55 protein-coding genes are annotated in these 54,971 nt (G+C 69.3%); 39 read left to right on the forward strand and 16 right to left on the reverse strand.

Features of this window, described 5'->3' with window-relative positions; genetic code table 11:
• Nucleotides 1-181, reverse strand: a 181-nt coding sequence (locus NB3_RS22395) for a nitroreductase family protein (protein WP_443093674.1), incomplete at its 3' end; no start/stop codon positions are given.
• A gap of 110 nt (nucleotides 182-291) precedes the next feature.
• Here NB3_RS22395 and NB3_RS22400 point away from each other — a divergent pair.
• Nucleotides 292-1,047, forward strand: a complete 756-nt coding sequence (locus NB3_RS22400) for a siderophore-interacting protein (protein ID WP_067806871.1) — start codon at nucleotides 292-294, stop codon at nucleotides 1,045-1,047.
• A gap of 7 nt (nucleotides 1,048-1,054) precedes the next feature.
• On the opposite strand, the gene NB3_RS22405 is transcribed toward NB3_RS22400, so the two are convergent.
• From NB3_RS22405 to NB3_RS22420, 4 genes are all read right to left on the reverse strand, one after another.
• Entirely contained in the window at nucleotides 1,055-2,272 is a 1,218-nt protein-coding gene (locus NB3_RS22405; protein ID WP_371855927.1) for a NupC/NupG family nucleoside CNT transporter, read from the reverse strand.
• A gap of 142 nt (nucleotides 2,273-2,414) precedes the next feature.
• Nucleotides 2,415-3,464, reverse strand: a complete 1,050-nt coding sequence (locus tag NB3_RS22410) for an ABC transporter substrate-binding protein (protein ID WP_067806990.1) — start codon at nucleotides 3,462-3,464, stop codon at nucleotides 2,415-2,417.
• A 2-nt stretch (nucleotides 3,465-3,466) separates the two neighbouring features.
• Entirely contained in the window at nucleotides 3,467-4,354 is an 888-nt protein-coding gene (locus NB3_RS22415) for an ABC transporter permease (RefSeq protein ID WP_174553231.1), read from the reverse strand.
• Nucleotides 4,344-5,150: an ABC transporter ATP-binding protein gene (locus NB3_RS22420; protein ID WP_067806875.1), complete on the reverse strand. Its 807-nt coding sequence runs from the start codon at nucleotides 5,148-5,150 to the stop codon at nucleotides 4,344-4,346. Before NB3_RS22420 ends, NB3_RS22415 begins: the two co-directional genes overlap by 11 nt.
• Before the next feature lie 156 nt (nucleotides 5,151-5,306).
• On the opposite strand from NB3_RS22420, the gene NB3_RS22425 reads away from it, so the two are divergent.
• From NB3_RS22425 to NB3_RS22460, 7 genes are all read left to right on the forward strand, one after another.
• Nucleotides 5,307-6,989, forward strand: a complete 1,683-nt coding sequence (locus tag NB3_RS22425; RefSeq protein ID WP_174553232.1) for an ATP-binding protein — start codon at nucleotides 5,307-5,309, stop codon at nucleotides 6,987-6,989.
• Nucleotides 6,971-7,642 (forward strand): response regulator transcription factor, encoded by a 672-nt coding sequence (locus NB3_RS22430; protein ID WP_067806877.1) that lies wholly within the window; start codon nucleotides 6,971-6,973, stop codon nucleotides 7,640-7,642. Before NB3_RS22425 ends, NB3_RS22430 begins: the two co-directional genes overlap by 19 nt.
• A gap of 412 nt (nucleotides 7,643-8,054) precedes the next feature.
• Nucleotides 8,055-9,107, forward strand: a complete 1,053-nt coding sequence (locus tag NB3_RS22440; RefSeq protein WP_067806883.1) for a Gfo/Idh/MocA family protein — start codon at nucleotides 8,055-8,057, stop codon at nucleotides 9,105-9,107.
• An 86-nt stretch (nucleotides 9,108-9,193) separates the two neighbouring features.
• Nucleotides 9,194-10,084: a bile acid:sodium symporter family protein gene (locus NB3_RS22445; RefSeq protein WP_067806887.1), complete on the forward strand. Its 891-nt coding sequence runs from the start codon at nucleotides 9,194-9,196 to the stop codon at nucleotides 10,082-10,084.
• An 84-nt stretch (nucleotides 10,085-10,168) separates the two neighbouring features.
• Nucleotides 10,169-11,839, forward strand: a complete 1,671-nt coding sequence (locus NB3_RS22450; RefSeq protein ID WP_067806890.1) for a serine/threonine-protein kinase — start codon at nucleotides 10,169-10,171, stop codon at nucleotides 11,837-11,839.
• Between the two features lie 85 nt (nucleotides 11,840-11,924).
• Entirely contained in the window at nucleotides 11,925-12,719 is a 795-nt protein-coding gene (locus NB3_RS22455; RefSeq protein ID WP_067806893.1) for a M50 family metallopeptidase, read from the forward strand.
• Between the two features lie 142 nt (nucleotides 12,720-12,861).
• On the forward strand, nucleotides 12,862-13,782 hold the full coding sequence (locus NB3_RS22460; protein WP_067806896.1) for a DUF5995 family protein: 921 nt from the start codon (nucleotides 12,862-12,864) through the stop codon (nucleotides 13,780-13,782).
• A gap of 13 nt (nucleotides 13,783-13,795) precedes the next feature.
• On the opposite strand, the gene NB3_RS22465 is transcribed toward NB3_RS22460, so the two are convergent.
• Nucleotides 13,796-14,302 (reverse strand): gluconokinase, encoded by a 507-nt coding sequence (locus NB3_RS22465; RefSeq protein ID WP_067806899.1) that lies wholly within the window; start codon nucleotides 14,300-14,302, stop codon nucleotides 13,796-13,798.
• 309 nt (nucleotides 14,303-14,611) lie between these two features.
• Here NB3_RS22465 and NB3_RS22470 point away from each other — a divergent pair, with 309 nt between their 5' ends.
• Both NB3_RS22470 and NB3_RS22475 read left to right on the forward strand, forming a co-directional pair.
• Nucleotides 14,612-15,778: a PucR family transcriptional regulator gene (locus NB3_RS22470; protein ID WP_067806900.1), complete on the forward strand. Its 1,167-nt coding sequence runs from the start codon at nucleotides 14,612-14,614 to the stop codon at nucleotides 15,776-15,778.
• Nucleotides 15,779-15,886: 108 nt separating this feature from the next.
• Nucleotides 15,887-16,807 carry an LLM class F420-dependent oxidoreductase gene (locus NB3_RS22475; protein ID WP_067806903.1) on the forward strand — a complete coding sequence of 307 codons (921 nt, stop codon included), beginning with the start codon at nucleotides 15,887-15,889 and terminating at the stop codon, nucleotides 16,805-16,807.
• An 8-nt stretch (nucleotides 16,808-16,815) separates the two neighbouring features.
• Here the strand turns inward: NB3_RS22475 and NB3_RS22480 are convergent, their stop codons facing one another.
• Complete coding sequence (locus NB3_RS22480) at nucleotides 16,816-18,837, reverse strand: CocE/NonD family hydrolase (RefSeq protein WP_067806905.1); 2,022 nt, start codon at nucleotides 18,835-18,837, stop codon at nucleotides 16,816-16,818.
• A 197-nt stretch (nucleotides 18,838-19,034) separates the two neighbouring features.
• On the opposite strand from NB3_RS22480, the gene NB3_RS22485 reads away from it, so the two are divergent.
• The 5 genes from NB3_RS22485 (at nucleotide 19,035) to NB3_RS22505 (ending at nucleotide 23,094) form a co-directional block, all read left to right on the forward strand.
• Nucleotides 19,035-19,931, forward strand: a complete 897-nt coding sequence (locus NB3_RS22485) for a dienelactone hydrolase family protein (protein ID WP_067806907.1) — start codon at nucleotides 19,035-19,037, stop codon at nucleotides 19,929-19,931.
• A gap of 191 nt (nucleotides 19,932-20,122) precedes the next feature.
• The gene (locus tag NB3_RS22490) at nucleotides 20,123-21,142 is read left to right on the forward strand and encodes a PQQ-dependent sugar dehydrogenase (protein ID WP_067806999.1); all 1,020 of its coding nucleotides are present in this window, start codon (nucleotides 20,123-20,125) and stop codon (nucleotides 21,140-21,142) included.
• 78 nt (nucleotides 21,143-21,220) lie between these two features.
• A complete protein-coding gene (locus tag NB3_RS22495) occupies nucleotides 21,221-21,667 on the forward strand; it encodes a MarR family winged helix-turn-helix transcriptional regulator (RefSeq protein ID WP_067806909.1) in 447 nt (148 codons plus the stop codon).
• Nucleotide 21,668: 1 nt separating this feature from the next.
• The gene (locus tag NB3_RS22500) at nucleotides 21,669-22,091 is read left to right on the forward strand and encodes an organic hydroperoxide resistance protein (protein WP_067806911.1); all 423 of its coding nucleotides are present in this window, start codon (nucleotides 21,669-21,671) and stop codon (nucleotides 22,089-22,091) included.
• Between the two features lie 16 nt (nucleotides 22,092-22,107).
• Complete coding sequence (locus NB3_RS22505) at nucleotides 22,108-23,094, forward strand: zinc-binding dehydrogenase (protein WP_067806914.1); 987 nt, start codon at nucleotides 22,108-22,110, stop codon at nucleotides 23,092-23,094.
• On the opposite strand, the gene NB3_RS22510 is transcribed toward NB3_RS22505, so the two are convergent.
• A complete protein-coding gene (locus NB3_RS22510) occupies nucleotides 23,082-24,641 on the reverse strand; it encodes a phytoene desaturase family protein (RefSeq protein WP_067806917.1) in 1,560 nt (519 codons plus the stop codon). The genes NB3_RS22505 and NB3_RS22510 overlap by 13 nt on opposite strands.
• A gap of 291 nt (nucleotides 24,642-24,932) precedes the next feature.
• Here NB3_RS22510 and NB3_RS22515 point away from each other — a divergent pair, with 291 nt between their 5' ends.
• The 6 genes from NB3_RS22515 (at nucleotide 24,933) to NB3_RS22535 (ending at nucleotide 29,408) form a co-directional block, all read left to right on the forward strand.
• The gene (locus NB3_RS22515) at nucleotides 24,933-25,535 is read left to right on the forward strand and encodes a hypothetical protein (RefSeq protein ID WP_157111951.1); all 603 of its coding nucleotides are present in this window, start codon (nucleotides 24,933-24,935) and stop codon (nucleotides 25,533-25,535) included.
• A gap of 28 nt (nucleotides 25,536-25,563) precedes the next feature.
• Nucleotides 25,564-25,779 carry a hypothetical protein gene (locus NB3_RS35235; protein WP_157111952.1) on the forward strand — a complete coding sequence of 72 codons (216 nt, stop codon included), beginning with the start codon at nucleotides 25,564-25,566 and terminating at the stop codon, nucleotides 25,777-25,779.
• A 34-nt stretch (nucleotides 25,780-25,813) separates the two neighbouring features.
• Nucleotides 25,814-26,422, forward strand: a complete 609-nt coding sequence (locus NB3_RS22520; protein ID WP_157111953.1) for a hypothetical protein — start codon at nucleotides 25,814-25,816, stop codon at nucleotides 26,420-26,422.
• 458 nt (nucleotides 26,423-26,880) lie between these two features.
• Nucleotides 26,881-27,207, forward strand: coding sequence for a hypothetical protein (locus tag NB3_RS22525; protein WP_067806926.1), 327 nt, complete (start codon nucleotides 26,881-26,883; stop codon nucleotides 27,205-27,207).
• 60 nt (nucleotides 27,208-27,267) lie between these two features.
• Entirely contained in the window at nucleotides 27,268-27,939 is a 672-nt protein-coding gene (locus NB3_RS22530) for an SGNH/GDSL hydrolase family protein (protein ID WP_067806928.1), read from the forward strand.
• 80 nt (nucleotides 27,940-28,019) lie between these two features.
• Nucleotides 28,020-29,408 carry an MFS transporter gene (locus tag NB3_RS22535; RefSeq protein WP_218020622.1) on the forward strand — a complete coding sequence of 463 codons (1,389 nt, stop codon included), beginning with the start codon at nucleotides 28,020-28,022 and terminating at the stop codon, nucleotides 29,406-29,408.
• A gap of 54 nt (nucleotides 29,409-29,462) precedes the next feature.
• On the opposite strand, the gene NB3_RS36860 is transcribed toward NB3_RS22535, so the two are convergent.
• Both NB3_RS36860 and NB3_RS36345 read right to left on the reverse strand, forming a co-directional pair.
• Nucleotides 29,463-29,597 (reverse strand): hypothetical protein, encoded by a 135-nt coding sequence (locus NB3_RS36860; RefSeq protein WP_371855928.1) that lies wholly within the window; start codon nucleotides 29,595-29,597, stop codon nucleotides 29,463-29,465.
• Nucleotides 29,598-29,599: 2 nt separating this feature from the next.
• Complete coding sequence (locus NB3_RS36345; RefSeq protein ID WP_067806934.1) at nucleotides 29,600-30,010, reverse strand: hypothetical protein; 411 nt, start codon at nucleotides 30,008-30,010, stop codon at nucleotides 29,600-29,602.
• 348 nt (nucleotides 30,011-30,358) lie between these two features.
• Here NB3_RS36345 and NB3_RS22545 point away from each other — a divergent pair, with 348 nt between their 5' ends.
• From NB3_RS22545 to NB3_RS22555, 3 genes are all read left to right on the forward strand, one after another.
• Nucleotides 30,359-30,664: a hypothetical protein gene (locus NB3_RS22545; protein WP_157111954.1), complete on the forward strand. Its 306-nt coding sequence runs from the start codon at nucleotides 30,359-30,361 to the stop codon at nucleotides 30,662-30,664.
• A gap of 285 nt (nucleotides 30,665-30,949) precedes the next feature.
• Nucleotides 30,950-31,519, forward strand: coding sequence for a PadR family transcriptional regulator (locus NB3_RS22550; protein ID WP_084823576.1), 570 nt, complete (start codon nucleotides 30,950-30,952; stop codon nucleotides 31,517-31,519).
• A gap of 10 nt (nucleotides 31,520-31,529) precedes the next feature.
• Nucleotides 31,530-32,489 (forward strand): glycoside hydrolase family 5 protein, encoded by a 960-nt coding sequence (locus NB3_RS22555; RefSeq protein WP_067806940.1) that lies wholly within the window; start codon nucleotides 31,530-31,532, stop codon nucleotides 32,487-32,489.
• A 31-nt stretch (nucleotides 32,490-32,520) separates the two neighbouring features.
• On the opposite strand, the gene NB3_RS36710 is transcribed toward NB3_RS22555, so the two are convergent.
• Together NB3_RS36710 and NB3_RS22565 are read right to left on the reverse strand one after the other, a co-directional pair.
• A complete protein-coding gene (locus NB3_RS36710) occupies nucleotides 32,521-34,515 on the reverse strand; it encodes a serine/threonine-protein kinase (protein WP_067806942.1) in 1,995 nt (664 codons plus the stop codon).
• Between the two features lie 228 nt (nucleotides 34,516-34,743).
• A complete protein-coding gene (locus tag NB3_RS22565) occupies nucleotides 34,744-35,988 on the reverse strand; it encodes a PucR family transcriptional regulator (protein WP_307695360.1) in 1,245 nt (414 codons plus the stop codon).
• A gap of 125 nt (nucleotides 35,989-36,113) precedes the next feature.
• On the opposite strand from NB3_RS22565, the gene pruA reads away from it, so the two are divergent.
• The 6 genes from pruA to NB3_RS22595 all read left to right on the forward strand — a co-directional run bounded on the left by pruA (nucleotide 36,114) and on the right by NB3_RS22595 (nucleotide 44,303).
• Nucleotides 36,114-37,751, forward strand: a complete 1,638-nt coding sequence (gene pruA, locus NB3_RS22570; RefSeq protein ID WP_067806945.1) for an L-glutamate gamma-semialdehyde dehydrogenase — start codon at nucleotides 36,114-36,116, stop codon at nucleotides 37,749-37,751.
• Complete coding sequence (locus NB3_RS22575) at nucleotides 37,751-38,710, forward strand: proline dehydrogenase family protein (protein ID WP_067806948.1); 960 nt, start codon at nucleotides 37,751-37,753, stop codon at nucleotides 38,708-38,710. The genes pruA and NB3_RS22575 overlap by 1 nt, the downstream gene beginning before the upstream one ends.
• A gap of 165 nt (nucleotides 38,711-38,875) precedes the next feature.
• Nucleotides 38,876-40,321, forward strand: coding sequence for an amino acid permease (locus tag NB3_RS22580; RefSeq protein WP_067806951.1), 1,446 nt, complete (start codon nucleotides 38,876-38,878; stop codon nucleotides 40,319-40,321).
• A gap of 108 nt (nucleotides 40,322-40,429) precedes the next feature.
• A complete protein-coding gene (locus NB3_RS22585) occupies nucleotides 40,430-41,839 on the forward strand; it encodes an amidase (RefSeq protein ID WP_067806953.1) in 1,410 nt (469 codons plus the stop codon).
• Nucleotides 41,840-42,444: 605 nt separating this feature from the next.
• A complete protein-coding gene (locus NB3_RS22590; protein ID WP_067807007.1) occupies nucleotides 42,445-43,086 on the forward strand; it encodes a GntR family transcriptional regulator in 642 nt (213 codons plus the stop codon).
• Nucleotides 43,086-44,303, forward strand: a complete 1,218-nt coding sequence (locus NB3_RS22595) for an MFS transporter (RefSeq protein WP_067806956.1) — start codon at nucleotides 43,086-43,088, stop codon at nucleotides 44,301-44,303. The genes NB3_RS22590 and NB3_RS22595 overlap by 1 nt, the downstream gene beginning before the upstream one ends.
• Before the next feature lie 10 nt (nucleotides 44,304-44,313).
• Here the strand turns inward: NB3_RS22595 and NB3_RS22600 are convergent, their stop codons facing one another.
• Both NB3_RS22600 and NB3_RS22605 read right to left on the reverse strand, forming a co-directional pair.
• A complete protein-coding gene (locus NB3_RS22600; protein ID WP_067807009.1) occupies nucleotides 44,314-44,745 on the reverse strand; it encodes a nitroreductase family deazaflavin-dependent oxidoreductase in 432 nt (143 codons plus the stop codon).
• 95 nt (nucleotides 44,746-44,840) lie between these two features.
• Nucleotides 44,841-45,248, reverse strand: a complete 408-nt coding sequence (locus tag NB3_RS22605; RefSeq protein ID WP_067807012.1) for a TIGR03668 family PPOX class F420-dependent oxidoreductase — start codon at nucleotides 45,246-45,248, stop codon at nucleotides 44,841-44,843.
• Nucleotides 45,249-45,423: 175 nt separating this feature from the next.
• Between NB3_RS22605 and NB3_RS22610 the strand changes: the two genes are divergently transcribed.
• The 9 genes from NB3_RS22610 to NB3_RS22650 all read left to right on the forward strand — a co-directional run bounded on the left by NB3_RS22610 (nucleotide 45,424) and on the right by NB3_RS22650 (nucleotide 53,304).
• A complete protein-coding gene (locus NB3_RS22610) occupies nucleotides 45,424-45,840 on the forward strand; it encodes a hypothetical protein (RefSeq protein WP_157111955.1) in 417 nt (138 codons plus the stop codon).
• Nucleotides 45,841-46,290: 450 nt separating this feature from the next.
• Nucleotides 46,291-47,688, forward strand: coding sequence for an ATP-binding protein (locus tag NB3_RS22615; RefSeq protein ID WP_244892031.1), 1,398 nt, complete (start codon nucleotides 46,291-46,293; stop codon nucleotides 47,686-47,688).
• Complete coding sequence (locus tag NB3_RS22620; protein ID WP_067806963.1) at nucleotides 47,685-48,101, forward strand: roadblock/LC7 domain-containing protein; 417 nt, start codon at nucleotides 47,685-47,687, stop codon at nucleotides 48,099-48,101. The genes NB3_RS22615 and NB3_RS22620 overlap by 4 nt, the downstream gene beginning before the upstream one ends.
• Entirely contained in the window at nucleotides 48,098-48,463 is a 366-nt protein-coding gene (locus tag NB3_RS22625) for a DUF742 domain-containing protein (RefSeq protein WP_067806965.1), read from the forward strand. The genes NB3_RS22620 and NB3_RS22625 overlap by 4 nt, the downstream gene beginning before the upstream one ends.
• Nucleotides 48,444-49,088, forward strand: a complete 645-nt coding sequence (locus NB3_RS22630) for a GTP-binding protein (RefSeq protein WP_067806968.1) — start codon at nucleotides 48,444-48,446, stop codon at nucleotides 49,086-49,088. The genes NB3_RS22625 and NB3_RS22630 overlap by 20 nt, the downstream gene beginning before the upstream one ends.
• Complete coding sequence (locus NB3_RS22635; RefSeq protein WP_067806971.1) at nucleotides 49,085-50,356, forward strand: cytochrome P450 family protein; 1,272 nt, start codon at nucleotides 49,085-49,087, stop codon at nucleotides 50,354-50,356. The genes NB3_RS22630 and NB3_RS22635 overlap by 4 nt, the downstream gene beginning before the upstream one ends.
• Nucleotides 50,353-51,588: a cytochrome P450 family protein gene (locus NB3_RS22640; protein ID WP_067806973.1), complete on the forward strand. Its 1,236-nt coding sequence runs from the start codon at nucleotides 50,353-50,355 to the stop codon at nucleotides 51,586-51,588. Before NB3_RS22635 ends, NB3_RS22640 begins: the two co-directional genes overlap by 4 nt.
• A 27-nt stretch (nucleotides 51,589-51,615) precedes the next feature.
• Nucleotides 51,616-52,458 (forward strand): helix-turn-helix transcriptional regulator, encoded by an 843-nt coding sequence (locus NB3_RS22645; protein WP_067806976.1) that lies wholly within the window; start codon nucleotides 51,616-51,618, stop codon nucleotides 52,456-52,458.
• A 75-nt stretch (nucleotides 52,459-52,533) separates the two neighbouring features.
• A complete protein-coding gene (locus tag NB3_RS22650; protein ID WP_067806979.1) occupies nucleotides 52,534-53,304 on the forward strand; it encodes a glucose 1-dehydrogenase in 771 nt (256 codons plus the stop codon).
• Between the two features lie 260 nt (nucleotides 53,305-53,564).
• Here the strand turns inward: NB3_RS22650 and NB3_RS22655 are convergent, their stop codons facing one another.
• Entirely contained in the window at nucleotides 53,565-54,644 is a 1,080-nt protein-coding gene (locus tag NB3_RS22655; RefSeq protein ID WP_157111956.1) for a hypothetical protein, read from the reverse strand.
• A gap of 37 nt (nucleotides 54,645-54,681) precedes the next feature.
• On the reverse strand, nucleotides 54,682-54,971 hold a 290-nt coding region (locus tag NB3_RS35665; RefSeq protein WP_169810735.1), incomplete at its 5' end, for a hypothetical protein.

Consider the following 54,971-nt stretch of genomic DNA (forward strand, 5'->3'; position numbering starts at 1 on the left):
GTGCCGCGGAGATCAGCAGCCGGAGGGTGTCGTCGGACACCGGGTCGGGCAGGTAGCGGCGCACCGAGCGATGCTCGTGCAGCACTTGCAGGACCTGGTTCCACTGCGCCGGTTCGACCGGTCGCGGGTCGCGGTAGCGCTGTTGCACGGCGTGGGTGGGGGTGGTCACGGACTGCGTCATGGGCATCATCCTTTCGCCGGGGCGGCGCGCCGTCAGCGGTTGCCCGCAGCCTGAGCGGAACACAGGTAGGGTAAGTAAGGCAATCCTAATTGTTAATATCGGAGGTTCTCTTGGCACGTCCCCGCACCACCCTCACGGTGCAGCGCACCGAATGGCTCACCCCGCACCTGATCCGGGTGCACATCGGCGGGCCCGGCTTCGCCGCGTTCCGGCCCAGCGAGTTCACCGACTCGTATGTGAAGTTCATCTTCCCGCAGGACGGCAACGAGGTGCTGCGCACCTACACCGTCCGGTCCGTCGATTCCGTCGCCGGGGAGATAGCGGTCGATTTCGTCTACCACGGCGCGGAAGGCATCGCGGGACCGTGGGCGGCCGCCGTCCAGCCCGGCGAGACCATCGATTTCTATGGCCCCAACGGCGCCTACGCCCCGCGTCCGGATGCCGACTGGCATCTGCTGGCCGGTGACGAGGCGGCGCTGCCCGCCATCGCCGCCGCGCTCGAGGCGATGCCCGGCGAGGCGACCGGGCTGGCGTTCGTGGAGGTCGCCGGTCCGGACGACGAACTGCCGTTGAAGAAGCCGGACGGCATCGAGCTGACCTGGCTGCACCGCGGCGTCCGTTCCCCGGGCGAGGTGCTCGCCGAGACCGTCCGCTCCGCGCCGTGGGCACCGGGGCAGGTCCAGGTGTTCATCCACGGCGAGGCCGAGGCGGTCATGAAGGATCTGCGCCGCTACATCCGCAGGGATCGCGGCGTCACCGCGGAGTGGGCGGCGTCCATCTCCGGATATTGGCGCCGCGGCCGCACCGAGGAGGGCTTCCGGGAATGGAAGGCCGAACTGCGGGCGACCGAGGAGGCCAACGCCTGAACCTCCTTCAGCTCAGCAGTCCGACGATGGTGGCGGACACGAAGCTGACCAACGTGGCGCCGTAGAGCAGGCGGAGCCCGTTGCGGGCGATGACGGTGCCTTGTTTCTCGCTGAGGCTGCGGACCGCGCCGGTGACGATGGCGATGGTGGAGAAGTTCGCGAACGACACCAGATAGGTGGACACGATCGCGACGGTGCGGTCCGACAGCCCGGCGTGTTGCCGGTTCAGTTCTCGCATGGCGACCACCTCGTTGGACACCAGCTTGGTGCCCATGAACCGGCCCGCTGCCGCCGCCTCCTCCCAGGGGATGCCGGTCAGCCAGGCCAGCGGCGCGAAGACGTGGCCCATCACGTCCTGGAACGTGGTGCCGTGGAACAGCGCGGCGAAGATCCCGTTGACCATGGCGAGCAAGGCGATGAATCCGAGCAGCATGGCCGCGACGGTGAACGCGACCTTCCAGCCGACCAGGATGTACTCGGTGAGCATCTCGAAGAACGACTGCCGCTTGCGGCTGTCGGCGATCTCCTCCCCCAGCAGCCCGGCATCGTCGGCGGCGGTGACCACGTAGGGATTGATCAGCGAGCACACCACGAAGGCGCCCAGCATGTTCAGCACGATGGCCGCTATCACGTACTTCGGGTCGATCAGCAGCATGTACGCGCCGAGGATGCCCGCCGACACCGTGGACATCGCCGAGGCCGCCAGGGTGTACATCCGCTGCGGCGGGATGTCGTCGAGCATGGCGCGCAGCGAGATGAACACCTCGGACTGGCCGAGGATGGCGGAGGCGACCGCGTTGAACGATTCGATCCGGCCGAAGCCGCTCACCCACGCCAGCAGCAGGCCGAGGTACTTGATGATCAACGGAAGCACCCGCAGGTGTTGCAGGATGCCGATCAGGGCGGAGACCAGCACGATCGGCATCAGGACCGCGAACAGGAACGCGGGCCCGCCGCTGCCGACGGCGGGCAGCTCGCCGAACACGAACGCGGTTCCCTGGGCCGCGTAGCCGAGGATGTGGGCGAAGGCGTCGCTGACCGCTCGGATCACGGTGCCCCCGATCCCGGTCCGCAGCAACAGGAACCCGAACGCAAACTGCACGAGCAGCAGGACGGCGATCCGGGGCAGCCGCGCGACGGCGGCGCGGCGGTCGGTACTGGGCAGCCAGGCCAGCAGCAGGAAGCACATCAGCCCGGCGAATCCGATCAGATGGTGCACACGCACCTCGGCGGCCGTGGCGTGCGACGGCTTATGGGAGCACCTCTCATGTCGGTTTATGGTGCGGTGTCTCCACAGTTGAGAAGCCGCGGTGCCCCACGCAGGCCGCCCGGGGCGATCCCGGGCGGCCATGGTCACCGACGCCGCGCTACGGGAGCGGCGCGCGCAACGCCTCCTCCACGAACTGCGTGGTGTAGGTCGCGGACAGGTCGATGCGATCGCGCACAGGCCGCACGTTCTTCGAGTACTTTCCGAGGATCTCCAGCACGTTCTGCGCGCCTTCGGGTTTCATCAACCCGTCGCCGTTGAACATGCCGATGGAGTCGCGGATCGACTGGACGTAGAGGTCCTTGCCCGCGCTCGCGTACTGCGGCGGCATCTTCTCGGCGATCTCCTCCGGCGTGTGCGTCCGAATCCACCGCAGCGTCTGCACGAACGCGGCGGCGAGCTTGCGCACGATGTCCGGGTGGGCCTCGATCGTCGCGCAGCTCATGTACAGCGACGTCGCCGGATACAGCCCGCCGAGCGCGGCCCTGGTACCCGCCTCGGTGCGCAGATCCACCAGGATGCGCGCATCCCCTGAGTTCACCATCTGCGCCACCGTGGGATCGGTGGTCATGCCCGCGTCGATGCCGTCGTGGTTCATGCCCGCGATGAACGTCTGTCCCGCACCGACTTTCACCCGGGTGTAGTCGGCGGTGCCCATGCCTGCCTGGCCGGTGAGCGCCTGGGTGAGGAAGTCGGTCGATGACCCGAGCGAGGTCACGCCCAGCTTCTTGCCGCGCAGGTCGGCGACCGAGGTGATGTCCGCGTCCGCCTTCGACACCAGCTCCACCTCACCGGGCACGTCGGACATCTGCACCACCGAGCGGATGCACTGGTCCTTGGCCTGCAGATCGATGGTGTGGTCGTAGAACCCGACCACGCCTTGCACGTCGCCGGTGAGCAACGCGGTCTCGGCCGTGGCTCCGGATTGCTCGCCGAGCAACGTCACGTCGATGTCGTTGCGCTCGAAGAAGCCGAGTTGCCGGGTGAGCACGGCGGGCAGGTAGATCACTTTCTCCAGTCCGCCCACCATGATGGTGATCTGCGGTCGGCCACCGGCCATCGGGATGGTGCGGGAGTCCCGGCATCCGGTGACCGTCAGCAATGCCGCGACCACCACGGCGACGAGCGCGAGCTGCTTGCGATACCTCATGATCAGATCCCGTGGTTCGAGGTCGCCTGCGAAGGCCGCCATTTCAGCAACCGGTTCTCCGCCATGCCGATGCCCCACTCGGCGATCAGCGCGATCACGGTGATGATGATCATGCCCGCGTAGATGCCCGCCGAGTCGAAGGTGCCCTGCGCGTTGCTGATCAACAGGCCCAAGCCCTTGCTCGCCCCGGCGTATTCGCCCACCACCGCACCGATCAGCGCGAAGCCGAACGCGGTGTGCAGGCTGGACAGGATCCAGGTGGTCGCGCTCGGCAGCACGATCGACACCAGCACCTGCCTGCGGCTCGCGCCGAGGATGCGGGCGTTGTCGATCACGTTGCCGTCCACTTCGCGCGCACCGGTGAACGCGTTGAAGAACACCGCGAAGAAGACCAGCACCACCACGGTCGCCACCTTCGAACTCAGCCCGAGCCCGAACCAGATGATGAACAGCGACGCCAGCACGATGCGCGGAACGGCGTTGAGCGCCTTGATGAACGGCGCGAGCACCTCGGCCCAGTACCGGCTGCGGCCGAGCAGCACACCCAGCACGACACCGGCCACCGTGCCGATCACGAAGCCGAGCACGGCCTCCTGCACGGTGGTGTAGACCTGCAGCCAGATCGAACCGAATTGGGTTCCCTCGGTGAACCATTCGACCAGACGCGACCAGATCAGCGACGGCTTGGAGTAGAAGAAGGGGTCGATCCACACCGTGGCGGTGAGTTCCCACGCGCCCAGCCACAGCGCGACCAGCGCGGCGCGCAGCCCCCAGGTGCGGATCCGGGCGCGGCGCGCGGTGGTGCGCACCCTGGCCAGGATCTGCTCCTCGGTCTCGTTCTCCACCGCCAGCGCGTCGACGGTGTCCTGGACCAGCACGTCATGCGACACGGGAGGCTCCCTTCGCCCGCGCCGCCTCGACCTGATCGCGCAGCGTCTCCCAGATCTCCTTGTAGATGTCGCGGAACTCGGCCGTCAGCCGCACGTCCTCGACGCTGCGCGGCCGGGCCAGACTCACGGGGAAGTCCCCGCAGACAGTGGCCGGGCTCGCGGTCATCACCACCACCCGGTCGGCGAGCACGATCGCCTCCTCCAGATCGTGGGTGACGAAGACGACCGCCGCGTTGGTGCCCGCCCAGACCCGCAGCAATTCGTCCTGCATGAGCTGACGGGTCTGCACGTCCAGCGCGCTGAACGGCTCGTCCATCAGCAGGATCTCCGGCTCGTTGACCAGCGTCTGCGCCAGCGCGACGCGCTTGCGCATCCCGCCGGACAGCTGGTGCGGGTAGTAGCTCTCGAACCCGGCCAGCCCGACCGTGCGCACCCACGCCGACGCCTTCGCGCGCGCCTCGGCCTTCGACGCGCCGCGCAGGCGCGGGCCGAGCGCCACGTTGTCCAGCACGCTCTTCCACGGCAGCACCGCGTCCTGCTGGAACATGTAGCCGATGCCGTCGGGGATGCCGTCGACGTCCTGGCCGCGCACCAGGGTCCGTCCCGCCGAGGCCGGCTCCAGGCCGGACACCAGCGACAGTGTGGTGGACTTGCCGCATCCGGTCGGGCCGACGACGGCGACGAATTCGCCGGGGCGCACCGCCAGGTTCAGATTGCGCACGGCGGTGTGGATGCCGCCGCCGGTGCCGGGGAAGCGCTTGGTCGCGTTCCGCAGCTCGATGAGTGATTGCGTCATTGCTTCCTACTCCTGCGAGATCGGGTCGGGGGAAACGTACGTGTCCCCGGTCACACGCCGGAGCTTGTGCGCACAACCGCCACAAACGCGGGATCTGCGGGTTTTGCGCATTCTGCTCATGCGTCGCGCGCGGGGGTCTGCGCTTATGCTGCGGCCATGGCCACTGAGGGCGCGCGGGCCGTGCGATTGCGGACCCAGGTTCTGCTGTCGCAGATCCTGGTGGTCGCGCTCACGCTCGGCGTCGCGTTCGCGGTGTTCGGCTACCTCAGTGACCGGCGGCTGCGCGACGCCTACGGCCAGCGCGCGCTGGCCGTCGCCCGCACCGTCGCCGCCGACCCGGTGGTGCGCGCCGAGGTGGCCGGGTACGCGCCGGGCACGGTCGATCCCGGCGTGCGCGCCGAACTGGCGACGGGCCCGCTGGAACGGCTCGCGGTGGACGCGACCCAGCGCAACGGCGCACTGTTCGTGGTGATCACCGACGACGCGGGCATCCGCCTGGCGCATCCGGACGCCGGGCGCCTGGCCGAGCATGTCAGCACCGATCCGTCCGAGGCGCTGGCGGGCCGCGAGTCGATCACCGAGGAACGCGGCACGCTCGGTGACTCCGTGCGCGCGAAGGTTCCCGTCACCGCGCCCGGTTCCGACCGTGTGGTCGGGGCGGTCAGCGTCGGCATCGCCACCGACGCGGTGCACGAGCAACTGCTCGGCGATCTGCGTACCGCGGCCGGGCTGGTCGCGGTGGCGCTCGCGGTCGGCATCGCCGGATCGGTGCTGCTCGCCCGCCGGTGGCGCGGACTGACGCTCGGGTTGGAACCGGACGAGCTGGCCGAGTTGGTCCGCGGCCAGGCCGCGGTGCTGCACGGCATCGGCGGCGGCGTGCTCGCCGTCGACGCGGCGTGGCGCACGACCTTCGTCAGCGACGAGGCGCGCAGGTTGCTCGGCATCGCGCCGGACATCGGATGCCCGGTGGACCGGATCGGACTCACCCCTCGGGTGCTGGAGGTCTTCCGCGACCTCGACCAGCAACCCACCTCGGCCACGATCGGCGCGAACGTCGTCATCGTCTCCGCGCGCCGGGTCAGCCGCGACGGGCGCGATCTCGGCGCGGTGCTCACGGTGCGCGACCGCACCGACGTGGAATCGCTGACCAGGCAGCTGGACGCGGTGCAATCGATGAGCACGGTGCTGCGCGCGCAGCGCCACGAGTTCTCCAACAAGATGCACCTCATCAGCGGACTGCTGCACAGCGGGCACGTGGAGGAAGCGGCGCGGTCGGTGGACGAACTGATCGGCGCGGGGCCGCTCGGTCCGGCGACGCCGGGCATCGACGCCATCCACGACCCGTACCTGCAGGCCTTTCTGGCCGCCAAGGCCGCGCACGCCAGGGAGAGCGGAGTGGAACTCGTGCTCGGGCCCAACACCTGGGTCGAGGGCGATCTCGCCGATCCGGTGGACGTGACCACCGTGCTCGGCAATCTGCTTGACAACGCCATGGAGGCCGTGCGCGCCGGGGACCGGCCGGTCCGGCAGGTGGAAGTCGAACTGGTGCAGCAGGACTCGACACTGCACATCGCCGTCGCCGACAGCGGCGACGGTGTCGCGCCCGAACTAGAGGACACGCTCTTCACCGAAGGGATCTCGACCCGCGAGGACCGCGGCGTCCCCGGCGGACGCGGGGTCGGACTCGCCTTGATCCGCCAGATCGCGCGCGCCCATGGCGGCGACGTGCGCCTGTCGAGTCCCCGCGGCGGCGAGCCACCGCTCACCGGTGCGGAATTCATCGCCCGCATGCCCGGAGTGCTCGTGGAAAGCGAGGTGTCATGGCCCCGCCGCCGCTGACCGTCCTCGTCGTCGACGACGACTTCCGGGTTGCGAACCTGCACGCCGGAATCGTGCAGGCCATCCCGGGTTTCACGGTGGCGGGCACCGCCAACACCCTCGCCGCCGCGCGGGAAATCGTCGCGGCACAGTCGATCGACCTGGCGCTGGTGGACGTCTATTTACCGGACGGCTCCGGTATCGATTTCGTTCGTACGCTCCGCTGCGACGCCATGGTGCTCACCGCGTCGACGGAGAGCGAGTCCGTGCGCGCCGCTGTGGCGGCGGGTGCGGTGTCCTACCTGGTCAAGCCCTTCCCGCATACCGAACTCGCCGCCCGGCTCGCCGCCTACGCCCGGTACCGGCGCATCCTCGCCGTGCCGCAGGCCGACAACGCCCGCGTCGCGGCGGCGCTGCACGCGCTGCGCCCCTCGGTCACCGCGAGCCCGGCGGCGACTGTCGCCTCCCCGACCAAAGACGCTGTCCTGCAAGCGATTCTCGACGCGGGCGCGCCGCTGTCGGCAGGCGAGGTCGCCGGCGCCATCGGCATCTCCCGCGCCACCGCGCAGCGCTATCTCGCCGCGCTCGTGTCCAGCGGCGCGGTACGTATGAGCCTGCGCTACGGCAGCACCGGGCGACCCGAACAGGAGTACTCCGCCGCACCGCCGCACTGAGCGGACGGAGCGTCCCCGCATGGCTGCCGACCCGCAATCGGGCTTTCGGGTTGCACCGACGCGCGGGCTGGGTAGCGACGCGCGGCCCGGCGGTCACCGGTCGCTGAATCCGCCGGTTCAGCGCCCACCCGCGCGCTCCGGCACAGGGCTCGGCCGGGTGAAGGCGCGCGGCCCCGCCCTCCCGAGTCGCAACGTCCCGGCAGGGTCCGATCGTCCGGTGCCGCGGCGCTCACTTTCTGCCGTACACCGCTTTCTGCCCTGCTCGGCCGCCGCTCCGGCGCGGAAGCGCATGCCCACCACGCCCTCGTCGGCGCGCCAGCATCCGGGCACGAGCATCGTCTTCTGCTCAGCCGTCGCCCCGGCTCGGATGCGGGTGCCCAGCCCCCCGTCGTCGGCGCGGTAGCGTCGGGGCATGAGCATCGTCGAGGTCGCCGTCGTCGGCTACGGGTTGGCCGGGTCGGTCTTTCACGCCCCGCTGATCGCCGCGCAGCCACGGATGCGGGTCGCGGCCGTGGTGACCTCCTCGGCGGAACGTGCCGAGCGGGCGCGCGCCGAACACCCCGGTGTGCGGGTGGTGCCGCACGCCGAGGAGTTGTTCGCCGCACCGGACGGCATCGATCTCGTCGTGATCGCGACACCGAACCACACGCACGCGCCGCTGGCCCGGCAGGCGCTGGAGGCCGGGCTGCCGGTGGTGGTCGACAAGCCGTTCGCGGTCACGGCGGACGACGCCGATGACCTCGTCCGGCGCGCGGAGCGGTCCGGCCTGGCGCTGTCGGTCTTCCAGAACCGGCGCTGGGACGGCGATTTCCGTACCGTGCGCGAACTGGTGGAGACCGGAAAACTCGGCCATGTGCGCCGTTTCGAGTCCCGGTTCGAACGGTGGCGTCCGGTGCCGAAGGGCGGCTGGCGGGAAGTCGGCACGGACGAGGAGGGCGCGGGCATTCTGCTCGACCTCGGCAGCCACCTGGTGGACCAAGCGGTGACCCTATTCGGCCCGGTGGCTTCGGTGTACTGCGAGCTGGACCGGCGACGAGAAGGGATCACCACCGACGACGACGCGTTCGTCGCGCTCACCCACACCGGCGGTGTGCGCTCCCATCTCTGGATGAGCGCCGTCGCCCCGCAACTGGGGCCACGCTTCCGGGTGCTCGGGTCGGAAGCCGCGTATGTCACCTATGGGCTGGACCCGCAGGAGGACGCGCTCCGGTCCGGTCGTCGTCCGCAAAGCGATTCCTCCTGGGGCACGGTCGATCCCGAGCGCTGTGGCGTGCTCGGCGCGGAACCGGACTTCACCCCGCTGCCGACCGCACCCGGCGCGTATCCCGAGTTCTACTCCGCGATGGCCGCCGCGCTGCTCGACGGCGGGCCCGTGCCCGTCGACCCGCGCGACGCCGTCACCACCCTGCGCCTGCTGACGAAAGCACGCGAGTCGGCCGCCAGAGGTGTGACCGTCACCGCCTGACCGGCGCTGGCAACCCGCGCCGCGACTCGATAACGTCGGTCCCCTCGGGTCGGCCGCTCCGGCCACCCGGTGGAGAGGAGAACCGGATGGGTGCAACGGTTTTCGCGGTGCTGCTGCCGCTGGCGCTGGCCTTGGTGATGTTCGGGCTCGGATTGACCTTGACGACCGAGGATTTCGCGCGCGTGCTGCGGTATCCGAAAGCGGCGGTGATCGCGCTGGTGTGCCAGATGATCCTGCTTCCCGCGGTCTGCCTGGGCCTGATCCGCCTGTTCGGGCTGGAAGGCGCGCTCGCCGCGGGCATGCTGCTGCTGGCGGCGTCGCCGGGCGGGGCGTCGGCCAATCTGTTCAGCCACGTCGCCGGAGGCAACGTGGCGCTGAACATCACGCTCACCGCGATCAATTCGGTGCTCGCAGTGTTCACCCTGCCGGTGGTGGTGGCGCTGTCCTACGCCTTGTTCCTGGACGGCACGGGTTCGGTCGGACTGCGGCCGGACAAATTCGCGCAGGTCTTCGCCATCGTGCTGGTGCCAGTCGCGATCGGCATGGTGGTGCACCGGCGGTTCGAGGAGTGGTCGCGGCGGATGCGCGGCGCGGTCAAGATCCTGTCCGTCGTGGTTCTCGCGCTGGTGATCGCGGCCGGGGTCGGCTCGAATCTGGACATCCTGACCGACCACATCGGCGAGCTGTCGGCGATCTGCTTGTCCTTCGCCGTGATCAGTCTGGCCGTCGGCTACTTTCTGCCCCGGCTGTTGCGTGTGGAAGCCGATCAGGCGATCGCTTCGGCGATGGAGATCGGCGTGCACAACGCGGCGCTCGCGATCGCCGTCGCCGCTTCGGTCCTGGACAACGAGACCATGGCCGTTCCCGGCGCGGTGTACGGCGTTCTGATGAACATCCCGGCGGCGATCGCCGCGTATCTGCTGGCCAGGCGGGCGCGGCGGGAGCAGCCCGCGCCCGCGCCGAGCATGGCGGGTTGACGGAGGCGGTCCGAGCGGACACGGACGGGCCCGATGAGTAGCCTCTCGGAGGGTCGACGCCACGCGAAGGGAGTCAGCTGCGCGATGCAACCGCTCGGCACGAACGATCCGGTCCGGATCGGGGATTACCGCCTGCTCGGCGTGCTCGGCGCGGGCGGCATGGGCCGGGTCTACCTCGGCCGGAACCCGGGCGGACGCACCGTCGCGGTCAAGGTCATCCGCCCGGACATGATCGACGCCGAATTCCGTCAGCGCTTCCGGCGCGAGGTGGCCGCGGCCCGCCGGGTCGACGGGCAATTCACCGCACCGGTGCTGGACGCGGACGTGGACGCCGATCCACCCTGGCTGGCCACCGGTTACGTGGCCGGATTCCCGCTGGCCGACGCGGTCGACCGCTACGGCCCGTTCACCGAGAACGCGCTGCTCGTGCTGGCGCACGGGCTGATCGAGGCGTTGACCGCCGTGCACGGAGCCGGTGTCGTGCACCGCGACCTCAAACCGTCCAATGTCCTTCTGGCCCTCGACGGCCCCAAGGTGATCGATTTCGGCATCGCCCGCGCCCTCGACGACAGCAAGCTCACCACCACCGGAAAGGTCATCGGCTCACCGGGATTCATGTGCCCCGAGCAAGTGACCGGCGACTCGATCGGCCCGCCCGCCGACGTCTTCGCACTCGGCGGCGTCCTGGTCTTCGCGGCGACCGGCCACGGACCGTTCGGCGCCGGCGAGGCGGTGCACATGCTGTGGCGGGTGGTGTACGAGGAACCGCAGCTCGACGACGTGCCGGAACGGCTGCGCCCGCTGGTGGCCGCCTGCCTGACCAAAGACGCCGCGGCCCGCCCGACTCCGGAGCAGCTGCTGTCCCGGCTCACCGCGCTGGGCATCCCGGATCGCGGCGGCTGGCTGCCCGGCCCGGTGCTCGAGGAGGTCGGCCGCCGCGCGGTCGAGCTGCTGAACCTGGATTCCGGGCCACTCGACCACCAGCGGTTCTCTCTGCCCGCTGATCCGGCGCGCACCGCCGACACCATGGTCGGCCCCGCATCACCTGCCAACTCACGGGTACCGCAAGGCGATCGAGGACGATCGGCGTCCACGCCGCACTCCATCCCGCCGCGAACGCCACCCGCGTTCGCGAGACCTCCGACGCCTCCACCCGCGCACCAGGTTTCGCCCGCGTTCGGCCCGGCCCCCGCCGCGCCGCCCGCACGCCGCCCCGGCCGCGCCCTGCTCGCCGCCGGAGCGTTCGTCGTCTGCCTCGCCGTCGCCGTCGCCGCGTTCGTGGTGGGCTCCCGGCTGAGAAACGAGAACGCGAGCGAATCGGCCGAGCAGACCACGCAAACCACCGGCAGATCCTCGGCGGCCACCACCACCGAGGCCATCGATCCGGAACCGACCGGCAGCAGTCCTTCCGGCACCGGTGTTCCGGAGGCTTTCGTCGGAGAATGGAAAGGCGTGGCCCGCGACCCCTTGTTGTCGTTCGACATCGTGCTGACCATTCGTGACGGCGCGGTGGGCCAAGAGATCGCGCAATCGTCGAACACCGGCAAATTGAGCGGTGAGCGCTGCGAACGCGCGGAGACGCTCACCGCCGCGGGCGAGAACGAATTGTCGTTCGTCGCGCGGCTGTCCGGCGGCTCCCCTTCCTGCTTCGACAACGGGTCCACCTCGACGGTCACCCTGCAGCCGGACGGTTCCCTGACGTACCGCACCTCCGGCGTCATCGGCAACATCGAAGGGGTCCTGCGCAAGAGCTGACGGCGTGACGACCGCGCCGGACCGGGCGCCGAGGGCGGGAACGCATGCCCGAGCGCCGTCGGCGGCGGGCGGTTAAGGTGCGGCGGTGGACAGAGCGGAATTCTTCGAGCGCGGCGCTTCCATCGCCGATCGTCTGACGACGACGCAAGCGCAACCGCCGTGGTGGCTGGTGGTGGCGGCCGCGGTGGCGGCGCTCCTGCTGGTCGGTTACACCCCCGTCTGGCGATTGACCCGCAATATCGTCACCATCGCGCACGAAGGCGGGCACGCGCTGGTCGCCCTGCTGACCGGCCGCAAGCTCAACAGCATCCGGTTGCATTCGGACACTTCGGGACTCACCGTGTCGAGCGGCAAACCCTACGGCCTCGGGATGATCCTCACCACCATGGCCGGTTACCCGGCGCCGCCGCTGCTCGGTCTCGGATTCGCCGCGCTGCTGGGCGCGAGCCGGATCACGCTGCTGCTCTGGACCGCCATCGTGCTGCTCGCCGCGCTCCTGATCAAGATCAGAAATGTCTACGGCGCCATCACCGTGCTCGGTCTCGGAGCGGTGGCCTTCGTGGTCTCCTGGTTCGGCACCGACACGCTGCAAGCGGGTTTCGCGTATCTGGGCGCCTGGTTCCTGCTGTTCGCCGGGGCGCGGCCGGTGATCGAGCTGCAACGAAGCCGCTCCCGGCAGCAACGCGCCCGCTATCACGAGGTCGACTCCGACGCCGATCAACTCGCCCGGCTCACCCGGCTGCCCGGCCTGCTGTGGGTCTTCGTGTTCGGCGCGATCGCCGTGGGTTCGCTGGCGCTCGGGGCGTGGCTGCTCGTCTCCGCCATCGCCGAAGTCTGCCTGCCGGGCGCGCCATCGGGGTCCTGCTTCGCGGCGCACTGATCGTCGCGCTGCGCGACCCGGTCGGCTCGGTTAGGCTTCGAACCCGCCCTGCGCCAACGCCTCATCCGGCGGCGCATTCGCCGAGCACACCCCTTCGGCCGTCCGACTCCAGATCGCGATTCACGACCCTCCGGGAGCCAGCATGGCGAACCTTCCCACGCGCACACCGAGCACCGCTGCGCGGCAGATTCTTTCGGCACTGATCACGGCTGTCACGGTGCTGCTCGGCACGATCGCGCTCGGTCCCACCGCCTATGCCGCACCGGTCGGCACGGCCTGCGGCACCCCCTTGACGGAGGCGGAGACGGCCGAGATCGCGGAGCTGTCCGAGACCGGGCTGCCAACGGGTTCCTCGTTGTCGCAGTTGGAGCGCGCCGTCGACCGGCACCGCCGGATCACCGAAATCCTGGTCCGCCATCGTGATTCGCGCGGTGTGTTCGCCCTCGGCCTCGACGCGGTGGAACAAGCGGCCGTCCTGCCGCTCCAGCGCGACCCCGCGTCGTTCGACGACCCGGAATGGGCGCACCGGATCAGTCTGGAGCTGCTGTCGCGTTTCCTGCGCGCGCTGCACGCGGAATTCACCGGCGCACCCGCCGAACCGCAGTGGGCGCACTACTTCGCGCTGACCCGCCGCTGCGAGCTGTCCCCCGCGCGGGTGGCGATGGCCGGGTACGACGCGCATCTGACCGTCGATCTGTCCTACTCCGTCGCGGCGGTCGGCAGCTCGGCCGCGAACGCGCGGGACTACTTCCGCATCGTCGACTCGATCGCCCAGCAGGGAGCGCTGATCGTAGCCGCGACGAAATCCCTCTACGGCGGTGATCTCGGGCCGCTGTGGCGCTTCTACTTCGTCGGCGATGGTTTGGACGCGGTGCTCGGGCAAGGTGTGGCGACCGGCCCTTTGCTGCGGCTGGCCGACGCGGGCGCCAATGTCGTCATCTTCGGCAACGGCCTGGCCCTGCAGGACCAGGCCGCGGCCCCCGCCGTCACCGCCGAGATAGACGCTCTGTGGCGCGGCTTGGATCTCGGTTTCGAAGTGCTCTCCGGCCTCGGCGGACTCTGACCGGCGCGCACCGTCACGCCAGCGCCGCGACGGCGGCCCGCACCACATCCTGGGGCGGCCGGGTCGCGTCGACGGTGCTCCCGCGCTCGTCGGGATCGAGCCGCTCCAGGGTGGCCAGCTGTGAATCCAGCAGGCTCGCAGGCATGAAGTGCCCGCGGCGTCCGGTCACGCGGCGTTCGAGTTCCTCGCGTGGCGCGTCCAGATGCAGGAAGAAGACGCCGGGAACGCGGCCGCGCAACCTGTCGCGATACGCGCGTTTCAGGGCGGAACAGGTCACGACCGCTCCGTGGCCGGATCGCTCGGCCATCCAGGCGGCCAAGGCGTCGAGCCACGGTGCGCGGTCGGCATCGTCCAACGGCGTGCCCGCCGACATCTTCACGATGTTCGCGGGCGGATGGAAATCGTCGCCTTCGGCGTACTCGACCCCCAGCACCTCGGCCAGGCGGACGCCGACCGTCGTCTTCCCCGATCCCGACACCCCCATCACGACGATCACCGGTACACCACGCACTCGGACCATTCTCCCTCCGAAGGCGGATTCTCCCGCGTATACGGGCTTGTCATCGGCAACAACCTAGCGGCTGAGCACTTCGTCGGCCTGTGCAGTGACCCTGCGCGCCACCGCCGATACATTTCAAGGACAGCGACGTCGCGGGATCGCCGACGCACGTGATGCGAATCGCGCTCCGGTCTGTTCCGTGAGACGCGCGGTCGATTGGATGGGAAGTACCGAATGTTTGCGACGACGCAATGCACCCGGCATCGGACCGGCGCCCGCACGCTCGACCCTGAACCGGTCGGCGGCGGAGCCGGTTCCTGAGGGATCGGCATGCCACCGACGCCCAGCATCACCACAGCATCCGCCGAGCCCGAGCCCACCGAACACATCGTGCGGCACCTGCTCGGCATCATTCCCCGCAGGCACGTCGAACATGGGAACGTGCTGCGCACGGAGATCCGCGCCACCGTCGCGCACTGCCTCGACCTGCTCGCTTCCGCGGACCCCGGGCGACCGGCCCGCACGGTCCGCATCTTCGAGGCAGCCACCCGGTGGGCCGGCGTCGGGGTGCGCATGGACACTGTGCAGCATCTCGTCCACGAGGGCTTCCGGCTCTATCTCGACGAGCACCTGCGTGCCTCGGACACCGTGCGGCACAACGACGTACGCAAGCTCTTCGACGCCGTCCACGCGGTCACCTCCGCCGTGTCGCTGGCCTACCTGTCCGTCGCGCCCGCCGACGAGCAGGCGGCCGGGCACGCCGTCGCCGTCGCGCTGCTGCGCGGCCACCACCCGGCGAAGGTCTACCGGGAGTACGGCGTTCCGGTCGCCGAGCGCTACACCGTGCTCGCCGTCACGGTCGATCCGCCCACCGAGACGCGTCCCGGAGACGAGCACAGCATCCGCAGGCGCATGCGACTGTGCCTCGAGTTGCACTGCGGTGGACACGTGCCTGCCGCGCTCAGCGCGATCGGCGGCACGATCCTGCTGCCGGGCTCGCCGGCCGCCGCCGATCGGATCGACGATCTGGTCGCCGCCTTGGCCGCGGCGGCGCACGCCCCGCTCACCGCCGCCGCCGTCACCGCCGAGCCCGAGCGGATTCCCGGCGCCGCCGAGCAGGCGCACGAACTGCTCGACATGGTCCGTCGCCTGCAGAGCCCACCCGGCCTGTACCGCTTCGAGGACCTCGCCCTGGAATACCAGCTCACCCGGCCGGGGCCGGGGCGCGACCGGCTCGCCGCCCTGCTCGACCCGCTGGAGGGCCATCCCGAACTGTTCGACACCTTGCGCGAGCACATCCGCAACGACTTCAACCGCAGGCGCACCTCGCGCACGATGTATCTGCACCCGAACACCGTCGACCATCGGCTCAAGCGCATCGGCCGCCTCACCGGCTTGGACACCGCGGTTCCGCACGCGCTCTACCGGCTGCGCGCCGCGCTCATCGCACGCGCTTACACGCAGTCCTCGCCCGCGCCGGGCCGTGCCGCGCAGTGATCACGTTCGCCGCGCGTCAGCACACCGGGTCGGCGGCGTTTCGGCTGGTCGGGAGCCCGAGCGAGCGCTCGCCGTGCGCCGAGCACGCGACCGGCTAGGGTCGTCGACATGGAACTACGCATCTTCACCGAGCCGCAGCAGGGCGCGAGCTACGACACCCTGCTCACCGTTGCCAAGGCCACCGAGGACTTGGGCTTCGACGCGTTCTTCCGCTCCGACCACTATCTGAGCATGGGTGGCGCCGATGGGCTGCCCGGTCCCACCGACGCCTGGATCACCCTCGCCGGACTGGCCAGGGAGACCAAGCGCATCCGGCTCGGCACCCTGGTCACCGCCGCCACCTTCCGGCTGCCGGGCCCGCTGGCGATCCAGGTGGCGCAGGTGGACCAGATGTCCGGCGGCCGAGTCGAATTCGGCCTCGGCAGCGGCTGGTTCGCCGAGGAGCACGCCGCGTACGGCATTCCGTTCCCCGCCGACAAATTCGCCCGGCTGGAAGAGCAGCTGGCCGTCATCACCGGGCTCTGGGCGACCAAACCCGGCGACACCTTCAGCTACGACGGCAAGCATTACCAGCTCACCGACTCCCCCGCCCTGCCGAAACCGGTGCAGGACCCGATCCCGGTGGTGATCGGCGGGCACGGCGCCACCCGCACCCCGCGGCTGGCCGCCCAGTACGCCAGTGAGTTCAACATGCCGTTCTCCTCGATCGAGGACAGCACCCGGCAGTTCGACCGGGTGCGCGCGGCCGCGGAGGCATACGGCCGCTCCGCCGACGACCTGGTCTACTCCAACGCGCTGGTGGCCTGCGTGGGAGCGAACGACGCCGAGGTGGCGCGCCGAGCCGAGGCGATCGGGCGCGAGGTGGACGAGCTGAAGGCCAACGGCTTGGCCGGCTCGCCCGCCGAGGTGGTGGACAAGATCGGCCGGTACGCCGAGATCGGCACCACCCGCATCTACCTGCAGGTGCTCGACCTGACCGATCTCGATCATCTCGAGCTGATCTCCGCGCAGGTGCAGTCGCAGTTGTGAGGTAGCGCTCAGCCCAGCGGACGATCGGTCGGCACCACGACGAAGCTCGGCGCCGACGGATCGAGTTCCAGGTGCTGCGGCTTCAGCTCGGTGTTGTTCAGCATCGGCCGGAAGGCCAGCGCCTTCGGCGAATTCCCCGCGAAGACGTCGATCCGCAGCCGGTGGCCCGGTCGCAGCACCGCCTGGGTGGGGATCACCGCGATGTCCAGCGCCACCGGCTCACCGGGAACGACCGGCTGCACACTGTCCAGGGTGATCGGATTGAACGGTTCGGTAAGGTCGCCAGTCGGTGTGCGGCTGCTCTTCTGCTCGTCGACGGCGCGCAGCGAAGCGGTCAGCTGCCCGGTGGACAGCACCTTCGAACTTCCGTCCGGCGCCACGTCGTTCATGGTGACGCTCCAGTAGCCGTCGGTAGCGTCGTGCACCGTGTTCAGGTGCACGTTCACCGGCCCCGAGATGACGGTCGGCTCGGTCATCGGCGCGCTGGTGAAGGTCAGCGCGTTGCGCTCGGCGATGCGCGAATCCTTCGCGCACACGTCCAGCACCGCGGCCATCCCGGCGGAGCCCTGCGCGGTGTCGCGGGAACACGCCGAGGCGAGGCCGGGCGCCACCGTCAGCGTCCGCCGTTCGGCGGGAGCGCTCATCGTCAACGATCCGTCGTGGACGGCCTTCCCCGCGGTGCCGCTCGGCTCGGCCGACAGATACACGCGGCGATGGTTGAGGTCCTTCTGCGGGAACTGGCCGAGGGAGATCCAGCCGCCGCCTTGTTCCCACACGGTGATCGGCCCGAAATCGCCCAAGCCGTGGTCGATGTCCTTCAACCACTTGTCGAACCACACGCGCTGCAACACGTCCAACCGCGGCGGCGCACCCGGAATGCCGGTTCCCGAACCGGGATTCGCGTGATAGGTGTCGCCGACGACCAGTTGCTTCTGTCCCGCAGGCAGCGGAATCGCGTTGTACAGCTTGGTGGCGCTGTTGGCGAAGATGTCGTGCCAGCCGCCGTAGACAAAGGTGGGCACCGTGATGCGCTCCGGATGACCCTCGATGCCGCGCCGGAAATAGCTGTTCTCGTCCAGCGCGTCGGCCAGCGCGGGTGGCACGTGGTCGAGCGAGGGCGTCAGCAGCGCCTGGGCCAGCAGATCCACGTTGCTGGCCGGATCGGACATTCGTTCCCGCAACCACTCCCAGTCGAAGGTGCCCCGCAACATCGACTGCACGTCGGGAATCAGCTTCAGCTGGTTGACCGTGCTGAGCCACATCGGAAGGAACGTCGTCCCCACGCCGCCGCCGGGTGCGACGACGTCACGCATGAGGTCGCTGCCCGGTTCCACCGGGAAGATCGCCCGCAACGGCGCGGGCGCGTTCTCGGCGGCGCGCAGCTGGTTGATGCCCGAGTAGGAGCCGCCGCTCATCCCGACCCGGCCGTTGGACCACGGCTGCGCCGCCGCCCACTCGATCACCTCGCGGGTGTCGAGCTGTTCCCGCTCGCCGAGGGTGTCCCATGCTCCCTGCGAGAATCCCGTCCCTCGGACGTCGGCGATGACCTGGGTGTATCCGGCGCGGATCAGATCGCGATCCAGGCCGAGCACCGTCTGCACGGTGCCGCCGTCGACCGCGTGCAGCAGATCGCCGAAACCACTGACCGGCGTGCGGGACAGATTCACGCGATTCACCAGCCGCACGGTCAGCGGCTGCAGGCCGGGCACCGCGAGCGCCGTGTCGATCAGGGTGGTCATGAGCTTGGTGTAGGGCGTGAGGTTCACGATGGTCGGCAGCGGCTGCCGCTCCACCTCGCCGCCCTGCTTCACCGGCCGGTAGACGTTCGCCTTCAGCACGACACCGTCGCTCATCCGGATCGGCACATCCCAGTCGATGTGGATGTCGGCATACGGCTGGGGGCCGTCGTGCAGCGCGGTCCACGCCACGCTGTGGGCGTCGGCCGCCGGTTCCGCGGCCGCCGGGACCGCCGCGCATCCCACGGCCGCGGCCACCGCGACCGCGGCCACCGTCCGGATCACTCTGTTCATCGTTCGTCTCACGTCACGCCCCGCTGCCATCTCGCTCCCTCGACCGGTATGCGGACCGACCATCGATCACCCGATTGGGCGACAACGTAGCAATCTGCTGGCGAATAACGCGGGACGTGCGGTCGGGCCGGATTGTCGCGGGCGAACAGAGAGTGAACGTGGCGCCGCCACGCACGACGCGGCTTAGGGTGGAGCACATGACGCCGCTGCAACGCTACATCGCGGAGGAGATCGCGGCCGATCACGCCGACGGCCTGCTCCCCCGGCGGGAGGCACTGCGCAGGCTGGGACTGCTCGGGCTCGGGGCTACGGCCGCCGCCGCCCTGCTCGCCGCCTGCGCGAACTCCGATACCGAGAGCACCGACTCCGCGCCGACGCCCACGTCGCCACCGACGCCGCCGGGTTCCTCCGCCGCTGTCCCGACGAGCGCCGTCACCTTCGCCGGTCCCGGCGGCACGTTGCAAGCCGCGTGGGCAGCTGCGGCGCAGCCACGCGGCGGGGTGCTGGTGATCCACGAGAACAAGGGCCTCACCGATCACATTCGTTCGGTGGCAGGACGTTTCGCGGGGGCCGGATACTCCGCACTCGCGGTCGATCTGCTGTCGGCACGAGGCGGCACCGCGGCGTTCACCGATCCCGCCGAGGCGACCGCCGAGCTGAGCCGGATCCCGCAGAACCAGCTCGTCGCCGACTTGCGCGCCGGGCTGGACGAACTCGGGCGCCGGGTCGAGGGAAAGAAGCTCGGCGCCACCGGTTTCTGCTTCGGCGGCGGCCTGACCTGGTTGCTGCTGGCCTCCGGCCCGTCGCCGCTGGCCGCGGCCACACCGTTCTACGGACCGTTCCCGGACAACGGCGATCTGTCCGCGTCGAAAGCGGCGGTGCTCGGCGTCTACGCGGCGGCCGACGCCCGCGTGAACGCCTCCCGGCCCGCCGCGGAAGCGGCACTGGCCCGCTCGGGCAGCCCGCACCAGATCTTCACCGCACCCGACGCGGACCACGCCTTCTTCAACGACACCGGTCAGCGGTACAACGCCACGGCCGCCACCGAGGCATGGCGTCGGGTATTGGACTGGTACGGAACGTATCTCGGCTGATGCGGACCGGAACGGGCCGTTTCTCCTGCGTCCGGAGCCCCGACCGGCGGTTCCGACGGACGTTCCGGCGTACGCACGCGCGCGAGGGCGGTCCGCCGCGGAAACGGCTCGCTGCGCGGCACTCCTGCACGGCGATCGCCGCACTCCTGCTCGCGGCGGCGCTGACGGCTTGCGGAGACGATGCCTCGACCGTGCGCAGCGGCACGCCCGCGACGGCGGCCACCTCCGCGCCGAGCGATCCCGCCGGGCGGCCCGACCTCGAAGCCGCGGAGGAAGTCGCCGGGAACCTGGATGTGCCCTGGGGACTGGCCTTTCTGCCCGACGGCGCGGCACTGGTATCCGAGCGGGACTCGGGACGAATACTGCGCGTCGCGCCGGGCGCCGCGCCGGAGCAGGTGTATCGGATGCCGGGCGTCTCCGCCCGAGGCGAAGGCGGACTGCTCGGGCTCGCCGTCGCGCCGGACTACGCCGAAAGTGGTTATGTCTACGCCTATCTCACCGCCGATACGGACAACCGGATCGTCCGGTTCCGGCTCGACGGTCCACCGGAGGTGCTGGTCGAGGGGATCGCGAAGGCCGGTAACCACGACGGTGGACGGATCGCGTTCGGGCCGGACGGCATGCTCTACGCCGGGACCGGCGACGCCGGGCAATCCGGTCGGTCGCAGGATCCCGCCAGTCTCAACGGAAAAATTCTTCGGCTGACTCCCGACGGCCGCCCCGCTCCGGGCAATCCGTATCCCGGCTCACCGGTCTACAGCCTCGGCCACCGCAATGTGCAGGGTCTGGCGTGGGACTCCGGCGGGCGATTGTTCGCGGCGGAATTCGGGCAAGACCGCTTCGACGAGATCAATCTGATCGAGCCGGGCCACAACTACGGCTGGCCCGCTGTCGAGGGTTCGGGCGGCGCCGAGCGCGGCTTCACGGAGCCGTTGCTGACCTGGACCACCGCGGAAGCCTCACCCTCCGGCATCGCCATCGCCGGGGACACCTTGTACGTCGCCGCGCTGCGCGGCCGCCGGCTGTGGACCGTGCCGCTCGTTGACGGCGGGGTGGGTACGCCCCGTGCCGAATTGCGGGACGGATACGGCCGGTTGCGCACCGTGATGGTCGCACCGGACGGAGCGGTGTGGCTCACGACCTCCAACACCGACGGCCGTGGCGACCCCGTCCGCGGTGACGACCGCGTCCTTCGTTTCCCGGCCCGCTGACCCGCCCGGCGAACTCTGTGACGAGCACTACCGACATTTAGGTTGTGCACAACAGAATTGCCCACTACATTATTGCTCATGACCGACCACCTGAGCCTCGACGAGCAGCTCTGCTTCCCGCTCTACGCGGCGTCCCGGGCGATGACCGCGGTCTACCGCCCGAAGCTGGAACAGCTCGGGCTCACCTACCCGCAGTACCTGGTGATGCTCGCGCTCTGGGAACGCGACGAACGCAGCGTCGGCGACGTCTGCCACGCGCTCGACCTGGACTCCGGCACGCTCTCCCCGCTGCTCAAGCGGCTGGAGGCGACGGGCCTGGTCGAGCGGCGGCGCTCGGCGGCCGACGAACGCCGCGTCGATATCCGGCTCACCGACCGCGGACGCGCGCTGCGCGCCGAGGCGATCGACATCCCCACCCGGATGGCCGAGGCCAGCGGCCTGTCCATGGACGACATCGCCGCACTGCGCGACATCTTGCACCGACTGACCGATTCGCTGAAGTCACAGCTGAACGAAGGAGAATGACATGCCGATCCTCTACACCGCCGAGGCCCTGGCCAGCGGCGACGGCCGCAACGGCCGCGCACGCACCACCGACGGCAAGCTCGACCTGAACCTGTCGGCCCCCAAGGAAATGGGTGGCGACGGCGAGGGCACCAATCCCGAGCAGCTGTTCGCGGCCGGCTACGCCGCGTGCTTCCATTCGGCGCTGCGGCTGGTCGGCAAGCAGGTCAAGGCGAACATCGACGACTCCGCGGTCGGCGCCAAGGTCGGGATCGGGCCGAACGACGCCGGCGGCTTCGGCTTGGCGGTTACCCTGGAGGTATCGCTGCCCCACCTGTCCAGGGAGGACGCGCAAGCGCTCGCCGACAAAGCACACCAGGTCTGCCCGTATTCCAACGCGACCCGCGGCAACATCGACGTCCAGGTTCTCGTCGCCGACGACTGATCGAGAAGGAGCGGATATGCGTGCCGTAGTCATCGAACGGTTCGGCGAACCGAAGGATGTACTGACCACCGCCGAACGCCCGGTACCCGAGCCGGGTCCGGGCGAGGTGCGACTCGCGCTGATCCTGTCGCCGATCCACAATCACGATCTGGCGATCGTGCGCGGCGTGTACGGCTACCGGCCCGAGTTGCCCGCCATCCCGGGCAGCGAGGCGGTCGCGCGCGTCGACGCGGTGGGCCCCGGCGTCACCGATATGTCAGTCGGACGGCGCGTGACGGTGTCCGGTGCGATCAACGTGTGGGCCGAGTACTTCGTGGTCCCGGCCCGCCAGGTCATTCCGCTGCCGGACACGGTCTCCGACGAGACCGCGGCCCAGCTGCTGGCCATGCCGTTGAGCGCGCTGATGCTCATCGAGGACCTCGGGCTGCGGCCCGGCGAGTGGCTGGCGATCAACGCGGCCAACGGCGCGGTCGGCAGGCTCGTCAACGTCTTCGCCCGGCAGCGCGGCCTGCACGTGCTGAATCTCGTGCGCGGCCCCGGCTCTGTCGCGGCGCTGCGCGAACTCGGCTACGAGCCGGTGCTCGACACCGAGAGCGAGGGCTGGCGCGACCAAGTCGAAGCGGCCACCTCGGGCGCGCCCATCCTCCGGGCCGTCGATCAGGTGGGCGGTCGCGCCGCCGCCGACGAGCTGGCGCTGCTCGCGCCCGGCGGTCAGCTGATCTCCTTCGGCGCGCTCTCGGGCCAGCCGCTGACGCTGGACACGGGCAACCTGATCTTCGGCCAAGCCGTGGTCAAGGGCTTCTGGGGCGCCAAGCGGATCGAGGAGATCGGCGCCGACCAGCGCGGACGGCTGATCAGCGAACTGATCGATCTCGCCGCCCGCGGGGAGCTGCGGCTGGATGTCGAAGCCGCCTACCCGCTGGAAGCCGCGGCGGACGCCGCCGTCGCCACCGAGACGCCGGGCCGCGCCGCCAAGATCGCGCTGCGCGGTCAGCCCGCCTGACCGGCGTCGAGCACGGCCATCGCGGCGTTGTGCCCGGGAATGCCGCTGACGCCGCCGCCCCGGATAGCGCCCGCGCCGCACAGGAACACGTTGCGGTGACCGGTCGCCACGCCCCACCGGGCGACGGGGTCGGCCGGATCGGCGTCGTCCGGGAGGTAGGGGAAGGCCAGATCCCGGTGGAAGATGTGCCCACCGGGCAGGCCGACTTCCCGCTCGAGTTCGATCGGCGTCTTGGCCTCCAGGCAGGGGTCGCCGTTCTCGTCCCTGGCCAAGCAGTCGGCGATGGGCTCCGCCAGTACCGAATCCAGCTGTGCCAGCGTGGCTTTCACGAAATCGGCTTTCGCTGAAGCGTGGTCGGCGGCGAACAGCTTCTCGCGAGCGTGCAGTCCGAACAGAGTGAGGGTGTGCGCGCCCTGCGCTGCCAACTCCGGCGACAGGATCGTCGGATCGGACAGGGTGTGGCAATAGATCTCGGCGGGCGGCGCGGACGGGATCCGGCCGATGGCGGCCTCGCCGTAGGCTCGGTCGAGTTGGGCGTACGACTCGCCGATATGAAAAGTCCCGGCGAACGCTTCCCGGGGATCGGCTTCGACGTCACGCAATCGCGGGAGGCGGCGCAGCAGCATATTGATCTTCAACTGCGCGCCTTCCGGCTTCGGCGGCAGGGAATCGCCGAGCAACCCTGCGAGCGTATACGGCGCGACGTTCGCCAAGACGTGGCGCGCCGCGATCTTGCCGTCCGCGTATCCGACTTCCGCTGTGACGCCGTCGGTTTCGATACTCGTCACCTCGCGGCCGGTGGCGATCTCCGCCCCCGCCGCACGGGCCGCGGAGTCCAGCGCGCCGGTGAGCGCGCCCATCCCGCCGATCGGCACATCCCAGTCGCCGGTCCCGCCGCCGATCACGTGATACAGGAAGCAGCGATTCTGCCGCAGCGACGGATCGTGCGCGTGGGTGAACGTGCCGATCAACGCATCGGTGAGCACCACGCCGCGCACCGTGTCATCGGCGAAGGCGGACTCGATCGTCTCGCCGAGCGGTCGCTCGAACAGCGCCTCCCAGGTGGCGGCATCGTCCACGATGTGCCGCATCGCCTCCTTCGAGGGAAGCGGCAGGGTCAGCGTCGGAAAGATCCGCCGGGCCAATTGCCCCGTGGTCGCGTAGAACCGCTGCCAGGCCCGGAACTCCCGGTCCGAGCCGGTCAACCGCGCGAAACTCGCCTCTGTGCGCGCCTGCGCCGACGAGACCAGCAAACCCCCGTCCCCCACCGGCGTGTAGGACGAGACCGCCCGCCGCCGCGTCTCGAACCGCAAGCCCAGATCCGTTACGATCGACCGCGGCAACAGGCTGACCAGGTACGAGTACCGCGACAACCGCGCGTCGACGCCCGCGAACACCCGCTCGGACACCGCTGCCCCGCCGGTATGCGGCTGCCGTTCCAGCACCAGCACCGACCGCCCGGCCCGCGCCAGATACGCGGCGGCCACCAAACCGTTGTGCCCGCCACCGACGATCACGACATCGTAGGAAGAGCGCGTCGGCGTCATGGGTTCTCGATAGCACGAAACGGCGCCGGACGACAGCGACCCGGCCGACAGCGACCGAGTCGTACACGAGTTCTGTCTCGACTGAGGGACGCAACCCCGGTACTACCGCAACATCAGGCGGAGCACTTGTCGCCTCCAGCTTCGCCGCTGTTGCATTTCCACGCTTCGGCCGCAAGGCGCCAAACGTATTAGCTTTGCTTACGAACGACTTTGGGATCGGAATTTGAAACGCCACATGTGGTTCGTCCGATGAGACCATTATGTTGCGGGGCGGCTGCGGAGGAAATTGACATGATCGACGGAATGGCCGTTGCCACTTACCTGGCTGCGGCACTGGGGGCAACAGGCGGACGGGTCGTGGACCGATCGGTGGATCAAGGACTGACCGCGCTCACCGGCGTGGTCACACGCAGGCTCGGACGACGCGCGCTCGACGACCTCGACCGGAACCCACACAGCATGGCAGCACGCCGCCAGCTCGCCGACCAGATCGAACGCGCGGCATCCGCCGACGCGGAATTCGCCCGCGAACTCGCCGCCCTGCAAGCCACCCTCGACAGGCCGAACGGCGCAACCGTGATCAACACCGCGACCCACGGCAGCCGGATCGTCACCGGCGGCAGAGGACTCACCGCCGGGGGCAGCATTCACAACACCACATACGACATAGCGTCGGATGAGGATCTGTCGCGCGCTCCGATCTGGAGCAAGGCACTGTTGTGGATCGGCTTGGTGTTCGTCGGTATCGGCTTCGTCGGGGGTCTGATCGGCATGTCCCAAGGCGCGTCGGTGTCGGGGCAGTTCAACTTGTTGCCGTTCTTCCTCATCGGCGGTGTCCTCATGACCTTCGCCGAACTCGGTGCGAGAACGTCGACACCACGACGCCGCCGGTAGGCCGGAACCAGTTCGGACGCTCAGCCACATGCGCGACGGTTCACTGGAAAACAGCTGGTTCGTGACTTTTGCGGGGGTTGCATCAAAATATGCTGGAAGTATGGGTTTTGGAAATCGACGGTACGCGATCGCGTTCAACTCATGGCATGCAGCCCGCTACCGCGAAGTCGTACCAGAAATCGGTGACCCGGATTTTCCGGACGGAATGCGTGAAACAACGCCGGTGGATCGTTCGATGAGATGATTATCCTGCCGGGGCGGCTGTGGAGGAGACTGACATGATCGACGGAATGGTCGTTGCCGCATATGTGGCCGCGGCACTGGGGGCGGCGGGCGGACGGGCCGTGGACCGATCACTCGATCAAGGACTGACCGCGCTCACCGGCGCCATCGCACGCAGGCTCGGACGACGCGCACTCGACGACCTCGACCGGAACCCGACGAGCATGGCAGCACGCCGCCAACTCGCCGACGAGGTCGAACGCGCGGCGTCCGCCGACGTGGAATTCGCCCGTGAACTCGCCGAACTCCGCGACCAACTGGACAGGATGAACGGCCGGACCATCATCAACACCGCGACCCACGGCAGCCGGATCGTCACCGGCGGGGACGGCATGACCGCTGGAGACGACATCCACAACACCACCTACGATTCCCCGGCCCCAGGGGATTTGTCGGGGGCACCTCTGTGGAGCAGAGTCCTGATCTGGATCGGCACGACTGTCGGAGTGATCGGTTGGGCCATCGCCGGGATCGCGATTGCTCAGCACACACCGGGGCACATGAACGATGCCACAAACGGATTCGTGGTCTTCATGATCGGAGTCGGTATCGCGCTGGTGGGTCAATACGGCGCAAGCACGTCGACACCTCGACGGCGCCGGTGACGCCGGCCCCATCTCACCCATCCCGAATGATGGGCGCGGCTGCCCCGTCACCGCAGGCCTCTACTCAGGCGTTCAGGCTGCGCCAACGGCGGAACCGGCGATCTCGTCCATCAGCATCCGCAACTGACCGCCTCTCGTACGCTGCGCTCCTCTCGGGAAGGAGCGCAAGGGTCGGGGCATCCAGGGGACTCCGCATAAGCGGGACTCCGCATCGGTGTGCCGAAACCGAATCATCGCCAGGATGACATTGGCCGCCAGAGCTTTTCGACGCACTGACATCACATCCGCGATGACTCTGTGAAAGGTCGCCTATGCAGGCTGACGCAGCCCAGCCGCAACACCCCTCGGTATCGCTGTCGGAGTGCGCCGCAGCGGTATTCCACGCCTGTGCTCCGAGGCTCATGTCGGTCGCCTGCCCCGAACCTCGCTGCCGCGTCAGCGTCCTGGTCGCCGCTGGGATGGTCGATACCGACGTCGGCTCGCACGAGCACTGCCCGATGGCCGGCGGCCGCGTCATCGACAACCGGCCGACATCCACCGCGGCCGACGATTCGGCCCACCCGACCCGGGCTACGAACCGCTCGCCGCGACCACACGAGCCGGACGTTCACCTGATGATCTCGCTGCGGGGGACGCGGTTCGACTTCACCGTATGTCATTCGGCAGCTTTGTTTTCGTGCACGAGCACGAGACCCCACCGCTATGCCGACGATGGGACCGTCGATCTGCGCGATACCTCTATCTCTCCGCGCCTGCCGAACGAGCGCTTGTATCTGCAACCGTGACCGCGCGCCGGTACGACGACGACTTGATAAAAACATACGGTCGACCGTATATTCTCTCGCATGGAGCACAACGTCTTCACCGAGGAGACCGACCCGTTCTGCCTGAACCAGGCGGATGCCGTGGCCTTGCTGGCCGAGGCCCCGTGGGAGAGGTATGCCGTTGTCGGCGACAGTCTTTCGGCGGGAACCGGCGATCCCACCCCGGGCTACCGAGATCAGGGCTGGCCGGATCGGGTTGCCGGTGTCCTGCGATCCGTCCGGCCGGATCTGGATTACCTCAACGTCTCCGAGAACGGGGCGACCACCGCCCAGACGCTCGAGAAGCAGGCGGCCCGCATGCTCGAGTTCTCCCCCGACCTGCTCCACCTGCCCTGCGGGGCCAACGACATCGTGCGGCGCAGGCCGGATTTCGGCGAGATAGAGCGGACGCTTCGGCAGATGTACGACCTGGCGAAGGGGACCGGCGCGCTGCTGACAACTTTCACACTCGGCAGGGCGTATGTCGTCCCGGTCTTCTCCGACTGGACGGAGCGGGTCGCCGCGGTGAACGAGATCGTGCGCGGGCTAGCTTCGGAATATGACGCCATCGTGGTGGACATGTGGGACCACCCGGTCAACGACCGCGACAACCTGCTCAGTGCGGACCGCATCCACTTCTCGACATCGGGTCAGGCCGTCATGGCGGCCGAGGTGGTCAAGAAGCTGGCCGATTTCCTGGGCGCCGCCAAATGAAGAGGTCTCTTATCGTGGCGAGTAGTCGGCAAGCGGCCAGTCGGCCGGTAGTGGACGCGGAAGCGGACGCGATCCCGTGGATGACGGTATCGATCCTTTTGACGGCCCTGTTCATGGCGGTCCTCGACTCGTTCATCGTCGTGGTCGCAGGCCCCTCGATCGCGGCGGACCTGCACGCGTCCGACGGCGATGTCCAGTGGGTGCTGGCGGGCTACCAACTGAGCTACGCGGTCTTCATCATCACGGCAACTCGCCTGGCCGACATGTACGGCCGCAAACGGATTTTCCTTCTCGGGGTGGCTCTGTTCACTCTGTCGTCAGTCGCCTGCGCGCTGTCGCCCAACGCGGGCAGCCTTATCGCGGCGCGTGTCGTCCAGGGCCTGGGAGCCGCCCTGATGGTTCCCCAGGTGTTCGCGTACGTCACGGTGCTGGTACCGGCGGCGAAGCGGCACAGCGTCTATGGCGTGCTCGGCATCGTCATGGGTATGGCCACCATCGGCGGGCAGGTCATCGGCGGGTTGCTGATCGGCGCCGACCTGTTCGACTCCGGCTGGCGCCTGGTGTTCTGGGTGAACGCGCCGATCGGAATCGCCATGCTCCTGCTCGCCGTGCGATATGTGCCGGAGGCGGGCTCGGCCGTCACCCGCAAGCTGGACATGCCCGGGGTGCTGGTGCTCAGCGCGGCACTCTTCCTCCTCGTACTCCCCCTCATCCAAGGGCAGGAGGCAGGCTGGCCGAGGTGGGTCTGGGCGTGTTTCGCGGGCAGCGCAGTCGCGTTCGGCTCGTTCGTCGCGATCGAGCGACGCCTGGAACAGCGGGGCGGGGATCCGCTGGTACCGCTGACGCTGTTCGGACAGCGCTCGTTCTCGCTCGGGATCGTTCTCGTCCTCGCGCTGTACGCGTTGATCTACTCGTATTACCTGGCCTTGTCGGTGACGATGCAAGAAGGCCTGGATATGTCGGCGCTCGGCGCGGGCCTGGTCTACACGCCGGCAGCCATCGCATTCTTCGTGTTCAGCATGGTGGCGAGCCGGATCATCCCGAAATACGGCCGACGTGTCCTCGAGATCGGAGCGCTCATATTGGCGAGCGGTTATCTGGCGACCGGCATGCTGCTGGTGTCCGGCCCGCGGATCACGCCGCTGCTCGTGATCCCCACCCTCGTACTGCAAAGCGTCGGTGGCGGACTGGTCATCACACCGGCGCTGAACACGGTGCTGAGTCGCGTGAAGCCGGAGTCCGCCGGTGTGGCGTCGGGGGCTTTGTCCACGGCCCAGCAGTGCGGTGGGGCGCTGGGCGTCGCCGTTATCGGAGCGGTCTACTTCAGCTCGTTCCATCCCACGGAAGTCGGCAGGGTTGCCGCCGCAGGCCACGCCTTCGCCGTCGCGTCTTTCGCGACGTTCGTCATCGCTGTCATCGCGGGCATCGTCGTCTTCCTGCTTCCGAAGCAGCAGGCAGTCCATGCCTGAGTGCGAGGATCACCGGACGGCGGCGTCATCGGTTCGGCGGGCCATGAGAGTCGATCAGAGCCGGGTCGCGGGGTCGATCATGGTGAGCACATCCGCGGTCGGACGTACGTCACCGAAAGATCTGTAGACGGTGTGAAGTGTGGCGTTGTGGTCTCGGTCCCGGCGGGCCGCGTTGGCATCGGCGACCATGATCACTCGGAAGCCGAGTGTGGCGGCGTCGCGCGCCCAGGACTCGCAGCAGACGTTGGCGCGCCGTCGCCGTCGCCGCGGATCAGGTCGTACACATACGACCGGTCGCCTTTGCGACTCACCCACACGCCCTCCGGCGGCAGGTCGCCTCGGCCCGAGTCGTCGAACGGGCGGCTGGACACCTCACCGGACGCCGAGCACACCGCCCATCCGAAGTCCGGCAATCGTCGACACCAGAGATCCATGTCGACCCGCTTGTACGACGGAAAACCATGCGTCTCCCCATCGCGGGCGAACTCATAGGTCAACCCGTCCATCCGGCGCACGAACTTCACATCCGACATCACGCCATCCTCGATGAGCGACCCGGCCGCCTCAACCGAGGACACCGCACCGAATTCGACGAACGTCATCGGACACCCGCGACGCGACACAGTCACTGGGTTGCTCGGCGCGGCTCCTGGTACTGCGCCCGCTCGCTCACGAGCTCGGCGATCGGCGGCGATACCCGACAAGAAGTGATGCACAATTCCGGCATATATAGTGTGCTCCACTTGACATGAGACATGCCGCCGGACGACGCCCCTTCCGCCGTATCGAGAGCTACAGGGCGCGAACTGGCCGCAATAGCGCAGTAGACACCATCAATCCACCGCAAGTTCCCGCCCGCAAGCGGCAAGAATCGCTTCACTATCTCGCGCACAACTGGACGAACTCTCGCTACTATGTGAACGACAATTCTTAAACAGAGGAGCGCAATGATGCGTACGCCCCTTCGCCTTGCCGCCGCCTCGGTCGCGGCGGCGGCTCTCGTCGCCACCGCGGCCGGTGCGACCGCCGAACCGATCAGCTCCGCCCCGGGGACCGCTGTCGCAGCCGGAACCGGCTCGTCCGCGGTGGATTCCGGGGCGGCGGCGGCGCAATCGGCCGTGTACTTCCTGCAGCGTGGTGACGTCATCGGGATTCTCGTGCTCCTGGTCACCGCGCCCTTGCAGATATTCACCGGCGCCGTCTGCGATCTGGCCACCGGGTCGGCGCTGCCGAGTCCGTGCGCCACACCCAGGTGAATGGCCGGGTGTCCGGCCGCTCCGGTGCGTCGTGATACGTCCGCACAGTTGAAATTCGTCCGTCGATAGCGTGCGCGTGGCCACCGACGGCGGGTGCACGCATAGCGCGGCCCCGGTGGTCGCGCAATTGTCGCGCGACCACCGACCGGCGTGGCGGACGGCCGCGCTCGGCTGGTAGTCCGCGAGAGAGCGAATGGAGAGGAGTGGCTACCCCCACGGCCTCCTCAGAAGGTGCGTCGCGCGCTATAGTCGAATTCGACTATACGGATTCGACTTGGAGGTGCGGTGCCACCGCGTCCACTGCGCTCGCCCGTCACGCTGGCCGTGCTGGGCTTGTTGGCCGAGAAGCCGCGTCACGCATACGACATGCGCAGGGTGATTCGCGAACGCGGCCATGAACGGGCCCTCGGGGTGAAAAACGCGACGCTCTACGACGTGCTGCCCCGGCTCGTCGATGCCGGTTGGATCGAACGGGCCGACACGGTACGCGACAGCAATCGCCCGGAGCGCGTGGTGTACCGGATCACCGACAGCGGTGTAGCTACCCTGCTCGACTGGCTGCGCGCATGGCTGAGCAGTGCCGACCTCGACCACAACGCCTTCACCGTCGCGCTCGCGTTCATGTTCGCGCTGCCGAAGCACGAAGTGGCCGAACTCGTTTCGCGCCGGGCGCAGCAGGTGGACGCGCGGGTGGCCGAGGTCGAAGCCGGGCTGGCCGCAGCACCCGCCGTCCCGGCGATATTTCTCACCGACCAGAGCTATCGCCAAGCGCTGCGGCGCGCCGAGCGTGACTGGCTGCGCACTTTTGCCGATGACCTCCGCGGCGATCGTCTGTCCTGGCCGGTTCCGGAATAGGAGATTCTCGATGACTATCCACTCGATCCACGACGTCAACCGCTTATTGGCACGGACCATCAACGCCGGCCTCGATTTCGGGGCCGAGGGGGAGGCGGGGTGGACCATCGAGCTCACGGAGGTCGAACTCGATCTGTTCGTTTCCGCCGGATTCACCGCGGTGCGGATGGGCGTGTACTGGGCGGCGCACACCGGTCCCGGACCCGAATTCGTCCTCGACTCGCGGGTTCTCGACCGAGTGGCGTTTCTGCTGGATCGGGCCACCGAGCGAGGGCTTGCCGTGGTGCTCACCAACTTCCTCGACCCCGAACTGATCTCCGACCCGCCGACCCACCTCCCCCGGCTGCTCGCGATCACCGGACAGGTCGCGGCTCGGTTCGCCGATCGGCCGGAAAGTATTGTTCTGGAGCCGTTCACCGAGCCTCGCGGCGCACTGGACCCGCTGTGGAATCGATATCTGCGCGAACTGCTGGCCGTTGTGCGCGACGCGGACCCCGATCGAGCCGTCGTCATCGGTCCCGGTGCGTACAACAACATCCGGATGCTGCCGCAACTGTCGCTTCCCGCCGACGACCGCCGCATCATCGTGACGCTGCATCAATACTGGCCGATCACCTTCACCATGCAGGGCGAGGAATGGCTGGGTGCCGACACTCCCTTCGGGGATCCCCGGTCGTGGCTCGGGACCACGTGGGAAGGTACACAACAGCAGCGAGCCGAACTCGCCGACGCCTACGAGGCCGTCGCGAATTGGGCTGCCGCTCAGGGCCGCCCGATTTTCATCGGCGAGTTCGGTACCTCCACCAACGCTGACAGCCCCTCCCGTGCTCGCTGGACCGAGTTCAACCGCCGTCGCGCCGAATTCCACGAATTCTCTTGGGGCTATTGGTCCTTCGCCCCTTCCTTCGCCCTCTACGACCGCGCCACCGCCACCTGGAACACACCCCTCCTGCACGCTCTCATGGACTAGTGAGTGGGCGCCGACCACTCCCAGACGGGCGCTAGCCGAAATACCGGTGGAACCACGCCGTCAGATCGGCTTCGGTCTTCGGGCCCGGTTCCGGATGATCGGCACGCAGCGTGCAGAAATGCCCGATGATCGCGAACTTCTGGTGGAGCAGCAGCAGGCAGCTCGGCCCGAGCGCCGAGTCGGTATTCGGATAACAGAAGTAGCGGCCGAGGACGTTGCCGTCCTGCCGCCACACATCGTCGCCCTGGTCACCGCGACCGCAGACATGGCCGGAGAACTGGCCGCGGTCCGCCTCGTACAAGTACGTCGCCGACTCCTGGTCCGGGAAGCCGTAGAACTCCGCGGCCGGGAACCCGGCCTTCGTGCCGCAGGCCAGCGCCGCGGCCACCGGACCGGGCGGCGGGTCGGCGTGGCGGCAATTGGCCGGACCGAAATCACCGGCCAGATGGTTCAGCACCGCGCGATCGGCCTGCGTGAAATAGTCCGGATCCCGGGCGAGGTCGGCGGTGCGGAATCCGAGGCGATTGCGCACGGCGGCATAGTCGCGGTAGGGCTGCTCGTCGGGGTTCCAGATGTACAGCGCGGCGGCCGGTATCCGCTCGTCGGTGAGCAGCAGCGCGGGGCGCGGCGCGGCGGGATCGTCCATCTTGCTCTCGAAGCACGCCTTGCGGCCGACTTCCACCCCATCGCGCAGCATCGGCCCGTCCGGCCCCGGCGGGTCTCCTTGGCAGCTGTGTCCTTGCAGACCCGCCAGCAACGACTGCGTGTAGCCGCGCATCTGGTCGGCGGTGCGGAAGCGCAGGAACCGGGCCACGGGATCGCTCGCCGCCGGATTCGCGGCGCAGAACACGACGGCGACGGCGGGCGCGTCGGGGTTCTCGTGCACGCAGTTCGCGCGTTTGTAGCCGGAGGGGCCGACCACCGACAGCAGTTCGACGTCTTGGCCGTTCGGCGCGCTCGCGTCCGGTACGGCAGTGCCCGTGGTCGGCCGGATCAGCTCCCAGCCGAGGAAGCCGATCGCGACGGCGAGCAGCACGACGCACAGCAGGGCGAGCACGCGCAGCAGCCGACGGCCGCGTGGCAGCCTCAGGCGGTGACCGCGGCCCGGCGCGGTCGGCCGGTCCTGCGGGCCCGCACCGGTCGGCGCTTCCGCGGCCGCGGGCGGCTCCGACGGCCCGGTGACCCGGCCCGCCACCACAGCCGCCTGCGCGGCCGCGCCGAGTTCGCCCGCGGTGCCGTAGCGCGCCTGCGGATCTTTGGCCATGCCGCGCGCGACGACGTCGTCCAGCCGGGCGGGCAATCCGGGTCGGTGCGCGTGCGGCTGCGGCGGCGGCTCGAACAGGTGCGCGGAGATGATCTGCGCTTCGGTGTCCCTGGGATAGGGCCGCGAACCGGTCAGGCATTCGTACAGCACGCAGGTCAGGGCATAGATGTCGGCGGCGGGGGTGACCGTGCGGGAATGGAACCGCTCCGGCGCCATGTAGTGGAAGGACCCGATCGCCGAGCCGGTGCCGGTGAGACTGTCCCCCGTGGCCGATTGCGCGATGCCGAAGTCCACCAGATAGGCGAAGCCGTCGGGGGTGAGCAGGATGTTGTCCGGCTTGATGTCGCGGTGCACCAGGCCGTCGGCGTGCGCGGCGTCCAGTGCCGCGGCGACCTGCCGGACGATCGCGACCGCCCGCTCCGGCTCCAGCGGCCCCTGCGCCTTCAGCAAGGCGCGCAGGCTGTCGCCGCGGACCAGACGCATATCGATGTAGAGCCGGCCGTCGATCTCGCCGTAATCGTGGATCGGGATGATGTGCGGCTCCTGCAGCCGCGCCGCGACGTGCGATTCGCGCCGGAACCGCTCCCGGAACACCGGGTCGTCGTGCAACCGCTCGGGCAGCACCTTCAGCGCGATGACGCGATCCTTGACGGTGTCGTAGGCCGCGAACACTTCCCCCATGCCGCCACGACCGATCAGGCGATCCAGGCGATACGGCCCGAATCGCGACCCCACCTCGAGCGTCTGACGTCGCGTCGTCATCTCGTCCTCCGTGACGGGGACCCGGAGGGTGTCCGGCGCGGACCGAGCCGAACGCCTTCCCGGGCCGTGACCCGGGTTCCTGCGCTCAACTGTAGAGCGCGGCGACCCGCTCGGCAGACGTATCCCGGTCGGCCGCCGATTCTTCCCGGTACCGGTCCGAGACCGACCCGCTGCGCCACGGTCGTGGCCGAGACGACTCGGTGGGTCGAGACCGGGCAGAAGCCGTCGTCAGCCCGGGGCCGCGGGCGGGCGGCGGTGCAGGGCGAGCTGGATTTCCAGCAGCAAGCGGTCGGCGGGGTCGTCGAGGTTCATGCCGAGGATGTCCTCGACCCGGCGCAGCCGGTAGCGCAGCGTGTTCGGATGCACGCGCAGGGCCGCGGCGGCGTCGCGCACGTCGCCGTGTTCGCGCAGGTAGGTCTCGACGCTCTCGCGCAGGCTCGCGGCGTGCTTGCGGTCGTAGTCGAGAAGTGCGACCAGCCGCGGATCGCGCAGTTCCGCCCGTGCTCCGACCAGATCGAGCACTTCGCCGAGAAGCACCGCGGTACGCGCCTCGGCGAGGGTGGTCACCCGGCTCGCGGGCGACGCGGCCGTGCGGTCCAGAACCCGATCGACCTCGGCGCGCGCGTCGGCGACCCGGCCGAGATCCGGCACCGGACAGGCGATCGCGGCCCGCAGCGACAGCGACCGCTTCGCTTCGAGTTGTTCGATCAGCTGCCGCGTCCAAGCGGTCACGGCCTGCGCCGATCGGTAGCCGGGCAGCAGCACGTAGACACGGTCACCGATCGCGGCGGTCACCGAGTCGGCGCGAAAAGAACTGGCGCGCAACCGCAGAACGCCGCCGAGTGCGGAGCGTTCGACGCCGGGGGCAGGCTCGTCCGCCGTGAGCGCGAAGCCGATCACCGCGGCGGGACCGGTCGACGGCAGGTGCAGCGCGTTCGCCACCGTCGCGGCGTCGACCGCCGACCCACCCGCGCCGAACAGCCGACGGGTCAGCAGCGCTTCGGTGGTCGGCGCGTCCAGGCTTCGGGAGATCAGGCGTGCGGCGATGGCCGCGGCGCCGCGCAGGATCTCCGCCGCGTCCGGGTGGAACGGCCGATCACCCTGCTGCAGCCAGATCGTGCCGAGCATGCGCGGGGCGCGCGCGTGCGCGTCCGCCCGCTCGCGGATACCGATCACCAGCCTGCGCTTGATGCTCAATTCGTCGTGCGCGGGCACATCGACGACCTCGTCGGTGTCGCGCAACCGATCGAACACGCCCCACCGCCGCAGCAGGGTCAGGTACTCCCTCGGCCCCTCCCGGCCGAGGATCGATCGCACACGCAACTCGTCGGCGGTCTCGTCGGACGCCGAGTACGCGAGCACGTGCGACCGCGAATCCTCAATGGACACCATCCCGCCCGCGTTGTCCGCGATCATCTGCGCCAGCGCGAACAGATCGATGTCCGCGGCGACCTCGTCCCCATCCCGGCCCACGTTTCCGTCCTTCGGCCAACTCGACAACGCACTTGCCTCATCTTTGTCCAATCGGCTCATTGTCCGGGCAGTTTTCCGGTGTTGACTTCTCCTTACCGAAAATTCATCTGCCACCTGGAGGTCCCATGGATGCCGTCGTGTCCCCGCCCCCGCCGGTCAACGAACCCGTTGGCAGCTTCGCGCCGGGCACGCCGGAACGCGAGCGCCTGCGCGCGAAGCTGGCCGAACTGGCCGCTACCCCGACGGAGGTCACGCACGTCATCGGCGGTGCGCACCGGCGCGGCTCGGGCGAGCGCGTCACGGTGGTGCAGCCGCACCGGCACGCCGCCGTGCTCGGCACGCTCACCACGGCGGGGCCGGGCGAGGTGCACGCCGCCATCGCCGCGGCGACCGCGGCGGCCCCGGAGTGGCGCGCGCTGTCCTTCGCCGACCGCGCCGCGATCTTCCTGCGCGCCGCCGACCTGCTGGCCGGGCCGTGGCGCGAAACCATCAGCGCCGCAACGATGCTCGGGCAGTCCAAGACCGCCTATCAGGCCGAGATCGACGCCCCGTGCGAGCTGGTCGACTTCTGGCGGTTCAATGTGCATTTCGCTCGCCGGATCCTGGCGGATCAACCGGTCTCGGCGCCCGGGGAGTGGAATCGGATGGACTACCGGCCGCTCGAGGGATTCGTCTACGCGATCACGCCGTTCAACTTCTCCGCAATCGCGGGCAACCTGCCCACCGCGCCCGCGCTGATGGGCAACACCGTGGTGTGGAAGCCGGCCGTCACCCAATCGGTGGCGGCGTACTGGACGATGAGGTTACTCGAGGCGGCGGGACTGCCGCCCGGCGTGATCAACATGGTGCACGGCGCGGGCCCCGAGGTGTCGGAGGTGGCGCTGGCCGACCACCGCCTCGCGGGCATCCACTTCACCGGATCCACCGCGACCTTCCGCCACCTGTGGCGCACCGTCGCCGCGAATCTCGACCGGTACGACTCCTATCCGCGCCTGGTCGGCGAGACCGGCGGCAAGGACTTCGTCGTCGCGCACAGCTCCGCGGACCCGGACGGGCTGAGCACGGCCCTGCTCCGCGGCGCGTTCGACTACCAGGGCCAGAAGTGCTCGGCCGCCTCGCGCGCTTTCCTGCCGCGATCGCTGTGGGACCGGATGGGCCGCGAATTCGTCGACCGGGTGTCCGCGCTCAGGTACGGCGACGTGACCGACTTCGCCAACTTCGGTGGAGCCCTCATCGATCGGCGGGCTTTCGACAAGAACGTCGACGCCATCGCGCGCGCCAAAGCGACGCCGGGCCTGACCATCGTCACGGGCGGCCACGCCGACGACAGAGTCGGCTATTTCGTCGAGCCCACCGTTCTGCTCGGCGACGATCCGGCCGACGACGCGTTCCGCACCGAGTACTTCGGCCCGATCCTGGCCGTGCACGTCTACGACGATTCGGTGCGCGGCTCGTTCGAGTCCGTGCTCGACCTGATCGACCAAGGTTCGCCCTACGGCTTGACCGGCGCGGTCATCGCCCGGGATCGCGCGGCGATCGCCACGGCCACCGAGCGCTTGCGCTTCGCGGCGGGCAACTTCTACATCAACGACAAACCCACCGGCGCGGTCGTCGGCAGGCAACCGTTCGGCGGGTCGCGCGCCTCCGGCACCAACGACAAGGCAGGCTCGGCACAGAACCTGCTGCGCTGGACCTCCGCTCGCACGATCAAGGAAACCTTCGTCCCCGCGACCGACCACCGCTATCCGCACCAGGAGTTGTGATGGCCTTCTCCGGACTGCTGCGGCCCGCCGTGCTGGCGGCCTCCCGTTCCCCGCGCATGGAGCGCGCGATCACCCGCATGCCGGCCACCAAGAAGCTGGTCGACCGTTTCATCGCGGGCGAGACCGAGGCCGACGCGGTCGCCACCGCCTCGGCGCTGCTGGGCTCCGGCCGCTCGGTGACCATCGACTATCTCGGCGAGGACACCACCGACCTCGACCGCGCCCGCGGAACCGTCGCGCACTACCTGCGGCTGCTGTCGGCGCTGGCCGAACTGCGCGCCGTGGACAACCCTCCGGTGCCGCAACTGGAAGTGTCGCTGAAACTCTCCGCGCTCGGCCAGTCGCTCCCGCAGAACGGGTACGCCATCGCCAGGGAGCACGCCTACGAGATCTGCACGGCGGCCAAGGCCGCCGGGGTCTGGGTCACCGTGGACGCCGAAGACCACACCACCACCGAGGCGACGCTGTCGATCGTGCGCGAACTGCGTGTGGATTTCCCGTGGCTCGGCACGGTCTTGCAGGCCTATCTCAAACGCACCGAGGAGGACTGCCGCGCCTTCGCAGGCCCGGGTTCGCGAATCCGCTTGTGCAAGGGCGCCTATCGCGAACCCGCGTCGGTGGCCTATCAGAGCCGCTCCGCGGTGGACGAGTCCTACCTGCGGTGCCTGCGGGTGCTGATGGAGGGCAAGGGGTACCCGATGATCGCCACGCACGACCCCGCGCTGATCGATGCGGCGCTGCGCCACGTGCGGGAAAGCGGCCGCAAATCCGGCGACTTCGAGTTCCAGATGCTGCACGGCATCCGCGACACCGAACAGCGCCGCCTCGCCGGAGTCGGCCACACGCTGCGCGTCTACGTGCCCTACGGAGACCAGTGGTACGGCTACTTCATGCGCAGGCTGGCCGAGCGCCCGGCGAACATCGCGTTCTTCCTGCGCTCCCTCGGCCGCGACCGCTGAGGGTCGGCCGCGAGCCTGAACCGCTCACCAGGATTGGCATGCCTTTCGCCGTCACGTACGACGCAACGCGACCATACTGGCGGAACCTACGGTTTCGAGCGAAGCGAGACCGAGCATCCGCCGTTCGCGGCGACGCAGTCGCGGCAAATTCAACACAGGAGTCACATGTCGCTCGCGCAGTTACGAGCCCAGATGACGCGCCGCAAGCCGCTCGGCGAGGTCGAGGACGGAACCGCCGCGGCCGACGAGCAGTTGTCGCGGTCGCTCGGCCTCTGGCAGCTCACCGCGATCGGTGTCGGCGGCATCATCGGCGCGGGCATCTTCACCCTGGCCGGCGCGGTGGCGCACAAGGTCACCGGGCCTTCGGTGCTGATCTCGTTCCTCATCGCGGGCGTGGCCAGCGCCGCCGCCGCGCTGTGTTACGCCGAGTTCGCCGGGATGGTGCCCAAGGCCGGGTCCGCCTACACCTACGGATACGTGTCGCTCGGCGAGATCGCGGGCTGGTTCATCGGCTGGGATCTGCTGCTGGAGTACGTCGCGGTCGCGGCGGTGGTGGCGATCGGCGTCTCCGGTTACTTCAAATTCCTGCTCGAGCAGGTCGACATCGCACTGCCGGATTGGATGCTCGGCGCGGCGGGCACCGGCGAAGGCCATGTCGTCGACGTGTTCGCCATGGTGTTCTGCCTCGGCACGGCCTGGCTGCTCTCGCGCGGCATCCGCAGCGTCGGCCGGTTCGAGACCGTCGCCGTCGGCCTCAAGGTCGCCCTGGTCGTGCTGATCATCGCGCTCGGCGTGTTCCATATCGACAGCGCCAACTACACCCCGTATTTCCCGTTCGGCACGGGCGCGGTGTGGACCGGCGCGGCCACTGTCTTCTTCGCCGTGTTCGGCTACGACGCGATGAGCACCGCCGCGGAGGAGTCCACCGAGGGCAAGAAGCATCTGCCGAAGGCGATCATCTACTCGCTGGCCATCGCGATGGTTCTCTACGTGCTGGCCACCCTGGTGCTCACCGGCATGCAGAAATATACGGAGATCAGCCCGACCAGCGGGTTCTCCACCGCGTTCGAGTCGGTCGGGCAGCCGGGCGTCGCCAACATCATCGCGATCGGGGCCATCATCGGCATCGTCACCGTGGTGCTCACCTTCATGCTCGGCGTCACCCGCGTGTGGTTCGCCATGAGCCGCGACGGGCTCCTGCCGGAGTGGTTCGCCAAGACCCATCCGGTCCGCAAGGTGCCCACCAGGGTGACCTGGATCGTCGGTATCGGATCGGCGCTGATGGCCGGGCTCCTGGACATCACGGTGGTGGCCGAGCTGACCAATATCGGCATCCTGATGGCGTTCATCGTGGTGTCGGTGGCCGTGATCGTGCTGCGGCGTACCCGTCCCGACGAGCCGCGCGAGTTCCGCCTGCCGTTCATGCCGGTGGTGCCGCTGATCGGCATCGGATTCTCGGTGTATCTGATCTGGTCGCTGCCGTGGGAGACCTGGGCGCGTTTCGTGATCTGGCTGGTCGCCGGCCTGATCGTCTACTTCACCTACTCGCGCACCCATTCCAGGCTCGAGCGCGCCCGGCCCGCGGCTGCGGAAGACCCGGCGAACTCCTGACCCGTCGGGCGGTCCCCATTGCGGAACCGTCGCTGGAGTGCATACGGTCGAGAGCGTCGGCATCGGCGACAGCCGCGTCGTCGCGCGGCTCGGAAGGAGCGGTGGCGGATGGATCTGCGGGAGGTCGTGTCGGCGGGTGTGCTCGAACAGCGCGAGTTGCTGGCTCAGGGCGCCCTTTCGGCGGAGCAACTGGTCGAGGCGACACTCGACGAAATCGATGCGGCGGCGGATCTCGGCGCCTTCACCCATGTCCTGCGCGAAGAGGCCAAGGCGGCGGCCGTCGAGCGGGACCGCGAGCGGGCGGCGGGCGAGACGGTCGGCCCGCTGCACGGGATTCCGGTCGCGGTAAAGGACGAGTTCGACGTCGCCGGCGTGGTGACCACCTTCGGCACCAGGGCGAACGCCACGCCCGCCGTGGCGGACGCGGAGGTGGTGCGCAGGCTGCGGGCGGCCGGGGCGATCATCGTCGGCAAGACGGCGATGCCGGAATTCGGGCAGTGGCCCTTCACCGAATCCAGCACCTTCGGCGTGACCCGCAACCCGTGGGACCGGAGCCGCTCCGCGGGCGGATCGAGCGGCGGGTCCGCCGCCGCGGTGGCGGCCGGACTGGTGCCGGTCGCGCTGGGCGGTGACGGCGGCGGGTCGATCCGGATTCCGGCGGCGTGCTGCGGATTGTTCGGCCTCAAACCGCAACGCGGGCGCGTGCCGATCGCCCCGAACGAGCACCTGTGGTGGGCGCTGGGCGTCGCCGGGCCGTTGACCCGTGGCGTGCTGGACTCCGCCGTCGTCTACGACGTCATTCGCGGCAGCACCCCCACCGACCGATTCCGCGCGCCGGAACCGGCTACCTCGTTCGAGGCTGCGGCGCGTGAACCGGCCCGGCCGTTGCGCATCGGCTACAGCACCAAACCGCACGCCCTGATGGTGAAACTCGATCCGCAGCACGTGCGCGCCATCCGCGACACTGCGAAGCTGCTCACCGAACTGGGCCATACGGTGTCCGAGATCGACCTGAGCTACCCGGATTCCATGCACGCGTTCTTCCCGCAGTTCTTCGGCGGGGTGCGCGCCGAACTGGCCGAGATCGATCATCCGGAGTTGCTCGAACGCCGCACCAAGCAGACGGTCGCGGTCGGCGCGTGGGCGCGCAGGCCGGTCGTCGAGTGGGCGATCCGGCGCGGCCAGGCGTTGACGCGCAAGATGGACCGCGTCTTCGCCGAATGCGACCTGCTGCTGACACCCACCATCGCGATCCGCCCGCCGCGCCTCGGCGTGCTCGACGGCGCGAATACGGTCCGGGCCCAGCTCGCCTCCATCCCGATGGTCGCCTACACCGAGCTGTGGAACGTCACCGGCCACCCCGCCGCCTCGCTGCCCGCCGGCGTCGGCGACGACGGCCTTCCGCTGTCGGTGCAGCTGGTCGGCCCCACCAACGGTGAGACGGCGATTCTCCCGATCGCCGCGCAGCTCGAGCAGGCGCGCCCGCATCCTCGCCCGGCGGGCCTCTCGAACCGCTAGTCCGACCTGCGCGACATCGCGCCGGAATTGAAAGCACCGGCTCCGGCGACGCACGCCGTGAGCGCGCCCGAATGCGCGGCCCGGTTCGCGCTCGGCGTCGCGCCGCACCGTCCCCACCGGTATGCGCAGCCGCATGCCGCGAGTGGCCATGCCGCGCGCCGATCGGGGGGTTCGTACCGCGTCTTGGTCGGCCGTCCGCGCCGCATCATGAGCGGTCCTCCGCGCCGCGCTTTGATCGTTCTCCGATCTGCGCGGCCCGACTCTTTTATCGACTTCGTCGACGTGGTCCGCCGCACCGTGGAAGTCACCGCCCTCGGGCTCCTCGCGCGCCGGGGAGAACCGACACCCACTGCTACCGCCTGATGTTGCTCCGGATGCCCGTCATGAACGACGGGCATCCCGGCGTCGGAGAATCAGAAGAGGTCGAGACCCGTCTCGCTTCCCGCGACCACTGGATCCACGAGGGCACAACGAACAGGTCGCCGGTGGTCAGGACTCGGCGGTCGCCGCCGAGGACGACGTGGGCGTTTCCGTCGAAGATCTGCCAGATCGAGGACCCGACCCCTCGATATATCTACCGCGCAGCCGCCCGTAAGATACAACTTGTGTCTAAGACGTATTCATCCGCCGAGCAGGCCTATCGTGCCGTGAAGGAGCGCATCCTGTCCGGCGCGCTCGCGGGCGGAGAGCTGATCAGCGAGGGGGAGATCGCCGCCGACCTGGGCACGTCCCGCACGCCAGTGCGCGAGGCGTTCCTCCGGCTGGAGACCGAGGGATGGATGAAGCTGTACCCGAAGCGCGGCGCGCTGGTGGTGCCGATCCCGCCCGACGAGGCCGAGCACGTCGCGCACGCGAGGTACGTGGTGGAGACCGCCGCGGTCCGCAGTGCCACCGCGAACGACACCGGAGTGCTGGTCGAGGCGTTGCGATCCTCGATCCGGCGGCAGCGCGACCTGGCCGCCGCGGGCGATCTGGACGGCTTCGCGCTCGCCGACACCGACTTCCACCGCACCTACGTCCTGGCCGGAGGCAATCCGCTGCTGTCGGGCTTCTACGACTCGCTGCGGGAACGCCAGCGCCGGATGAACAGCGTCGCCCTGCGCCGCGGCCCGGTCGACATCACCCGGATCATCGAGCAGCACGCGCGACTGGCCGACCTGGTCGCGGCGGCCGACGCGGACGGGTTCGCCGACGCGCTGGTCGAGCATCTGTCCGGCGTGCACCAACTGGAACTACGAGGCCGGTGATGGCGACACTCACCGCCCCCGCGCCCCGCGACCTGGTCGTCCCGAGCCGATGGCGCGGCGTCGCCGCCGCGATGTTCGCGATCGCCTGGGGCGGCAACGAATTCACGCCGTTGCTGGTCATGTACAAGAACGACGGACTGGCGGCCACGACCGTCGACCTGTTGCTGTTCTACTACGTGCTCGGCATCGTGCCCGCGTTGCTGATCGGCGGCCCGCTGTCGGATCGCTACGGCCGCCGCGCCCTGCTGCGGCCCGCACCGCTGATCGCCGCGGCCGGATCGCTGCTGCTCGCGTTCGGGTCCGCGTCGGTGCCGGTCATGGCGGGGGGACGGGTGCTGTGCGGCGTCGCGCTCGGGCTGGCGATGGCGGTCGGCGGCAGCTGGCTCAAAGAGCTGGCGCAACCTCCCCACGGCCCGGAGCTTCCCGCGGGCACGGGTGCGCGCCGCTCCGCGATGAGCCTCACCGCGGGCTTCGCCGTCGGCGCTTGCTGCGCCGGTGTGCTCGCGCAATGGGCGCCGTGGCCGAACACCTTTGCGTATCTGATCAACGTCGCGCTGTGCCTGGTCGCCGCCGTGTGGGTCCGGCGTGCGCCGGAAACCGTCCCCCGGCGGCGGAATCCGGGGAGCCTCCGCGACGACCTGCGCATTCCCCCTGCGGGGCACCCGCGCTTCCGTGCGGTGGCCCTGCCCGCCGCGTTGTGGCTGTTCACCTCCGCCGCGACGGCGTACGCGGTGCTTCCCGCGCTGATGGCGCCCTGGGTCGGCGCGGCGCCGATCGCGTTCTCCGCCATGATCTGTGTCATCACTTTGGGCTGCGGGTTCGCCGTCCAGTCCGTCGCGCGCCGGATCGACCGGCCCGGCACCGCGCGGGCGGCCGCGGTGGCGCTCAGCGCGGTCACACTCGGGATGGCGCTGGCCGCGATGGCTTCCGGTCTGCTGACCCTGTGGGCGACGGTGGCCGCCGCCGTGGTGCTGGGCGCCGGATACGGCATCGGACTGGTGGCCGGGCTACAGGAGATCGAACGCATCGCCCGCCCGGACGATCTGGCCGGGCTGACCGCCGTGTTCTATTCGGCGAGCTACTTGGGATTCGGCACCCCGGCCCTGCTTTCGTTCCTGCACGACACGTTCGGTCTCGGTTATCCGGCGATGTTCGCCGCGGGCGCGCTCGCGGCGGCCGGATGCCTCGGCCCGGTGCTGCGCAACTATCGCGCCTGACCGACGGCGGTCAGCTCTTCGGGGTCAGCAGGACCAGCGGAATCTCGCGGGTGGTCTTCGTCTGATAACCGGCGTAGACCGGCTGCGCGGCGGTGACCCGCGGCCACAGCGCCGCCCGCTCCTCGGCGGTGGCCACCCGCGCCGTCATCGGCACCTTCGGCCCGTTGCGCACCGATACGAGCACATCCGGGTTGTCGCGCAGATTCAGGAACCACGCCGGATGGACGGGGTCGCCGCCACGGGAGGCGACCACGACGTAAGTGTCGCCGTCGATGATCGGCGCCGTGAGCATCACCGCGTGCGGCCGACCTGATTTGCGGCCGGTGGTGGTGAGCTCGAGCGACGGCATGCCGGAGAAATCGTTGCCCAGCTTCCCGAAGCTGATCTTCAACAGCGCGCGATGCGCCGTATTCATGGCTTTCAGCGCGAAATTCGAGGGCATACGATCCTCACGATCGGCTCGACGGGTGGTTCGGCTCGGCGACTCCCGCAGTGGGAGACCGCGAATCGGACTGTACCCGAAGCGGAGCGGCTCGCTCAGCGGGCGGACCATCCCGACCAGCGCGAGACGTCGATGGCGATCACCGGGCCCGGCGGCGGCTGCCGTTCGTACTGGGAGTAGCGCGCGGTCAAGTGGCCGATCGCCGCTCGCGCCTCGGCGCCGTCCGCGATGCGAGCCGTTCCGTCGGCACGGACCCACCACAGCTGCGTCCAGTCGTCGTCGTAGCGGTCGACGAGCACGGCGACCGCGGGGTTCGCCGCGATGTTGGCCAGCCTGCGCAACGCCGTTGTCGTCTTCGGTTTCGCGTCGACGCTGGTGTAGACGACCTCCCCCGCCACGGCGAAGACGATGGGCACCACATGCGGGCGCAGTTGCGGCGAAACGGTTGCCAACCGCCCGACCGGACTGGTCGCGAATCGTTTGCGCGCTTCCTCGGAACCCAGCAGCACACCCGCCTCCTCGAACTCGCCGTCCCCGGAAATCGGGGATCGAGTATGTTCCGCCCCCTATGCAACCGGACATTTGCCGTGAAATCACAGCGATCGACTACCGCCACGCTACGGTCGAGTCAATGTGTGACCCGTCAACAGGCTATGTCGCCAGAAGGTGGAGGCGGTTGTGGAAATCGATATCACTACCCGGCTGAACCTAGCGTTCGAGATGTGGGAGCGCGCGCACGGGCGCCCGCTCGCCGACGATACGGTCGAGACATGGGTGACCGCAGCCGGGTACGACCTGGAACCAGGTCACCTGACCAAAGTTCGGCGCGGAGACCTCGCCACGCTTCCCGAACAGGCCCGCGCCGGGCTGGCCCACGTGTTCGGGCTCGACCCCAGCTATTTCGTCTTCGATCCCGGTCCGGACCGGGCCGACGACGCCGAAGTGATCGCGCACCTGGACAATTCGGCTCTGCGCCGCCTCGGACAAGCCGTGAACGGCGTGTCGCTGCGCACCCTGTTGTACCTGGAGTCCGTCGCCGAAGTACTCCGCCAGGCCGACGGCCTGCCCCCGTGCGAACAAACCGCGCAACTCTGATCGAACGACAGCGGCTCGGCTTCGGCCCCCGGGAAGCCCGGCGGGCCGGCCACTCCGCCCACCCGGCGGCACCGCCGCTCGCGGACGCGAAAACATGACGCGTCGATAATTCGAAATTCACCTATCGCATCGGTGATTCGGCCGCACCTAAGCGCCCCCAGCACACCGATAGTGAATTACAGGCAAACGAGAATTCACTCATTTCGCACTGAGCGCGCCGCTGCGACGCGTCGTCAGCGTAATCCGAGCATCGGTACGGCAGCTGGAATATCCGCCGGTGCCGTGTTCTCCCGAAATCCGCCCAAGTGGCGCGGCACCGCCCACGCCGCTATGCTCGGGCCGCGATATTTCGAAACTGCTTGTCGGTCTGCGTATTTGGGGTGCCGAGACACGCGGACGATGGCAGATGCGCCGTTTCCTGCGGCAAGCGCGAGTGCGGAAGTACGGAATTTGTCAGAGTTGTTGAATGCGGCGGCGAGCGAGCCCGGCGAGGACGCCGCCGGGCGCCCGAAACCGCCGTTCGCGATATTGTCGGCCTGCCTGATCGCCAGCGCCGCCATCGTGACCGCGGCGGTGTACTACGCGCCCGCCGAATTCCGGATCCCGCTCGCGGCGGGCGCTGCCGCCGCGGCCGTCGCCCTGTGCGCCGCCACGACGGCGGCCGTCCATTTCCGCAGGCAGGCCCGGCACGCCCGGCGGGACGCGGAGCAGGCCATCCAGGACCGAGCGCGCGTCGCCAGGGGCGCGGAAGTCGAGGTCGCCGCCGCGGCCGCGGCGGCCGTCGAATACGAGGCGCGCGCGAAGGGCAGCGAGAGCGGTCGCGCCGCGGCCATGGCGGCTTTCGCGGGCGCCGCGGGCCGTATGCAGGCGATGACCACCAGCATGCTCGCCGAGCTGCGCGAGATGGAGCACCGCCACGGCGATCCCACCGTGCTCGCCGATCTGCTGCAACTGGATCACCGCACGGCCCAGGCCGGCAGGCTCGCCGACAGCATCGCCGTGCTCAGCGGCGCGCGATCCGGCCGCCGCTGGGCCAAACCGATTGCGATGGAATCGATTCTGCGTGGCGCGATGGGCCGTGTGGCGGGTTACCAGCGGGTGCGGCTGCGCGCGATCGCCGATATCGCGGTCTCCGGTCACGCCGCGGAGGGCGTCATGCACGCGCTCGCGGAGCTGCTCGACAACGCGTGCAACTTCTCTCCGCCCACCACCGAGGTGCATGTCTACGCCGCCGAGGTGCCCGCGGGCGTGATCATCACCATCGAGGACAGCGGATTGGTCATGAGCGAGTCCGCGCTGCGCCGCGCCGAGGCGGCGGTCTCGGCCACCGGGCCGGAGGCCCGCGGTGCCGGAGCCGACCTGTCCTCGCTGACCGGGACCAGACTCGGCCTCGCCGTGGTGGGCAACCTGGCGCGCAAGCACGGGCTCACCGTCTCCTTCCGGCCTTCCGCCATCGGCGGCACCGCCGTGGTCGTGGTGATCCCGCGCGACCTCACCACCCGCGCCGAGCGCCCCCAGCCGTCCACCATCACCGGCACGCTGCCGGTCGCGCGAGAACGCGCCCGCACCGCCGCGCCGGAGCACGCGCCCGCCGATCCGCAGCCCGTGCGTCCGTCCATCGCGGAGGAAGCTCCCGCCGCCCGGACACTGCCCAAACGGCGTCGAGGCAGCACGCTGGCCGCAGTCCACCCCGACGGCCTCGCCGCGCCGGAGCCCGTCGCACCGACCCCTCCCGCCGCACGACCGGACTCGCTCGGCGCGTTCCAGCGCGCGGTGACCGGGTCCGCGAGCGGCAGCGCCGCCGCCACTCCCCCCGCCCCTTCCGTCTCCGTGGAGAACGAACGATGACGACCTCCGAGACCGCCCAGCTGAGCTGGCTGTTGGAACAGCTGCTCACCCGCACACCGCGCAGCAGGCATGCCCTGCTGCTGTCCAGCGACGGGTTGAAGATCTGTCACACGCCCGAACTCACCGTCGATGGCGCCGACCAGCTCGCCGCCATCGCGGCGGGCATCCAGAGCCTCTCGCACGGCGCGTCGGTGGAATTCGGCGACGGCCGGGCCGGGGTGCGCCAGTCGATGACCGAGTTCTACGGCGGCATCCTGTTCATCGTGGAAGCCGGGCTCGGCGCGCACATCGCGGTGGTCGCCGCCGAGGACGCGGACGCCGGACTGGTCGGCCACAACATGCGGGAGCTGGTGGAACAACTCGGCGAGCACCTGGCGGCCACGCCGCGCTTCCCTGGAGCGGGCGTGCCGTGAGCAGACCAGGCCGGGACGACGACCCCGATCGGTTGTACACGCTGACCGGCGGGCGGAGCAGACCGGACTCCGACACCTTCGATCTGGTCACCCTGGTGGTCAGCGAATGCGCGCCGACGCCGGGCATGCAGTCCGAGCACGTGGCGATCCTGGAGTTGTGCCAGGCGCCGACCGCCGTCGTCGAAATCGCGGCCGAGCTGCGGATTCCGGTCGGCATCACGACCATCCTGCTGTCGGACCTGCTGCTCGCGGGCAAGATCACCGTCCGTCCGCCACACGCCGGCCCGTCCGGCTCGCCCTGGCACTGCCTGCCCGACACCACGACGCTCGAGAAGGTGCTCGTTGGACTTCGCAAACTCTGATCCGCGTCCCGCCCGCGCGGACGCGCCCCTGCACCGTGCGACGACGCGGGGGCTGAAGATCGTCATCGTCGGGGGTTTCGGCGTCGGCAAGACGACGATGGTTCGCGCGGTCAGCGAGATCCGGCCGCTGGACACCGAGGCGATCATGACCGACGAGGGACTCGAGATCGACGACCCCAGTGGCGCGCCCGGCAAATCGACCACGACCGTCGCCTTCGACTTCGGGCGCATCACCATCGATGACGAACACGTGCTCTACCTGTTCGGCGCACCGGGACAGGAACGGTTCCGGTTCCTCTGGGATCGGCTGTTCACCGGCGCGCTCGGCGCGATCGTGCTGGTCGACCCGCACCGGATCGCGGATTCCTGGTACGCGGTGGACCGCCTGGAACACCAGCGGACGCCGTTCGTCGTCGCCTGCAACGACTTCGGCGACGGCCACCACCCCGACGCGGTCCGCGACGCGCTCGACCTGGATCCGCATGTGCCGGTGATCGACTGCGACGCCCGCTCGCGCGAGTCCGGCAAGGGCGTGCTGATCACCCTGGTCGAACACCTCTATTCCCGCGCGCCCTCCCCTGCGGGCCTGCGCCCCTCGATCCCGACTCCGGAGGCCGCGTCATGACCACGCCCGCGCCGAGTTCCACCGACAGCTGCCCCGTCCACCACGCGCCGGTCACGTTGAGCGGCCCGCGTTTTCATACCGACCCGCATCAGCTCTATCACGAGATGCGCCGGGAGCACGGCGCGGTGGTCGCCGTGGAGTTGCCCGGTGGCGTTCCCGCGTGGCTGGTCATCGGCTACCGCGAACTGCATCAGGTGACCAGCGATCCCGAGTTGTTCCCCCGCGATGTCGGGCGGTGGAACCAGTGGCCGAACATCCCTCCGGACTGGCCCTTGCTGCCGATGGTCGGGCAGCCGATGCCGTCGATCTATTTCACCGCGGGCGCGGAGCACCGCAGGCACCTGGCGATGGTGGAGCCCGCGCTGGAGAGGATCGACACCTTCGCCTTGCGCCGTGCGTGCGAGGACCTGGCCGACCGCCTGATCGACGCGTTCTGCGGGCGCGGCGAAGCGGAGCTGGTCGCCGATTTCGCCGAGCCGCTGCCGGTGCTGGCCCTGGCGCGCGTCCTCGGATTCCCCGACGAGGACGGCCCGCGGCTGGCGTGGACGATGAAGACCCTCGCCGACGGCGGAGCCGACGCCCAGGCCGCACATCAGCAGTTCGCCGAGCACATGGGGCGCCTGCTCGCGACCAAGAAGGTCGCGCGGGGCGCGGACCTGGTGTCCTGGATGCTGGCGCATCCCGGTCCGTTCACCGACGAGGAATACGTCCTGGACCTGATGGCGATCACCGCCGCCGGATATCTGCCGACGGCCGACTGGATCGGGAACTCGGTGCGGCTGATGCTCACCGACGACCGGTTCGCCGCCGCGCTCGGCGGCGGCCGCCACAGTGTGGGCCAGGCGATGAACGAAGTGCTGTGGGAGGACACGCCGACCCAGATCCTCGCCGGGCGATGGGCCGCGCGTGACACCCGGCTCGGTGACAAGGTCATCCGGGCCGGGGACATGCTGCTGCTCGGTCTGGCCGCGGCCAACGCCGATCCTCATGTGCGCCAGCATGTCTCCGACGGCGCGGATCCCGCGCACACCGGTAACAGCGCGCACTTCGCGTTCAGCTACGGCGAATACCGCTGCCCGTTTCCCGCGCAGGAGATCGCCGAGGTCATCGCGCGCACCGGCATCGAGGTCCTGCTCGATCGGCTGCCCGACCTCGATCTGGCGGTGCCCGCCCAGAACCTGGTCCGGCGGCCGTCGGCCTTCCTGCGCGGCATGACATCCCTGCCCGTCCGCTTCACACCCGTTCGCGCCGTCGGAGGTACCCCGTGAGCAGAGAATGCCCGCACGCAGCAGCCCTTGTCATCGATCCGATGGTCGGTGACCTCGCCGGAGAGACCAGCAGGCTGCGCGCCGCGGGTCCGCTCACCCGGATCGAACTGCTCGGCGTGCCCGCCTGGACCGTCACCCAGCACGCGCTGGCCAGGCAACTGCTCGTGGACACCAGGCTGGTCAAGGACATCGAGGCGTGGTCGCTGTGGCGGTCCGGCGCGGTGACCAGGCAGTGGCCGCTGATCGGCATGATCGACGCGGGCCGTTCCATGTTCACCGTCGACGGTCCCGAGCACCGCAGGCTCCGCATCAAGACCACCCAGGCGTTGACCAAGCGCAGGCTCGACGCGCTGCGCCCGGCGATCGAGCGCATGACCGCCGAACTGCTCGACGACCTCGCCGCAGCCGGGCGCGACGGCGCGGCGGTCGACCTCAAGACGGTGTTCGCCTACCCGCTGCCGATGCGGGTGATCAGCGAGCTGATGGGCGTGGACCGTGCCGACCACCCGATGCTGCTCGACTGGTACAAGGCGTTCTTCTCGCTGCTGACGCCGCAGGACGAACGGCTGCGGGTGATCGACGAGCTGGACGCGTATTTCACCGACCTGGTGCGCAAGAAGACCGCCGACCCGACCGACGACCTGACCAGCGCCTTCATCGTCAGCGGCGACGACACCGAACCGCTGACCGAAGAGGAAGTGGTCGGCAATCTCAAGGCGCTGGTGGCCGCAGGGCACGAAACGACGATCGGTCTCATCCTCAACGCCGTGCGCGCCCTGCTCGAGCGACCGGAGCAGTTGAACGCCGTCCGTGCCGGTGACCGCACCTGGGCGGACGCGGTGGAGGAGACCCTGCGCTGGGACAGCCCGGTGACCCATCTGCTGATGCGTTTCGCCACCGAGGACATCGCCGTCGGCGACACCGTCATCGAGAAAGGCGAGGGCGTGGTCATGTCCTACCGTGCGATCGGCCGTGACCTCGCCGTGCACGGCGAGGACGCCGACGACTTCGACGTCTCCCGCCCGACCGCCAATCGGCACTTGGCTTTCGGCTACGGCCCGCACATCTGCCCCGGCGCGGCGCTCGCCCGGCTGGAAGCCGGCATCGCGCTGCCCGCCTTGTTCGCCCGCTTCCCCGGCCTGCGCTTCGCCGTGCCGGTCGAACAGATCCGCAACTTGCCGGTGCTCACCCAGAACGACCTCGAGGCGTTCCCGGTGTATCTGGGGAACTGATCCGGCGCATGGGTTGTTGTCGTGCCTATGGCCAGTGATCCCCCGGCGCCGCACCGGCGCGCGCAGCTGCGCGACTTCCTCCGCACCCGCAGAGCCAGGCTCACGCCGCGCGACGTCGGTCTGCCGACCGTGGGAAAGCGGCGCACGCCCGGCCTGCGGCGGGAGGAGGTCGCGCTGCTCGCCGGAGTCGGCGTCTCCTGGTACACGTGGCTGGAGCAGGGCCGCGACATCACGGTGTCGGCGGAGGTGCTGGACGCGGTCGGTGCGGCGCTGCGGCTGTCCGGCCCGGAGCGTCGGCATCTGTATCTGCTCGCCGGTCTCAATCCGCCGCCGCCGGGCCCGGCGCGTGACGCCGAGGTCACCCCGCAGTTGCGCCGACTGCTCGACGCGTGGGGAACGCGGCCCGCCGTGCTGCGGGACCGCTACTGGAATCTGCTCGCGGTCAACGACGCGGCGCGCACCGTCTTCGGATTCACCGCCGCCGACCACAACTGCCTGGTCTCCTTCTTCCGCAACCCCCGGTATCGCGGCATGCACGTGGCGTGGACCGCGATCGCGCCCGCCGTCGTGGCCGCCTTCCGCGCCGACGCCGCCTACGCTCCCGACGACCCCGAATTCGGCCGGGTGGTCGGCGAACTCAGTACCGAGAGCCCCGAATTCGCCCGCTTGTGGGCCCGCCACGACGTGGACGCCGCCGTCCAAGCCGTGAAGGCGGTACGCCACCCCGACGCAGGCGACCTGGTGTTCGACACGACCACCCTCGCGGTGGCCGACCACCCCGGCTGGTTCCTGGTGCTCTACAACCCGCAGCCGGAGTGCGCGGAGCGGGTGGAGGACCTGATGCGCGTCGCCGTCACCGCCCCGGTGTGACCGCAGCCTGGTGGCGCCAGACCTAGGTCGACTGGACACTGTTCGCCAGCGCGGACCTTCGGCACGCTCATTCTCATGACGCACAACAACTCCCGATTCGACGGCAAGGTCGCACTCGTCACCGGCGGCTCGAGCGGCATGGGGCTGGCCACCGCGCGACGGCTGCTCGCCGAAGGCGCACAGGTGGTCATCACCGGCCGGGACAAGGCCCGGCTGGACGCCGCGGTCGACGCACTCGACGGCGGCGACCGGGTGCTCGCGACCCAGGCCGATTCGGCGCGCCTCGCCGATCTCGACGCGCTCACCGCCGCCGTCCGCGACCGGCACGGCCGATTGGACGTCGTGTTCGCCAACGCGGGCGTCGCATCCTTCCAGCCCAACGCCGAGATCACCGAGGACGAGTTCGCGCGCGTCGTGGACATCAACTTCAAGGGCGTGTTCTTCACCGTCCAGAAGGCGCTGCCGCTGCTGTCCGAGCATGCGGCGATCGTCATCAACGCGTCGTGGACCCTGCACCGCGGCCTGCCAGGCGCGTCGCTGTACGCGGCGACCAAGGCGGCCGTGCACAACCTGGCCCGCACCCTCGCCGCGGAATTGGGTCCCAAGGGGATTCGGGTGAACTCGGTGAGCCCCGGTTATATCGAGACTCCGATGTTCCACGACAACGTCAGCCCCGACGCGCACACCGCCGTGCTCGCCGAAGTGGCGAGCCGCCGACTCGGCACCGCCGAGGACGTGGCCGACGCGGTGGCGTTCCTCGCGTCCGCCGAGGCGTCCTACGTCAACGGACAGGACCTGATCATCGACGGTGGTCTGGTCGCGGCCGTTTCCCGGGAGTTGATCTGACCGGCCCGCACCGCGTCCCGGGCGGGAACCCGTTTCTCGGTGCACGGGTTCGATGACGGCTTCCCGGATGGGCCCGCCGACGCAGGCCGAGTTCAGGTGCGGGAGTGCGGGTAGGCGTGGCGGTGGTCAGCCGCACCCGCAAGGTCCGGTTCACATCGCAGGACATCGGTGGCCGACTGCGGACGCCCGGTCAGCGGCGGTGCAACGAATGCGAGAGCATTCCGCACGGACGAGCGAACGCGAGGGCGCGGCACTGATGGCTATCGATCACGAGTTATTCCGCGTGCGCGGTCTTGTCCGTGTCCGGTGCCGCCACGCGCCACGCCCGGCGCGTGACCGGGCGGCTGCCGCACCGCCGCTTGCGGGTGCTGCGCCTGTCCCAACCACAGAAGTCTTTCGACCTCCGACAGACGGCCTTTCTCGTCCAACTCCTTGAACGCCGCATTCCGAGCCTCGTCCAGCGCCTTCGACGCCGCCTCCCGCTCCTTCTCGGCTGCCGCCGCGCGCGCCTCGGCCGCTTCGCGCTCCACGCCGGCGACGTCGGCCGCTTCTCGAGCCGCTTGTTCGCCGGTGTCGGAGGTTTCGCGTTCCTGATACTGGCTCGGCACCGGAAACTCCTGCGCCACCCGTTCAGCGGCTTCCCGCTCGATCCGTGCCCGCTCGGTCTCCGGCGTCTGGCGTGCTTGCCTGGCCCGCTCGGCGTCTGCTCGGGCTTGCCGGTCGCGTTCGACCTGCGGCGCATCCAACCGACCACGTGTAGCGGCTTCCCGGAACTGCTGCATCCGCCGGAATTTCTCGGCTCGCTCTTGTGCCCGCACGATCTGGCGAATCTTCGCCAGCCGTTCCCGCGCCCGGTCGGCTCGATTCAACTCGTACGGCCGGATCAGCTCCAATTGCTGAGACACCAGCGACTGGCCGAGTCGCATCGCGCGCAGGGCGTCAGCGCGTGAAATGATCACGTGCTGGAATTTGTCACCGAGGTCGCGGACCATCGCCTGCAGTTCGGCGGCCACGGCTGGCGGGATCTTCTCGCCGGACACCGTCTCCCATCGAGAATGGATCAGTTGGCTGGATTCCAGTCCGACTCGTTCGATACTCAGCTGCCTCAGCGTCTCTTGCTCGTTGATTCGCCCCGACTTGCGCTCGACACCTCGGATACCTCGGCCTTCCGTGCGGGCTGAATCCAGTCTTCGAGTTTTCCCGTCAATCTTGATCGCGAATTGCTGGACCCAACCACGCCCCGGCGTTTCGCCTTGTTCAAGCGCTCGACCGAGTTCGAAATACAGGCCCTTTTCGTAGTTGGACAGCCTTCGGCGGTAATCGTCGTACTCGTCGGGCACGGCGCCCCCCTCTTCAACATCTACTCACACATGCATGTCACCATGCCGCGCGATGAGCCTTAGCAATGCTGTACTCCACCATCCGGGGACCGTAGTTCTCGCGGAATAAATCACTCGCTTCGAACATCAAATCGAGCTTATGTGTATCGCGCACTTTCACCGCCGGCCCGAAATCGGGATACAATGGCGAGTCCGACTTTCCACTGTTCGTCCATGTGATATCACCGTGCCGTCGTATATAGCATTCTCCGAGAAACCGGACGAATCCATCGGCGAGTTCCCGGTTCTCCGGCGCAATGAACCCATCCCAGTCGCCGAACAGCTCTA

It is taken from the genome of Nocardia beijingensis NBRC 16342 (assembly GCF_001612785.1).
In the GTDB taxonomy this organism is placed as follows: Bacteria; Actinomycetota; Actinomycetes; order Mycobacteriales; family Mycobacteriaceae; genus Nocardia; species Nocardia beijingensis.

What these genes read in the sequence shown, in the direction of transcription:
- NB3_RS22410 (WP_067806990.1), bottom strand. Translation starts at nt 3,464, where the DNA reads ATGAGGTATCGCAAGCAGCTCGCGCTCGTCGCCGTGGTGGTCGCGGCA.
- NB3_RS22420 (WP_067806875.1), bottom strand. Translation starts at nt 5,150, where the DNA reads ATGACGCAATCACTCATCGAGCTGCGGAACGCGACCAAGCGCTTCCCC.
- NB3_RS22425 (WP_174553232.1), top strand. Translation starts at nt 5,307, where the DNA reads ATGGCCACTGAGGGCGCGCGGGCCGTGCGATTGCGGACCCAGGTTCTG.
- NB3_RS22430 (WP_067806877.1), top strand. Translation starts at nt 6,971, where the DNA reads ATGGCCCCGCCGCCGCTGACCGTCCTCGTCGTCGACGACGACTTCCGG.
- NB3_RS22440 (WP_067806883.1), top strand. Translation starts at nt 8,055, where the DNA reads ATGAGCATCGTCGAGGTCGCCGTCGTCGGCTACGGGTTGGCCGGGTCG.
- NB3_RS22445 (WP_067806887.1), top strand. Translation starts at nt 9,194, where the DNA reads ATGGGTGCAACGGTTTTCGCGGTGCTGCTGCCGCTGGCGCTGGCCTTG.
- NB3_RS22450 (WP_067806890.1), top strand. Translation starts at nt 10,169, where the DNA reads ATGCAACCGCTCGGCACGAACGATCCGGTCCGGATCGGGGATTACCGC.
- NB3_RS22460 (WP_067806896.1), top strand. Translation starts at nt 12,862, where the DNA reads ATGGCGAACCTTCCCACGCGCACACCGAGCACCGCTGCGCGGCAGATT.
- NB3_RS22465 (WP_067806899.1), bottom strand. Translation starts at nt 14,302, where the DNA reads ATGGTCCGAGTGCGTGGTGTACCGGTGATCGTCGTGATGGGGGTGTCG.
- NB3_RS22470 (WP_067806900.1), top strand. Translation starts at nt 14,612, where the DNA reads ATGCCACCGACGCCCAGCATCACCACAGCATCCGCCGAGCCCGAGCCC.
- NB3_RS22475 (WP_067806903.1), top strand. Translation starts at nt 15,887, where the DNA reads ATGGAACTACGCATCTTCACCGAGCCGCAGCAGGGCGCGAGCTACGAC.
- NB3_RS22480 (WP_067806905.1), bottom strand. Translation starts at nt 18,837, where the DNA reads ATGAACAGAGTGATCCGGACGGTGGCCGCGGTCGCGGTGGCCGCGGCC.
- NB3_RS22485 (WP_067806907.1), top strand. Translation starts at nt 19,035, where the DNA reads ATGACGCCGCTGCAACGCTACATCGCGGAGGAGATCGCGGCCGATCAC.
- NB3_RS22495 (WP_067806909.1), top strand. Translation starts at nt 21,221, where the DNA reads ATGACCGACCACCTGAGCCTCGACGAGCAGCTCTGCTTCCCGCTCTAC.
- NB3_RS22500 (WP_067806911.1), top strand. Translation starts at nt 21,669, where the DNA reads ATGCCGATCCTCTACACCGCCGAGGCCCTGGCCAGCGGCGACGGCCGC.
- NB3_RS22505 (WP_067806914.1), top strand. Translation starts at nt 22,108, where the DNA reads ATGCGTGCCGTAGTCATCGAACGGTTCGGCGAACCGAAGGATGTACTG.
- NB3_RS22510 (WP_067806917.1), bottom strand. Translation starts at nt 24,641, where the DNA reads ATGACGCCGACGCGCTCTTCCTACGATGTCGTGATCGTCGGTGGCGGG.
- NB3_RS22515 (WP_157111951.1), top strand. Translation starts at nt 24,933, where the DNA reads ATGATCGACGGAATGGCCGTTGCCACTTACCTGGCTGCGGCACTGGGG.
- NB3_RS35235 (WP_157111952.1), top strand. Translation starts at nt 25,564, where the DNA reads ATGCGCGACGGTTCACTGGAAAACAGCTGGTTCGTGACTTTTGCGGGG.
- NB3_RS22520 (WP_157111953.1), top strand. Translation starts at nt 25,814, where the DNA reads ATGATCGACGGAATGGTCGTTGCCGCATATGTGGCCGCGGCACTGGGG.
- NB3_RS22525 (WP_067806926.1), top strand. Translation starts at nt 26,881, where the DNA reads ATGGTCGATACCGACGTCGGCTCGCACGAGCACTGCCCGATGGCCGGC.
- NB3_RS22530 (WP_067806928.1), top strand. Translation starts at nt 27,268, where the DNA reads ATGGAGCACAACGTCTTCACCGAGGAGACCGACCCGTTCTGCCTGAAC.
- NB3_RS22535 (WP_218020622.1), top strand. Translation starts at nt 28,020, where the DNA reads ATGACGGTATCGATCCTTTTGACGGCCCTGTTCATGGCGGTCCTCGAC.
- NB3_RS36860 (WP_371855928.1), bottom strand. Translation starts at nt 29,597, where the DNA reads ATGGTCGCCGATGCCAACGCGGCCCGCCGGGACCGAGACCACAACGCC.
- NB3_RS36345 (WP_067806934.1), bottom strand. Translation starts at nt 30,010, where the DNA reads ATGACGTTCGTCGAATTCGGTGCGGTGTCCTCGGTTGAGGCGGCCGGG.
- NB3_RS22545 (WP_157111954.1), top strand. Translation starts at nt 30,359, where the DNA reads ATGCGTACGCCCCTTCGCCTTGCCGCCGCCTCGGTCGCGGCGGCGGCT.
- NB3_RS22555 (WP_067806940.1), top strand. Translation starts at nt 31,530, where the DNA reads ATGACTATCCACTCGATCCACGACGTCAACCGCTTATTGGCACGGACC.
- NB3_RS36710 (WP_067806942.1), bottom strand. Translation starts at nt 34,515, where the DNA reads ATGACGACGCGACGTCAGACGCTCGAGGTGGGGTCGCGATTCGGGCCG.
- pruA (WP_067806945.1), top strand. Translation starts at nt 36,114, where the DNA reads ATGGATGCCGTCGTGTCCCCGCCCCCGCCGGTCAACGAACCCGTTGGC.
- NB3_RS22575 (WP_067806948.1), top strand. Translation starts at nt 37,751, where the DNA reads ATGGCCTTCTCCGGACTGCTGCGGCCCGCCGTGCTGGCGGCCTCCCGT.
- NB3_RS22580 (WP_067806951.1), top strand. Translation starts at nt 38,876, where the DNA reads ATGTCGCTCGCGCAGTTACGAGCCCAGATGACGCGCCGCAAGCCGCTC.
- NB3_RS22585 (WP_067806953.1), top strand. Translation starts at nt 40,430, where the DNA reads ATGGATCTGCGGGAGGTCGTGTCGGCGGGTGTGCTCGAACAGCGCGAG.
- NB3_RS22595 (WP_067806956.1), top strand. Translation starts at nt 43,086, where the DNA reads ATGGCGACACTCACCGCCCCCGCGCCCCGCGACCTGGTCGTCCCGAGC.
- NB3_RS22600 (WP_067807009.1), bottom strand. Translation starts at nt 44,745, where the DNA reads ATGCCCTCGAATTTCGCGCTGAAAGCCATGAATACGGCGCATCGCGCG.
- NB3_RS22620 (WP_067806963.1), top strand. Translation starts at nt 47,685, where the DNA reads ATGACGACCTCCGAGACCGCCCAGCTGAGCTGGCTGTTGGAACAGCTG.
- NB3_RS22635 (WP_067806971.1), top strand. Translation starts at nt 49,085, where the DNA reads ATGACCACGCCCGCGCCGAGTTCCACCGACAGCTGCCCCGTCCACCAC.
- NB3_RS22645 (WP_067806976.1), top strand. Translation starts at nt 51,616, where the DNA reads ATGGCCAGTGATCCCCCGGCGCCGCACCGGCGCGCGCAGCTGCGCGAC.
- NB3_RS22650 (WP_067806979.1), top strand. Translation starts at nt 52,534, where the DNA reads ATGACGCACAACAACTCCCGATTCGACGGCAAGGTCGCACTCGTCACC.